The following is a 41,363-nucleotide window of genomic DNA, read 5'->3' as shown; positions in this document are numbered from 1 at the left end:
ATCATCCGTGTCGGGCACCGCTGACGCGGTGCCCTTGTCCTCTTCGACTCTCCAGCGACCGCTCAGTAGTATCAACAATCTCCTACGGAAGAGCGTAACTTCTAACAGGCTAAGTCCCTGTCCTCAAGGAGCAACGCAGTGAACGGTAGTGAACGAGTAGCGCAGTAGGGCGGGGATACAGCCGTCACCCAATCTCATCAAAACGCTCAAGTCTAGACACGACTAACCAGCAAACAGTGGTCGAAGAAGCGTTCAAATACGCTGCCAAACCCGAGGACACTTCGACTGCCAAGAGTGCGTGGAAAGCGATTCAAACCTGCCGACAAGTACACAACCACGCACTCACCCAAGAGTACAAACCCGCTCCTGATTACGACAAGCCATCGTACACGACGATGCAGAACAAGCTTCCCGAGTGGAAGCGTGAGTGGCCTGAATGGGGCAGCGTGTACTCGAAATGCCTGCAAATGGCAGTGCGCCGTATCAAGAACAGTGAAAGTGTCCTCGACTCACTCGAAGAACGTGGATTCGACGTAGGTAAACTCAAGTGGAAAAGCCCGCGAGAGTACCGTAGCATCACGTACAACCAGTCTGGCTTTGACGTGGATAGTAACACGGGTCGGACTGACCACGCGACGGTCGAATTCTCCAAGATAGGCACGTTCCACCTGAACTTTCACCGACCACTCCCAGACGGCTCAGACATCAAGGAAGTCATTCTGAAAAAGCAGAAAACGGGTGACTGGACTGTCAGCATAATGGTTGAATACGATGCTGACTATCCCGAGAAACCTGCTGTCGCAGACATCGACGTTGAGGATACCGTTGGCATCGACCTCGGCATCACGAAGTTTATTCATGATTCCGACGGGCGAGCGTTCCGACCGTTAGACGAAGAGGAAGACCGCGAACGCATCGACAAACGCCACCAATCCGTTTCTCGCAAGGAACACGAGTCGAACAACTGGAACAAGGCACGCCAACAGTTGGCGAGAGCGTACAAGCGGTTGTCGAACAAGCGCAAAGCGTATCGAGAAGCTCTCGCCAACGCGTATACAAAGCAATACGATGCCGTGTTCCTTGAAGATTTGAACGTCGGTAGTATGATGAAACAGAACGGGAACAGTCGGAATATCGCGTCGATGTCGTGGTATGAGACGCTGCAAACGTTCCAACGCTTTGGCGAGAAGAACGGATGCCACGTTGTCCTCGTTCCACCTGATGGGACAACGAAGCGGTGTGTGAAGTGTGGTGTCGAGTCTGATAAGCCGTTGTGGGTGAGAGAACACTCGTGTCCGTCGTGTGGGTTCGAGACTGACCGTGACCAGAACGCTGCTCTTGAGGTACAGCGTCTTGGATTGCTCGAACTGGGAGTGGTTGAGGATGAATCGGGATTAGGTCAGGAACTGGCCGAATCAACGCCTGCTGAGACTGGAACCGCTGCGGGGTCACGTCAACGAGACGTGGTTCCTGCAAGTGCCGTCGTTGACACAGGAAGCCCCACCCTCAACGAGCGAACGGCGTTAGCCGTGAGCGAGTAGGGTGGGGTAGTTCACCGGTGCTGGTCGCGGAACCAGCACGCCCTCGAGTCACGCGATGCTCGACCGACGATGGGGTGCCAGCCGTCGAATGGACTGTACCGTCCGCAATCTTCAACGGTCGGCCGGCCGAACCCTCGCGTATGATTACAGGCGAGCGAATGGCCGCTGTCGACGCGAACGCCGCGGCGCTGGGCGTGTCACAAAAGCAGTTGATGGAATCGAGCGGACACGCGGTCGCTCGAGCGATCCGCGAGATTGCCGACCCTGGCGCTCGAGTCGTCATCGTCGCCGGCCGGGGAAACAACGGCGGTGATGCGTTCGTCGCCGCCCGATTTCTCGATGAGTACGACGTCACGACGCTACTGCTCGGCCGCGCCGAGCTGATCGGCACGGACATCGCCCGCGAGAACTGGGACGCACTCCAGCAGGCAGAGTACGACACCCGCGAAGTGACCGACTCGACCGCTCTCACACCTGACTCGAGCGTGTTCGATCTCGGTGAAGCAGACGTGATCGTCGACGCGATGCTCGGCACAGGGATCAGCGGCGACCTTCGGGAGCCAGCAGCGACCGCGGCGGCGGCGATCAACGACGCCAACACGACCGTCCTCGCAGTCGATGTCCCATCCGGCTTCGACGCCGATGGGGGAGACCACGCGGCTAACGGCGTTGAAGCCGACCACGTCGTCACCTTCCACGATACGAAACCAGGGCTCGATGACCTCGATGCCGACATCACCGTCGCAGGTATCGGGATTCCGGCTGCTGCTGAACGGTTCGCCGGTCCCGGTGACGTCGACCTCGCTCGACCACACAGTCGCGACGGCCGGGTTTTCGTTATCGGTGGCGGCCCCTACACCGGGGCGCCGGCCCTCGCAGCACAGGCGGCGCTCCGGGCCGGGGTCGAACTCTCGTTCGTCGCCGCGCCGGAGTCCGTCGCCGGTGAGATCCAGAGCTACGCCGAGGACCTCATCGTCCAGCCCTACGGAAGTGATCGCCTCTCACCCGACCAAGCCGACGACCTCGCCGAAACGGCCGAACGCCACGATGATATCGTCGTCCTCGGTCCCGGCCTCGGCACCGCAGACGAGACGCTCGAGGCGACGCGCCAGTTCCTCGCGTCCTACACGGGGGCAGCGGTCGTCGACGCCGACGCGTTATCGGTCGTCCCCGAGATCGACACCGAGGCGACGCTCGTCTGTACGCCCAATAGACGGGAACTCGCCCGGATGGGCGGGCCGGACACCGACTCACTTCGTGATGCGGCCGACGAAATCGAGGCCTTCGCGGCCGACCTGGGCCACGTCGTCCTCGCAAAAGGAGTCGACGACGTGATAACCGACGGCGAGCGCACCCGGATCTGCCGATCGGGGACGCCCGGGATGAAAGTCGGCGGCACTGGCGACTTGCTGGCCGGTATCGTTGCGGCACTGCTTGAGGATGCCGACCCGCTCGAGGCCGCGACAGCCGGTGCGTACGTCAACGGCGTTGCAGGCGAGCGTCTGGCCGACACCGATGCACTCGGCGTACTCGCCTCCGAGATGCTCGACGAGATTCCCGCGGCGCTGTGGGGTGAGGCAGATGAGTGAGAACGACGACGTAGCCGACTCGAGCGGAGACGACCACGCAGCTGACGACCTCACTCACACTACCGATGAAGGTGACGTCCAGATGGTCGACGTCGGCGACAAACCCGATAGTGAGCGTCGCGCCGTCGCGGCTGGCGAGATCCGTCTCCAGCCGTCGACGATCGAGGCCATCCGTGCGGATCAAGTAGGCAAGGGTGACGTGCTCGCGACCGCCCGTGTCGGTGCGATTCAGGCCGTCAAACACACGTGGGAAACGATCCCGATGTGCCACCAGATCCCGATCACGAACGTCGACACCGACTTCTCACTTGCCGAGGACCGAATAGAGCTTCGGGTCGCTGTCGAGACCACCGGCAAGACGGGTTGTGAGATGGAGGCCCTCGAGGGCGTTACGACCGGCCTCAATGTCGTCTGGGACATGGTCAAAGCCGTCGAAAAAGACGATGCAGGTCAGTATCCCGACACCAGGACCGAGAACGTGCGCGTGCTCACAAAGGAAAAACAGCGGACGTAACCAGGACGCGTGACGCGTTTGAGTATCCAGGCCGAGACGACTGAGCGGTCACCATTGGAGTTCTCGAGCCGTAACCCCTGTCACGGACCACTAAACCGAACTCGAATGCTAGTGCTGAGTGAAAATCCGATCCACAAGAACAATAGTCGTTCATTACTGTCATTCTTGACATGCCAATCAGTTCTGCGGTGGTCCTTGCAGCGGGGGAAGGGGCCAGACTTCGGCCGTTGACCAAACATCGGCCGAAGCCGATGCTTCCCGCAGCGACCAAGCCTATACTCGAGCATGTCTTCGATGCGCTTGTCGACGCCGATATCACGGAGATCACGGTCGTTGTCGGCTACGGTCGCACGCACGTGCAGTCGCATTTCGGATCGACGTACCGTGGTGCGTCGATCGACTACGTCGTCCAAGACAAGCAACTCGGCAGTGGTCACGCGCTTCTGGAAGCCGAACCCGAGGTTTCAGGTCCACAGCTCGTACTCAACGGCGATCAGCTCGTTGAACAGAGGCTCATCGAGGATGTCCACGAGGCCCACGACAGCGATTCCATCGCAACGCTCGGACTCGTTCGAGACGGGGACATCGCCAACTACGGCGGCGTGATCTTCGAGGATGACGAGAACATCTCGGAGATCGTCGAACGGCCCCATGACGACCGAAGTTACCATCTCAACGCGGGCGTCTATGCGTTTGAATCCGAGATTTTCGACTATCTCCGTGGTCCGGAGCCACAGTTCAACGAATACTCGCTCGTCGACGGTATTGCGAACGCGATCGCCGCAGACGAAACCGTCCGCGGTGTCACATCTGACGGGTTCTGGTACGACGCGACGTATCCGTGGGACTTACTCGAAGTGACGGAGACACTTCTTGGGAATACAGACGGCGTCGAAAGTACGGTCTCAACCGATGCACAGATCCATGAGTCCGCGACGATCGTCGAACCGGTCGTGATTTCGACGGACTGCGTCATCGGCCCAGGGAGCGTCGTCGGCCCGAATGTCGCACTCGGCGAGAACGTGACGGTGGGAGCGAACGCAGTCGTCGAAAACAGTGTCGTCGATGCAGACACCCGCATCGGGGCAAACGCGACGCTCATCGATGGCGTGACCGGCCATGGCGTTCAGATCGGCGCTGGCTCGACCATGGTCGGTGGTCCCGGCGATGTCCGCGTTGGCGATCGAATCCACGAGAACGAGCGGCTGGGTGCTGTGCTCGCGGATCGTGTTCGTGATGGGGGCGGTGTGACCTACGCGCCGGGAACGGTCGTTGGCTCCGATGCTGTTATTACCGCCGGCACAGCCGTCAGCGGGACGGTCGACGATGAAACGGAGGTGCAGTGACGATGTGTGGTATCGTCGGGTATGTTGGGACGTCCAACGGTGTCGACGCCGTCGATGTCGTCCTCGATGGCCTGTCAAGTCTCGAGTATCGCGGCTATGACTCTGCCGGCCTTGCTGTGCCAACACCGTCGGTGAGGGTTCACAAGACAGAGGGCGAGCTATCAGCACTCGAGAACACGGTTCCGAGAGACGAACTCGAGGGTGCATTGACTGGGATCGGCCATACGCGCTGGAGTACGCACGGTCCCCCATCCGATGTGAACGCACATCCTCATCGCGACGAAGCGGATCGCGTTGCCGTGGTTCACAATGGGATCATCGAGAACTACCAGCGACTTCGCGATGACCTCGTCGATGCCGGAATCACGTTCCAGAGTGAGACCGACACCGAAGTCGTCCCGCAGTTAATCGGTCGCTATCTCGACCGCGGCGCGGCTCCTGAGGAAGCGTTCCGACTGGCGATCGATCAACTCGAGGGTAGTTACGCGATTGCCGCCGTCTTCGATGGATCGGAGACTGTGTATGCGGCTCGACAAGACTCTCCGCTCGTCGTTGGCCTCGGCGAGACCGGAACGTATCTCGCGAGTGACGTCCCCGCGTTCGTTGAGCACACGGATCGCGTCTGTTATCTCGAGGATGGCGATTTCGTTCGGCTGACTGCCGACGATGCTGTCGTCACCGATGCGGAGGGCAACTCCGTCGACCGGCCGATAGAAACGGTTGCGTGGGATCCCGAAGACGCAGAAAAGAGTGGTTATGACCACTACATGCTCAAAGAAATCCACGAGCAGCCGAAAGCCCTGCGGCAGTGTCTTCGCGGTCGAATCGACGATCTCGATGGAGCGGTCGATCTCGAAGACCTTGCTGACCTCGACCACGAGGGGCCGGTACAGTTCGTCGCCTGCGGGACGTCGTATCACGCGGCGCTGTTCGGCGCTGAGCGACTCCGGGAAGCAGGGGTTCGGGCGCAGGCGTTTCTTGCCAGCGAGTACGCGAGCGATCGCGTCCCCATCGACGATGAGACCCTGGTCGTCGGCGTTACCCAGAGCGGCGAAACGGCTGATACGTTACGCGCGCTTCGAGAGGCAGCCCGCGCCGGCGCAACGACGCTTGCAGTGACCAATACGGTCGCCAGTTCGGCTGCACGGGAGTGTGATCACACCCTCTATATCAGGGCTGGTCCCGAGATCGGCGTTGCCGCAACGAAGACCTTCGCAAGCCAGCAGTTGGCACTCGCCCTCTTGGCATTCACACTCGGCGACGGGCCGACTCGCGAAGAGCTCGAGGCACTCCGGGATATTCCTGGCCAGGTCAGGACCGTCCTCGAGACGACGGACGCACGAGCAGTCGCTGAGGAGTACGTCGACGCTGATGCCTACTTCTTCATCGGCCGTGGATACCACTATCCGGTCGCGCTCGAGGGCGCACTGAAGATGAAAGAGATTACCTACCGACATGCGGAAGGGTTCGCGGCTGGCGAATTGAAACACGGTCCGCTCGCACTCGTGACCGAAGACACGCCAGTATTCGCGGTCGTCACCGGTGACGGCGAGACTGCCCGAAAGACCATCGGGAACGTCAAAGAAGTCGAAGCCCGCGATGCACCCGTTGTGGCGATCACTGACGGTGAGTCCGACGTGACACGGTATGCCGATCACGTCCTCGAGATTCCTGCCGTCGGCGATCTCGGTGGATCCGTGCTCGCGAACGTCCAGTTACAGTTGGTTGCCTACTGGGTTGCGAACCTACTTGGACGTTCGATTGATAAACCGCGTAATCTGGCCAAGAGCGTGACAGTCGAGTAACTCAGACGCGCTTCACCTTCTCGATCGATCACTGACTTGAATCGGCTTCATTTAAGTGCTCGCACTATCGCATCATCACCAGTGAGCCGAATCGACCTCGTCGTCGCAATCCTCGCCGGGATCGTTCAGGGAGTCGTTGAGTGGTTGCCCGTCTCGAGTCAGGGCAACCTTGCGCTGTTCCTGACGATCGCGGGAACCGACCCTGCGGTTGCGGTACAACTGGCGCTGTTCTTGCAGGTCGGTACGACACTCTCGGCGGCGGTCTACTACCGTGACGATATTACGACAGCCATTCGGGCAGTGCCCGGCTGGCGACCCGACAGCGCGTACGCCGGTGAGAACGCCATCGCGTCGTATGTCGTTGTTGCCACGCTGATGACCGGAGTTGTGGGGATCCCGCTGTACGTATATGCAGTCGATCTTGCAGGCCAACTCACTGGCGGCGTGTTCATCGCGGCCATCGGCGTTCTCCTAGTACTCACGGGGATCCTTCAACTCGCCTCAGAGTCAGTGTCGATGGGGATCCGCGACGCGCCGACGCTGCCGGACTCGGTTCTAGTCGGTGCCGTTCAGGGTATCGCAATCCTTCCAGGAATCTCACGGTCTGGTATCACGACGAGCGCACTGCTGTTTCGGAGCTACGATCCGCCGGCAGCGTTCCGGCTCTCCTTTCTGTTGTCGATCCCTGCCAGTCTCGGTGCAGCTGCTCTCACCATCACGGGTGCCGGTGGTCTTCCCGGTATCGAGCCAGTGCCTGCATTAGCGGCACTTGGAGTCAGTTCCTTCGTCGGCTATCTCACCATCGACGCCCTCATGCGGATCGTCGATCGCATCCCGTTCTGGGTCGTCTGTTTCGGCCTCGGTGGGTTCGCCATCGTCGGCGGAGGAGTTGTTTCGGTCGTCGTATGAGCAAGCGACGTTGCAGTCTACAGGCGGAGCAAGCCGAGTGCCTCAGGGCATGACCCCGAGGCGGTTCACACTATCGAGATCACGACGATGGTAATCCCGGTAATGCCAGCGAGGACACCGACCGCACGTGCTAGCTGCTCACCCCACGCAACTGTCCGTTCGAGCGAGAGCACCACTGCGATGAGCGCCATCCAGACGATGTTCATCGAACCTACAATCACTATAAACGCGAACAGAGCCCAACAGCACCCGACACAGAAAACGGCGAACTGCCAGCTCATCCGTACGGCACCACGAACTCCCGGTCGGTGGTGACTCATCAGGAAACCGAGCGGGGACCGACAATACCGCAGACACCGGTATTTGTACGGTGAGAGCTGATATCCCGACAGGAGTAGCAGTGTCCCACCTATCAGGGGCCCACCGTGAGCGTTCGCAAGGCTGGCAATTGGCACTAAAGTATTGACCACGAGCGGTACGACACCGGTTAGCGTCCAGACAAGCGCGTACGTTCCGATAAACGCACCAACTCGTGCTGCTTTCCCAGTAGTTGTCGTTCCCTCGAGCGTCTTGGAATACAGTCGGAAGAGAGGAACTGACGACGGGTACATCATAGCGATCATCATCACGCCCCACATGACCAGATAGAGACCGATACCTGTGATCCCGTTTGAGAGCGCCATCGCCTCTGGAACTCCAGGATCGGACATTTGCATCTGCATGGCCATCTCTCCACCAGGCATCGGGAGCCAGCGACCGACGACTGCCGCCCACGCGAGCAATGCGATTGTGTAGGTGACGAGCGCGACGATTGGAATGCGCCGGCGGGTAATTCGGTCCCGGAACGAGTCCTGTGTTCCCATGATTGATCGTCTGGACCGCTGTCCCACCACCGTCAGGAGTTCGCCAGTTCGAAGTCGCCGAGGTAGGCGTTGTTCCCCGAAACGTCCCACGTGAACTGGTCGTCATAGGAGACAGTGGCTGTCGTCGATTTCCCAGTTTGCACCTCGTGGCTCTCCGTCAGCGGGTGGGGCGAAATCGTGCCGACCTCCTCGTTGAACCCAACCGCACCGCCTGCGTCCATTTCGAGAACATCCCCAATCTCGACGGAGAACTCCGACCCGTCTCGAGAGAAACTGATTGGGACAGTCGCGACATCGGCAGACTTGACATGGGTGTCGGCGACGGGTGCCCAGATACCGCCGGCGCGACCGAAGTAGATGTCCTCGATGGCCTCGCGCTGATCGTCGTCGGCTGTCTCGTCGATGAGTAGCACAACGTCCCATTCCGTCTCGGGACCGAACATGACGCCCTCTTCAGTCGAGATGAGCATGCTGACATCCAAGCCGCTCAAGTCGACATCACCATAGCTTCCCTCTTCAATATGCCACGCCAGCGAGACGTTACACACATCGTCGTCTGGCGATTCCAGCCACACGCACTGGCATGCGACGTCACAGTTGCAGGCTTCGACGTAGTCTCCCTTGATCGTCCATTCTTGTGTCATGGGTAGACGCCCGTGTCAATTGCCAACGTATAGCTCGATAAAGCTATCTGGTGGAACATCTGACACCTGTAGACCGGCACGGTCGATGAAGATCGATTGCAATGGGAAGCACCCTCACAAACGGTCATAATCATCTCTGTCCCCCGCAAGATGACGTTGCGTGGCAATAGAGCGTAATTCTAGGAACAGGGGAAGAAAGGACTCGAGATCATCTCCCAACTCGAGTAGACACCCTCAGACTGGCGTCGTGAAGCAAAGCGGGCATACCAGAAGCGTATTCGCGCTAGCAAGCACGATCGAAAACGGGTTGCTAAAGCCTCATAACCGGCTCTCGTCTATCGGTTTTGAATAATCGATAGCCCTCGCGCACTCGAGCAGTGAGCAGGAGTGCCCTCACTCATCGAGTGACTGCGGTCCCCAATACGGACAGCGTCTCGAGAAGCATCAAACAGGAGTTCAGAAGAGGATGTCCCTTTCATCTGATTTCCGTCGACTGAGGGGGTATGAGTCTGATAGACAGGTCGATTCCAATCCTGACTCGAGTACGAGAGTCCGATTTGTGCGAGCTACGATCTCAACAGCCATCCACTGCTCGAGCAATTCCCCGTCCTAGGTTCTCACTCGAGAGACCCCCACAACAACACTTGCGGGGGCTAGAGCCGATTATGAGATATTTGAAGCTGAATAAAAAGACATCGCAGAAGGAGAACTACCCAGCCCAGTAAGCTACGGGAGATCAGGCGAGCGATCCCGAAGCCACTCTGCAGGATAGACAGCCGTCATGCCAGGTGTGTTGATCCGGAATTGTTGGGGTGGCGTGGTCTTTGCATACGTTTTTTCGACTCGAGGAGGCCCCTCGAGCGGGTCGTTGAGTGCAGAGAGTATTTTGTGGCCATCGGCCTGTTTCATGACGACCCAGATTGCAGCCTCGGGTTCGCAAGCAGCCATCTTATCGAAATCGGCGGGTACCGCACGTCGGATGTCGTGGTTAATACGTTCAACCTCGGCTGTGACGATGATCTCGCCATCAGCATCCACGCCTGCAAGGTCGAGTCGATGTTGATCGTCGAGTTCGTAATACGGTACGACATCGGTGACGTCCGATTCGGGGTCTTCGGCGTACGCTTCTTCGAGATGCTGCCGGGTGACTTCGACTCCAAGGACGTGTTCACTGGATTCATCGAGATCACCGACCCCATGGCCGTAATCGACGCCTTTGCGATAGCTCTCACCAATTGTAGATCGGCCTTCCGACGAGACGGTGTAGAGACGGTGTGGATGATCCGTGTCGTGTCTGAGGAGGTCTGCCTCGAGCAGTGGAGCGATTTCGTCGGTTTCGATCCCGACGTACTCCTGCAGTCTAATCATCGAGTCGTGGAGAAGATCGTACTCGAGCGGATCATACCGAAGTTGCTGTGCGTTGTACACCGTTTGTAAGAAGAGCAGTTGTCGGTCACTCCAGTCAGAGAGGTCTCGCTCTTCGGCTGTGAGCTTGAGATTGATATCGCAGACAGGGATATCGTCAGACTCGACGTCTGTAAGTGAACGACAGCACTCAATCGAGCGTTCCATCCCTTCGATGGTCGGATCGTAGCGGTTCTCACAGGATCCACAACAGAGGGCGTGTATCGATTCGTCGTAGCTCACGTACTCGGGGAGTCGCTTCGTGTGTGGCAGTAGTGAGTCAACCCGGAGTGTCTCTTCTTCGGTTGTGTCATCGTCATCCGACCCGTTCTCAGTGCCTGGGTGATCGCTCTCATATTTGAGTCCGGCTTCGTTCCACGTCTCGAGTGCGGTGAGCTCGAATGCTGTGTTGAAGGCCTGATACTGCTCGTCGCCAAGTGGAGTCTCACTTGCGGGGTGTCCATCGGGAGCGGGTAGTGATCGTCCGAGAAACGGTCGTGGGGCAGGTGAGCCAAATGTGGCTGCAGGGCGGACGAGCCACTCGCCATGACGAATCGCTGCAAGCCGCCTGGCAACCTTTGTTGGTGGAACGTCGTCGGTCGCGAGCGCCTTCGCCAGGTCATCTTCGATGCTGACGTTGCCAACGACGAACGTTCCGATCTCGTTGAGCGCTTCTTCGTAGGTGTGATTCGACGGATCTGGAGAGTCGAGTTGCCCAGGGAATTGAACGCCGAGCATGAGGGAGAGGCCAAACGATCTCCCTTGTGAGAGGAGGGTATCGACCAGTTTCGTCGCGGCGATGTCTTTCGCTTCCTCGAGATAGAGATTGACTCGGGATGGCTGTTTCTGGGCTGCTGAACGTGCTTTCAGTGCAATCCACAGATTTGAGAGCAAGACGAGTGTCAGTGCGCGTTTAATTCGCTCTTCCATCCCACCGAAATCGAAGATAACCACGGTATCGTCATCGATGACGTCTGTGAAATCGAAGTGGGGATCCGTTTCGTCACTCTCAGTGTCGTCTTCATCCGTGTGAGCACGATGGACGTGATCGAACAGCGGTGCAAGTCGATCGTCAGTCGCGATTATCTCGACTCGAGCCACGGCACCACCGAGAACCATGTTGAAGACGTCTCGATCGCGCTCGAGCAACCCAGCGAAATACTCGGTGAGTCGTTCATCCGAAGTCGGTGGCGGTGTTTGATCGCTCAGTGTACGCTGGAGCGCCCGGTAGAGATCTTTGTGTGAAACGGCATCGGTGCCGTGAATCGGATCGTACAACGCTCGAAGGTGATTGCGAATCGCCTTCGTCGATTCCGTCGCTCCATAGTACTGTTCTTCGCCCATCAGCCCCGCGAGGATCTCTTCGTAATGGCCTGCGATTCTCGAGCGTGCTTCTTCTCGTGAGAGGCCAGCAGCGAGTAGCGGCCTGATATCGAAAATCGATAGCGCGGGAAGTATTTCAGTGAGGTCGAAGTAGCTGACGTCCTCGAGGCCATCGTGTGCTGTGTAGTGGGCTTGGAGGTACTCCTCGGCTGTTCCCCCTCCCTTATAATCGAAGAGGATCTCGGGGCCGTCTGTGGCCTCGACGTTCGACAGCATTGCACCAGTCGTGAGGACGGATTTCCCGGAGCCTGTATCGCCGATGACGAAGAGATGTCTATCCTGAAGTGTTGGTGGAAGGACGAACGGGTTTTGGTAGGGTTGGCGGTCATCGGTTAGTGGCATGCAGAGCGCCTGTCCAGTTCCCGTGTACTGTGCGAGGTGATCCGGTGATGGCAGAGAAAGGCCGGTTCGCTCGGATTGTCGAGCCCCAAGTGCTCGTTGACCAGATGGTGTGAGGCCAACGCCGTCAATCAGACAGAACCCTGGGAGTTCGTCCGGTGCGACGACGATGCCAGCGCTCTCGTGTGACTTCCATGGGAGATGGCTTTTGAGCGTTTCGTATGTTGGTTCGGAACAGGCTCGTTGACAGATGTCTTCGAAAAGTTGGCTTGCAGGCGTATCGCGGTCGGTATCCATGCTGAGGTGTCCGTGAATCGAATGAAAGGATCCACTGAGATGGCCGAACACGTTTGTAAGTCTTCGAGCGACTGTCTCGGCTTGTTGTGAGTTCGTGCTGTCTGTGAGTGCCACTGCTCGAGCCGAGAGACAAAACGTCCGTCGGAGGTCACGCGTTTCGAGTTCGGTGAGACGGTTGCGATATGGACGAGCAAGGTTTTCTGGTTCGAGTTTCTCTTCCGACCGAGGGAAGACGAAATTGAGGATGCGATCAGCTGGTGTGACGAGGGCGCGCTCGAGATCGTATTGGTATCCTTCTGCGTCTGCCCGCTGATCACCAAGCGGACTGCAGACCACCTGATACACGACGGGGACTGCTGAATCACAGAGCGTCTCGACGAGCGTTGCCAGTGGGATACGACGGGAGTTCGATTTCTGTTTCTCTGGTTGTGTCTTTCGAGAACGATCGGTGAGTTCATCGAATGACGCGAGCGAGGTTTGCCAGTCCTGGCGCGTCTCTGCAGCGCCGCGATACTCGATGCCAGCAGCGTATGGCTGACTGGGGGTGTCAGCGGTGGCTGGTGTTGAACCGTTGTTGTCTGAGGAGGGAGTACGAGACGGTTGGAGTTGTCGTGGATGCCAGTCGACTTGTGTCAGTTCGTATGTGTTTGGAAATGCTGTTCGCAGGATCGCCTCGAGTTCGTCGAGGAATTCGTCGTATGTCGTTCCGACGAGGTACCGAATGCTCGTATCCGGTTGGCCGTCAGCAACGAGCAGCCACTCTATGAGCGGTTGCTGGGTTTTCTTTCGGAGGGCTGATCGAGTGCTCGAGTTTGAGAGGTTGTAGAGGCTCTCGTAGAGAATCGTCGTTGCCTGTGAGATAGCTTCACGGTTGAGTGGCCTTGTCGATGGCCGGATTTCGATATACGTTCGTGACTCGAGGGATGTGGGTGTGGCCGTCGTGTGATCTATTGCGGTATTTTGTAGTTGATTACTCGAGTTGATGGGGCCGTCTCCATCAGGAGTTAGATTCGATTTTTGAGATGGTATGGTCGTCTCTTCAGTAGTCGGCGTGGTGTCTTTCTCTGTCGCCATTGGTTAGAAAGAGAGTTAGATGCAGCCAGCGCTCAGATATTGTATTCGAGAACGCTTCTGATACTGTGACTCTCAATACCCGGAGAATAGCTTCGATCTATATAAACGCGTGTGAGGGGTGAGTGAACTGTCTTTTCAGTCGATAGGCTGGAGGAGGGAAAGAAGCAGGTTACCGTTCGAGATGCTAGAGAGTGTCACTAAATGTAGTTTCGCACGCTGCAGTGAGAGTATATTTCGTGTGCTTCCATGAGATCTTAAATCCTTGCTTCGTCTGTTTCGTTTGCTCTGGTTGGTGATGACGACATGCCGATAGAGGTTCTCTGAACGCGCCTATCCAACCATACTCGTGAGGGAAAGCACACGAAATCTCCTCTCACTCTTCTACAGATGAACAAGGCGAGTGCCTTGAGGCTTGACCCCGAGGCGATTTACAGGAGCGGGAAGATTGACCTCTACATATCAAAACTGGTTTTCTGACAGCACTCATCAACTGTTCGCCGTGCTGTCATACATTTCTTCGAACTCCTGCTCGCCGCGGATCAGCTCGTCGACACCTTCGGAGAGTGTGACTTCTCCGAACACAGTTGCCCGATAATACGTGTATAATCCGTCTTGTCCTCGTTCCGTACGCTGGCGCTTCTCAATGAGGCCGACATCGACAAGCTTGTTGAGGTGATAGTGAAGTGTACTGTCATCGACGTTAATCGCCTCCTCGAGCTCTTTCGGACTCATCTCTCCACTGTGGACAAGCCGATAGAGGATTTCATATCGAGTACGGTGTCCGACGGCAGCATGCATCTCGAGATATTCGTCGAGACTGAGAATACTATCCTCTGGTAGCAGGTCTTCCGGATCTTCCGGATTTTTCCCACCAATCGCACTCGGTTGATTTGTCGCCATCTTGGTCTAGAGTACTGGCGGCAAACTTTTAGCCTTTGTCAAGCCAAGATATCTTGAAAATGCCCTCTTTTATAAGGGCCGAGTGAGCAGAAATCCTTATGCCCACTGAAATCACACGTGATTTGATCGCTGAGCGGCTGGGGAGCGTGAAATACGACCGTTTTCTTTTTTATTTGATGGGTCCGTACAAGTCGTTCAATCTCAACTATGTACTCAGTGAGGAAGAACGCCGCAAGATCGATATCGAAGACCTCCCCGGGCCGTTACGCCGACTCTTTCGACACAAGGACGATATCAACGCGGCGCAAGCGCTCTTACGGCGGATACAAGGAGAGCTTCGGACGGATCCAGGAGTGAACGCATTTCTGGCTCTCGATGCGGAGGTAGATACTGATGAGGTGGATGCAGTGACACAAAGCATCGAGTACGCAAGATGCAGCAACGCGACCGCGTTCGTGGTTCCGTTTCTTGGACACAATTTTGGCGTTGGAGAAGAGGCTGGAAGCGTTCTTGAGAGCCTCGCGGAAACGCACGGTGATCGGTTACTCTTTGCCCATGAAGATGACGTGACAAGTGCGATGATTCGATCGTCCAAGGTGCGATGGGATCTACGGGTCGAGACGTATGAAACGGAAGGGGAACTCGTTAGTAAACTTCGACGGTTCGCAGGTGGTGTCATGCAGCGCGAACGCCGTGGTGATCTTAGATGTTTAGATTGAGTGAACGCTGGCGTTGAAAACTCGAAGACAAGTCTGAACGGTCGATTTTCTCGGCCTCATTTTCATCCTCTGCCTGAAAGAGGAGTATCTGCTGGCGTCAGTGGGAACTCGAGGACTCCGTGTGTCCCGTCGGGCGCCATAGATGCGGCGCAGTTCCTCGAGCGCTTTCGGCTGGTCTGTGACGGGCAGATCATGGAGCACCCGGCGCGCGGTTACCACGTTTTGGGTATCGGACAGAATGGGAAGTCGCGTGGCGTCGCCGGCGATGGTAGTGACATCGAGACCGGCAGCCGGCCGTTGAGGATGGCGAGGGTCAACTGTTCCCGCTGATAATGGCCTACAGCTAATAACCGATGACAACGTAGTATACTCAATTTCTGACGGATATTTTCATGGCCGATACAAAAACAGTTCTTCATCCATGCACTATAATTCCGAGCTAATATAATACACAAGATATATATTCAGTCATCAGCGAGTGAATTTGACGATCTAATGAATAAATTTCTGAACCAATCCGTCGGTTCTCACGAGATTTCTCAGTAGGTCTGAAATTCACTAAATGAATATAAAAACTCCAGTTTTGAGCCGAACACTCGAGACAGACGAATCTTCGAACGTACGACGCCGAATAGCACGCTCTGGCCTTGGATCACTCGTATTGTTATCCGTTCTTGCTGTTGAGCCGGCTTTGGCACAGGAGAGTGTCATCTGTGAGGCCGAAGGACTACCCGAGATGGTCTCCGGGTTCTTCCAGATCACCACCGCGATCGGCCTTCTGGGCTTGGTTGTCGTCTGGCAAGCCGATTCGCTCGCTGAGGTATTCACGACGACCATCGAGCAGAAGAAAGACCTGAAAGCACACAAGCGAACGGCACTGCGGTCGACGGTTATGCTGTTGGTCCTCGGGCCGCTGTTTACGGTTTTTGGCTCGACGATGGGGCTCCCGTTAGCTGGCTGTGTGGATTTCGTGCCGTGGTAATGCCGATCGGTATCCAGTCCGACTCGAGGCAGAGGCCCTAATGCGACTCGAGGGGTCAAAACTCAGCGTTGCGGTCATACTCACAGCCGTCGGTATCGCTGTTGTTCTCGGTGGAACCGAGATCGGCAGTGCCAGCGGTTCTCTTGGGAGAGACGACGAACACGGGCTGGACGAAAACGAGACGGCGACGCTGTGGTCGAACACGCCAGATGAGTGCATCAGCACTGTTGAGTACGAGCGGCAATACGGCGAAACGCGGACCGGGATGGAAGAACTCGGTAATTGCACCGATATCACGTTCAAAACGCCTCCCGATACGGCCGAGCGGTGGACAGCAGCCGACTATGAATCACTCGAGGGAGGCGATGCAGAGACCTCGATCTATCCCACGCATGCGTCGCGTACGGATTCCGTGCTGATCGCCGATGCACACGCGACGACGTTTGCGATCCATCCGTCGACGAGGACGCATCTGGATGCGAACGAGACGATCCATTACATCGCACCGGAGGGTGAACTCCGTGGGTTCGTCGATTATCGCATCCGGCTTGATGGGAACTCATCGATTCGAAATCATGGGATCGAAGACGTCCGGCTGCTACGTGATGGGGAGTTGGTTGACGCTACGAGTGGGACGCACACACCGGTCTTCGAGTATGCGTTTGATGGAGGTGGGTCGGCGACGCTGACGCTCGAGGCGGACATCAATGCTCGAGTCGAGCGAGAGGTTGGAAACGAGACAGAAGTGATTACTGATCAGGTGACTGTTTCGGAGGAACTCGATGTCGAGATCTACGATCTTCGAGCATCGATCTACTATGCCTCGTATCCAAACGGCGACAGCGGCGTTGCGATCTATCAGGCTCAGCCGTGGCATGGATACACCCTGTCGGAAGATGGCGAGGCGAATGTCCGTGGGGTGTGGCGTTACTACACCGCTCGAGAGACTGGTTGGGACGAACTCACGCATGCAACTCGAGGGGGGAGGGAAACCGTTGGCTCCGATGCAATGCCGGTGTACGTCCATGCGTACCCATCCGAGTTAGGTCCGCGTGCAGAGCCGATCCGGGATGGGCCGGAAATCCTCGAGGTGTGGGGAACAGAGAGTTCCTCGCCGGAGCCCTCACTTCATGAAACCGTCGAGGTCGACGTGGTTTCTGCGCCCTATACGCGATCATATGGGCTTGCGCTTCGTCACGACGGTGTTAGTCGAGATGCTGTTGCTGTTGATGGGATCGTTCGAGGCGTCTCTGCAGAGCTTATCGAGCCCGACGGTGGGGCAGAGCGAGAGATTCGCGAGAGTGAGCTATCGCTCGAGATCATTGATTCAAACGCGACGGCGGTGACCCTGGGGATCGAACTTCGCGATGGAGAGACTGGCGAGCCGATTGTGCTCGAGAATCCGTACGAAGGTCCACGGTTCTGGCTGATCGGTCACGATGTTCGTGAGGGCTATATCACGATCGGTGATCAGCGCCTGCGGACGAATTCTGAGGGTATTGTTGAAGTCACCGTGTCCCAGCCAGGAATCTACACTGCAGAGTATCATCCGGGTTCGTGGCGATCACACACTCCGGCGTATCTCGGTGATACTGCTACTGAGACATGGCACCCGCTCGCGACGCCGACGGGCTGGTTCACGCTTTTGGTGGATGTGATTCGGTATGCGATTCCGTTCGTGATTGCGCTGTATGCGGCGAAGCGGCTTGGGAGCTTCTTGAAAATGAGAGATGAAATATGATTGATGAGGTAGGAATGGTGTGGAGAGGTATTGTTCTTCGAACACTTCGATGGAGGGGTGCTACCGGATTGTTGGTTTGGAGTTGTACAGTTCTCGAGAGAGCTTGGAGATTCGAGTGTGTTGTACCCGCCTCGAGTGTGGAGTTCGAGAGTGGTGATGGCGTGGTCGAGCTCGAGGATGCTGGCTGTGTGATCGAACTCGAGAGGGTTGCATGCAGTTAGCGTGGTCGCTCTCCGATGTCGGGATCAAGTGGTTCGAAGACGCAATCGACAAGCTCATTGAATGGTTCCAGGAGGGGTTGGCGGATGGGTATGCTGCGATCACTGCCCAGGTGTTTGGAACACCAACACCGGAAACGGACGGTGTGTTCGTGTTCGGCCAGCCGTCGAATACTCCCTGGGATGGCATCTACAGCAGCCTTGTCAGTGGCGAGATCATGCTCGTTGCCCTGTTATTGCTGGTGATGTGCGTACAGGGCCGGCATGCGATTCGGATTTTCAATATCGGCAGTGCATACGAGACACGAAAGACGAAGCGAAGTGCGTGGACTGGTGCGTTTTTGATCGTCACCTGGTACTGGGTCGCGGTCTTGGCACTCTATTTGGTCGACGGATTCACCATTGCGCTTATTCCGGATATTGCAACTGTGACGAGTGCGATGATGGGGTTACTCGCGTTGAGTATCTCAAACCCGATCCTTGCGCTCTTTCTCACGGGCGTTGGTGCAGTTGCAATGTGGACCCTGCAGGCGCTATTCTTCCTTCGAGAGGTTCTGTTATACATCTTGATCTACGCGATGCCGATCGGGATTGCATTGGCCTACGGGAATCTTCCCGTCGTCTCGCACATCGCGAGAACGGTCTCTTTGAAATTCGTGCCGCTTGCGATCATGCCGATTCCAGTGGCATTGCTGTTCAAAGGCTATGAATTGCTCTTCAGTGAGGGGACAGAGTCGGCGTTGATTCCAGACAGTGCGTTTTTGAGTTACCTCATTGCAGTCACGCTGCCATTGCTCTCGATCGCTATCGTCTGGAAGCTGTTCAAGTACGCCAGTCCGATGACGACGAAAATCGTGGGTGCAACGACAAAGGCAGGAGTCACTGCAGGTGCAGTAGTCGGTGCTGGCGTGATTGCTGGCCCCGCTGCTGCAACGACGACTGCGATGTGGGGCCCGAAGGCGGCTGTTGGCTATTCTGCTGCCTCAAAGATGCGCCAAAGCGGTGGCTCTGGAGATTCGAGCGGTGAGAGTGGGGAGCGAGCAGCTCACGATAACGTCGTGGGAGACGCGTATGGCTGGGACGATACCCCGGCGTACCGTCGCACTGAGAACGATCCGGGGTACTTCAAGTGACACAAGAAAGCGGTGCGGCTGGCCGGCGAATCATGGACGAACTGGGCGAAGAAAGTCGAATCCCGATTCTGAATATCGAGGAGGGGGATGTCTACGTTCTCCTTGGCTTCCCGATTGCGGGGCTTCTCGTTGGCGGGTTAATTGGGCTCGAGGGGGCGATCTTGCCGTTCGTGCTCCTGGGGATTGTAGCAGGTGGTGCAGTCGTCTATGCATCGCCGAATCATCTTCCCGCATCGACGTGGTTGGGAGATGTCTATCGCTACTACTGCAAACGGCCTCGATTCACGTACAGTGCAGTCGAGTCTGGTGAGTCGGGTACTGATGGTGGGCTCGTAAGTTACACGCCGTTCAAACCGGATGAGCGAACGCAGGATCTCACGAACATCAGGCGTGCATGGCCCGGAACCGGTGCGATCGAGCGTTCGGATGGAGCGATGGAAGCGTATCTCGAGATCGACCCCGGGAACATGGACTTCGCGATGTCCGGTGATTGGGCACAGGTCCAGCAACTCGGCGAGGAGTTCGCGAATAAGGAGCTTGACTTTAGACTCAAGTTCCACGCGACGACTCGTTCGTTCCCAGTGGAGAGACTGATCGAGCGAATCGATGGGCGGCTCTCTGATAGTGATGTTGAGGAGAACCCGATTTTTCGAGGGTTACTCGAGGAGTATCGCGAGCAACGGCCTCGGGATCTCGAGGGTGCCCAGCAGATCCGATATTTCATCGGTGTCGAAGTTGACCCGTTCGAGGTCTACGACCGTTATCAGGACGAGCGTTCTCCTGCAGAGAAACTCACCTCGTTTCCGGTGATCGGGTTTCTGTTCAACCCGTTCGTGACTCGTCGCAATGATATGACCGACGCAGAGATTCGAGCGGCTATGTTCGAGAAGCTTGAAAATCGATGTCATAGCCTCCAGACGGAGTTTATCCAGAAGGTGTCCGGGTGGTCTGCTCATCGGCTCACGACGGTCGAGTTGTTCGTTCTCTCGATGGACTTCTGGAACGGAGAAGAACACGAGTACGACGATGGCGCGGATGCGATTCGCGATCATCCAGCGGTCGATCATCAACGGAGGGCCGACCAGTGATTGAGTTGGTCGTGGGACAGATACAGGGTTTGCTTCCTGAGATGGGGACTCGAGCAGGGCTTGCTCTCTCTGTTGGGGTGACGGCGCTGCTTACGCTTCTCGTGAAGATTGCGTGGGACTACTGGCGAGCGGAGGAGGTTGAGGAGATCGAGTTAGCTGATCTCCTCGAGGAGACAACTGTGGACGACGGTATTGGTGAAGGAGAGATCCTCGACGATCTATCTGAGCATCACCAGCACGTCATCGCACCAGCGGCGATCGAGTGGGATACACGGACTGCCCGTGTTGGCGATCACTGGACATCGACGCTCTACATTGCTGATTATCCTGACTATCCGAAAGACGGCTATCTGACAGAACTCTTCGAGCTCACGGATATCGAGTTCGATCTGACGGTGCACATCACACCGAAGAGTCAGCAGCAGGCTCGAGACGAACTCCAGCGTGTTGCCGACGACCTCCAGGCTGATGCAGACCTCGAGCGAACCGTTCGAGGGAGCTATCTGCAAGAACGTGCGAACGAAGCGCTTTCAACCTACAAAAGCGTCGAGAACGGAAGTCGGGTCTTCGATCAGGGGATGTTCATCACGGTCCGTGCGGATTCCCGTGATGAGTTGCGTGAGGACGTTCGGACGATCCGTAGTCGGCTTCGTGAACAGCCAGCGGGTCTCTCGCCGAAAACAGCGATCTGTAAGCAGGATCTGGCAATTCAGGCTGCGGCACCAGTGGGACCGAATTCGTTTGGTCGAGAGGCGACGGCGTTAGGTGGTGCGATCGGTGCGTTGCTTGCGTCGCCGCACAACGCGACGATTCTCGAGGACGGCGGTGTCGAGTTTGGCGCTCACTGGAAGAATCAGAGTCCGGTCGTGATCGATCCCTTTGCTCGAGAGAACGGCTATGCGATGTTCACGATCGGCGATCCTGGCTCTGGTAAATCGTTCGGCTCGAAGCAGAATTTCGTTCGGTCGATCGAGCAGAGCGAGGATCGTATTGGGATCATCCTCGAGCCATTGAACAACTGGGCTGGTGTCGCTGAGGCAGTCGGTGGCGAGCGAATCACGATTGGCGGTGATATGGGATTGAATCCCCTCGAGATCAAGCCTACACCCGAACGTGTCCAGCAGGCGATGGGCGAGGATGCGAGTCCGTATCGGGAGAAGCTCGATAGCGTGATGAGCTTCTTGTCGAACTACTTTGCGACCCGTGGGATTTCACTCGGGGATCGACGGACTACGCTGGAGACGGCGATCGAGAAGGCGTATGCGAGGAACGGAATCACCGACGATATCGCGACTCATCACAACGAGAGTCCGACGATGCGGGACGTACTCGACATCCTCGAGAAGATGGTTGAGACGCCCACGGAGTACGTTGTCCGGACGGACGAAGAGACGACGAAGATTCGAGAGGATGCGACGTGGCTCATTGATCAGTTGCGTCCGTTTTCCGTGGGTGGTCGCTACGAGAATCTGGGGCGTGAGACGGCGTTTGATATCCGCGACGAGAAGGTGATCTATCTGGATCTCGCCCAGCAGGAAGGGAGTCTCGGTGGGAGTACAAGCTTGATCATGCAGTTGTTGATATCGCTGGTCTACGAGCGTGCGAAGGAGACGGACAAGGAGGTCGTCTTCGTCATCGACGAAGCGCGGTATATCATGCAGGATGCAGCAAGTCTCGAGTACCTCGAGATCGTCTTCCGGCATCATCGCCATCACAACCTCTCGATTCGGCTTGTCACACAGACTGTTGATGAGTTTTTCCAGCATCCAGAGTCGGAGGCGATCATCGACCAATGTGCGATCAAGCAGTTCCACCATCTCGACGGGATGGATCGTGAATGGGCCAACGAGTTCGGACTCAATTCGGCACAGATGCGTTTCGTCCAAGAGGCTGTTCCGGGGAACGATCGGACGGGGTATTCTGAGGCGCTTGTCGGTGTCGACGGTGAATGGCGCGGGATCGAAGTCCGGGCGATGGACGACGAGACGGCCGTGATCGATTTCGATCCGAAGGAGCAGTCTCGATCGGAGTTGCCGGGTCAGTCTGGTGGTGTTTCTGATCGTATGATGAGTGGTGGTCAGAGTTCGCTGGGGCTTTCGGATTAAGAGATATGGGTGATAGAATGACTCTCCCGGAGGCGCTGTGTACTCGAGACCAGTGGATCTGCTGGAAGCGAGCAGAGCGCAACGGCGAGAAGACGAAGATTCCGGTTGATCCGCAGACGGCAGGGTTTGCATCGACGACGGACGAAGGGACGTGGTGTGATCTCGAGACTGCTCTCGAGTGCATGGAATCGGGCTCCACTGCGGTCGATGGGCTTGGGTTCGTGTTCACGAAGTCAGATCCATTCGTTGGGATTGATCTGGACGACTGTCGCGACCCGGATACTGGGAAACCAACTGAGCAAGCGAAGACAATCGTTAGTCGGCTGGATTCGTATACGGAAGTCTCGCCATCGGGGACTGGCTATCACGTCTTGATACGTGGTGAACTTCCTGAAGGTCGCAATCGACGTGGCCACATCGAGATGTACGACCACGCCCGGTACTTCACCGTCACTGGCAAGCACGTCTCGGGGACGCCAACGCAAATCGAATCTCGGCAACGCGAACTCGAGGGGGTTCATTTAGAGTATGTTGGGAAGGGTGATGACGATGTTCGTGAGGCGTCTGGGTCGAAAGCTCGTCTCTCTGACGACGAGTTACTCGAGAAGGCTCGAAATGCGGCGAATGGCGAGAAGTTTGAACGCCTCTGGAACGGGTCGACTGTCGGGTATACGAGTCAGTCAGAGGCCGATATGGCGCTGTGTTGTTTGCTTGCGTTCTGGACTGGTGCCCATGCCGGACAGATGGACCGATTGTTTCGGCGATCGAAACTGGACCGTCCGAAGTGGGGAGAGGAACACTATGCCGATGGTTCGACGTATGGTGAGAAGACCATTGCTCGAGCAATTGCACACACCTCTGAGTTCTACGAGCCCTCGGAGAGTGGGGTAGAGACTCAGGAAGTGGGATCTTCGCGAGATCGCGAGCATGTGTACCTCAAAGAGAGGGTCTCCCTGCTTCGAAAGCAGACGACGTCTCTCGAGAGAGAAGTGGAGGCGAAGACTGCGCGGATCGAACGGCTTGAGCGGCGACTCGAGACATACGAGGGAAGATCTGCGGCTCGAGAAGAGGAGTCTGAATCCTCGAGAGAGATGCAGTCGAAGTCTCTCGTTCGGCAGTTACGAGGAATTCTCGGGCGATAGCAGAAGAATCTGAAGTCAAAGTGACCAATTCGTTTTTTGTTTGTAGGTGCCGTAGTGTGCCATATGACAACAGTACTCGAGCGTGTTCGACGACGGTACGAAACTACGGATAAGAAGTGTCCCGACTGTGGATATGTGGACGAGGAGGGCAACTGGGAGAGCCGAACGAACGGCCAGCAAGTCGTGTATCGTCACGTCTGTCCCAGTTGTGGTTCGACTCGAGAGCACACGTTCAATCTCAAGTGAGGGTGGCTCGCACCTGGAGGTGAAGAATACGAACCCAGACGGTGTTGCTTCTCGAGTGGTATTTTAACCGGGCTAGGTACCAAGGAGTTGGATGTGTGGCGAAATATACAGGACGGGCCCTCTCTTCGTTGTCACTGTGTCACGAACTGTTGACGAACTTCGGAACGAGATCCGGTTGGCCGTGGATCGATACGAACGGCAGGAATCTACTGCCTTCACCAAAGAGGCTCTCGCTGCAATCTGTAACGCCGTGGACTACGAGATTGACACGAACCGTCTTCCTCCCAAGTCCCAGATGCGGGCGGGGATTCTCTGGAAAATCGGCGAGATAGACGACGATGACCCAGACAAGGCAGGGACTGCCTTCCGGAAGGACGAGCTCAAATCTATCGCTGCTTCGCTCCGAAACGAGTAGCGACCGTTAATAACTTGATAGAAATTCAATCACATTCGCCTGTTCATAGAGTCCAGTGACATCGCTAACTTCAGTGACCGTCTGAGGAACGGGACCTAGCTTATTCGGAAGTTGACCGTAGGGGATCTGAATGACATCCCCGTATTCGTTACGAGCCCATTCTACTTCACGAACGAATAGATGATCGTCACTGACATCCTCGCCCCGGAATGACACCGTTGAACCATTAGGTTGATACTCCGGGTACTCACCGACAACCCGGCCAAAGGCCATTCCATTCCCCAAATTCCCTAAGAACGGAGTTCCGTCGGTCAATTTATTGAAGAAGCGGTTGAGGCTTCCGGCAGCAAACCCCGCCTGTTGAGTTGGATTCTTGTCCTCGCCTCGATTCTTATTCCATTTTTTATAATTATTTTCTAAGACAGTTCGAATGGAGTCGCTCCGGAAGTTGAGTCGTGATCCACCACGAGATGGATCGCGAACGTCTTTATCGACTTTGTCGGGCGTAATAGGGCCTTCTAGTTGATCGCTATTCAGTAATTCTCCAATCGGAATTCCCCAACTTCCTATCGAGATGAGATTCTCAGTCATCCACACCTCCGTCATAAGCTCAACATTAACACCCCTGTCGTTACCTCGGTTAATCCGAAAGAGGCCTTTCTCTTCAATGTGATTCCGAATCATTCCTGCAATCTCTTTTGTATCGGATTCGCTCTGAGACACACCAAGATGTCTATCTCCATTTCACAAAAATGTATCGGCCCATTTCTTAGAAATGGGTGCGTACATTTCATCACTCCAAAACCCATGTCTTAAGACTGAAAAGTAGAACTATTCTCCTGGATATAAATGGACAGATATTGTATTTTGTCCGGATAGTTCGAATATCTCGGCGAATACAATTGATATTTGCTATAATTTCTGGTGTTTAGTTTCATATATATTTGCTGGTCAGTTCACCGCAAATGTGTGTAACCAATAGCCGCGGGAAGAATTCTTTGGCACCCTCGAGCCGAATCAGCAACTGGTAGCAGCGACAAACAACAAGATCAGAAGCAGCACCACGCCCAGTGCGACGAGATGTGGTGCGGCTGTATTGGCAAGAGGCGATATGACATTAGGAATTACATTCCTTTACGAAAGAAGTTCTTATTGCAGTTTATGAAACGCCTGCACACTTTTATTTCCTCTTCAAATGACGGTATCACATGGAAGACACTACCGCTGAATGGCAAGAGTATACAATACCATCTAAAATTCTCCAGAAAGTTTCTAAAAAAGAAGACTGTAATAAACTTGACCTGCCGCCACTTTATCATAGTGTCGATCCTGATGCACTTGACGCTCTTAGTACGACGTGTAGAATCCAATTTGAATATATTGGGTACAAGATAATTATTGAAAACGGGAAAGTGACTATTGAGGAATGAGCAGATCTACTTACCGGCTAATTCACTCTAAACGTGTGTGACCAACACCTCAAGAAGGATTCTTTAGCACCCTCAAGCCACATCAACTGCTCGTAGCAGCGACAAACAACAAGAGGAGAAGCAGTGCCTCGCTCAGCGCGACGAGGTGTGGAGAGGCTGTATCAGTAAGGTTGGTCCGGGTACGCAGCACTGTGGCTATCATAAATGTCGTAACGGCACCAAGAAAGCCCAGGATCGATCCGAAGACGCTCGAGAGATACTGTGCGCGGACAACTGGCCGATCAAGCGTATAGTGGAATGCAAAGAGATCAACCCAGGGCGAGTCGTGGAATGCGCGCAACTTGAGTTCGTAGACGGGTGCGATGTGATGGATATCGGGTCCCAGGCCCCAGAGGCCACCGAGTGCGACGAGCCACAGCGGTACCCACGGCGCCAGTCGGTATCGAAGCGCGATCGGTATTATGAGCAACAACAGGAGCGATGCGCCGACGAGGAAGTGAGCGATTGCAGGTGCCATCGGTTTGTGCCGGTCATGTGGCCGGTCGAATGACCTGGTTCGACGGTCATTGGCTTCAGTAGGAGGCCTGTAACTGTCTCTTTGAGTGAAGATGGGTGGTCTCGAGAGCGATATTTGAGGTAGTCTGTAGGCAGCTATCGTCACTGATGGAGGTTCTCGAAGCCGTATTCGGGAGTGACCGACGAAGACCGCTCGAGAGACCCACCTCTAGCGAACGCACCTGGTGCTCGCTAGCTCAATTGTCGAGCATGTCACGCGTGAAGAGGTCAAGCACGCTGCAGACGAGCACGGTGAGCGGCATGGCCACATCGACGAAGGCGACCGTCTCGAAGCGGAGTGCAGTGACAAGGAGTGGTTCAGTGACCGAACCCGCGGCGAGGATTGTACCGGAACTGAGAAACAAGAGCGCGGTTCCGTACAGCGCTGCCCAACTGCAGCCGCGCGCCCACTGGCGCCGGTAGAGGTGGCCAGTACCTGGCCAGCACACAGCCAGCAGATACGCCGGCCATCGTTTCAGGTACACAACGAGGCGAACCACGGTCGTTGCGGGTCGTGTCGATCGGAGAGCCTCGCTGACAGACCGTGGGCCAGTTTCCGTTCGGGGAGGTGCTGAGTCTGACGTCGCCATAGCAACCGTGATCACACTGTCGTGTAAAAATGTCAGTCAGACTTCTGTGTGACACCGTGCCAGTGTGCGATGTGGAGCGGCGGTCGCCCGAACACTTGCTCGCTAGCCAATCGAGATGCACGATACGGTCGCAGAGCCGAGCGAACGGACAGCAAGTCGTGTATCGTCACGTCTGCCCTCGTTCGGTCCAACTCGAGAGTACACACAAACCTCGAGTGAGAGGTCGCGCATGGGCCAAAGAATATGCACTAGCCGCCGTATATTCGAAGAAGCTTGGTTCACGATAGTTGATTTGCCGGAGGACACCATTTATCGCTGGATTTTCTTCACTTGGACGGGTATTTGGACAGAACTCCTTTCATTCGTCTTCGGCAAGCCACCGCAACGTTTCGACGAGGGCCTGTGTGGGTGTATTCACAGTTGTGCGATTCGCAAGTTGGTTCGATTTGTTGATCGGTCCCTCGAGTACACGCCATGTATTGCCGCTCTTTGTGGCTAGGAGCTGCTGTTGCTGGTCATGGTCCTCAACCAGAATCACATCATCATCGAGGTCGAGTTCGATATTGGCCACTGGTTAGTGTTCCATCATCTCTCTTTTGAACGTATCGGTAAGGAACCGACTTGGGACCAACGGCTGTGAGTGGCAGACAGGAGACGTTCGATGGAATCCACGGACAACTATCGTCTCCGGTATAGTTGCTCGACGTTGTACTTGGAAGTGGCCGCCGCAGCCCACTCGAGAACTCCACCCGTTTGCCGAGAATTACGACGCCGACAGAGTGACTGCTAGAGTCAAACCGGCCTTCGGACGAGAGTGTACTCTTCCTGTAACAAACACCCAAACAGCTATCGGCCCATGGTACCAACAGTAATTTATGTCGAGCGGCACCATCGATATCGACGAGTTCGAGAACGCCGACGACGACGAATTCGAGGAACGAAACGACACCGAGCGGATCGTGCTGTTCCTCGACGAGAACGACGACCGGGCGTGGAAGGCGGCGACGATTGCTGACCAACTCGAACTGGATACGGACGCCGTTAGTGCGATCCTCTCGCGACTGAAGGAACGAGGTCTTGTGCGACACAAGCGCCCGTACTGGGCGATTACAGACAACAAGGACCGGCTTCAAGCCGCCTACCGGCTTCACCAGCACCACCAGACTGCAGACGAGCAGTACGGTGAGGAGCATTTCGAGGAGTTGAAAACTGACGAGATGGAGGAAGTGCGGTGACCGCGTTCGAGGAACTGGAACGCAGCGACATTATCTGGGGGACTGATCTACTCTCGGACAAAGGTCGTCCGATGCTCGTTCTGGGAACACCTCGGTTCCCGAACCACGGCATACAGCTGATCACCGTCCTAATCTCCACGAAGGCTTACCACGAAGAATCGCTCACGCTCCGCGACAACGACTACGAAGGCGAGCCACTCGGGGAACGAAGTCGCGTCCTTCCGTGGTAGCTCGCGACTCTCAACAGTGCGTCAGAGGTGGAATTCCACATGCCCTCTCTCGTCGACGAACGCACCGAGGATGTGGCCACACAGTTAATCAGCTACATTTCCTTCTGAGCGAACCGTGCTGTCGTCAACGATGACACCGGGTGATCGAAGTGCGATGTCAGTGCCGATAACACGAATGCGTAGAAACAGGACAACCGAGTCACCCACCCGACCTGTGTCGACTGTGCCATCCAGCCGTGCCCGAATCCCAACGGGCTTGACCACCACGCCTGCGACGGCTGTGGACTCATCGTCGACACGTTCGCAGCACTCACGGTCCCGCGTCGAACTCAGCCATCTCGAAGGAACGATACAACTGTGTGCGAGGAGTATCCCGGTGGGCCAGTTACCTACCGGACACGTGACCTCGAGGAGCACGTTGTAGCGGTTGAGTGAAGTACCTCGGGGATAAGCCCCGAGGCACTCGCCCTACTCAGCCTGTAGAGTACGGCTATCTTCTTGAGGCGAGAGAATCCCGTCGTTCACGACGGGCGTGATCGCCGCACGGTGGATTTACGTATTCTGAAGCCGTATTGGGTGCTGACCGACGCAAAACAAGCCAGATAACTCCGAGTCAGCAGGGCAGAACCTTGACCCCCACTGCCGGATAGGAGTAACGGCGGCGTGGCCCCGCCAGCACCCCGTCGGTGTGCAAACGTAAGTTCCCAACGCAACGGGCCTCGACTCGTGGGAAGCCTCGCCGTTTACGGCGAGGAGGAGGTCACAATTTCGTTCCCGTCCCAATCGTGTATACGGGATACCACGGCGATGACTGAATCATCCGATTCGAACTACAAGAACTCAATTGCGACAGTGGAATCGCTGCCTGCCGGGGGTCTCAGTATGTCCCAAATTGACGCACTCAGTGGATCAGATGCAGCCGAGGTCGCAGCGCCACTCGTTATCGACACCACCTCATCCAGTGTCACCCACTTTGATCTCGTCTTCGATGATACCCACCACTGTCTGGGATGGAATCCGACGGACAATCAGTGGGAACAAATTCTCGTTGTGGTCGATAACGAGGATGAACTCGTCCTCGAGTCGGCGGCCACCGTATACGAAGCGGACTCTAAAGAGGTGAAGATCGGACTCGAACAGAGCAGGAATCCCGAACTCAAAGACATTGCCGAGTTCATCTGGAGGTACGTCGAGTACACTTACCTAGAAACAGACGACCTGCATAATGTAATGGACGAGGCTCTGGAGGAACTATCGGTGGATGAGGAGTGATCCGCTGTGACGGTTACCGTTCTTCGTCTGCGAACAGCTCTTCTTCAAACTCCGAGAACGGACTTGGATCGAGGTCCGGGAGCGTCCAATCTGCCGGAAGATCCTCGGTGACCCCTGTCTCATGAGCAAGCTGGCGAATCCGTTGTTTCACGTCCGGATCCAACGTGAATGTGTAGTCGATCTCCTCTTCCCACTCCCAGTACATCGGAACATGGGGGTTCAGGAAGTCCCGCTCTAGGTCTGCAACCGCTCCGAAGTAGTACCGTGCTGCACCAACCTCAAACGTCATTCGTTCGATGGTTCCGGTAAGAGTCTCGGACGTCACCAATTCTTCGAAAACATCAATTGCCGTGTGCTGGTCAGCATAGAACGCCGTTTTGAGCGTGATACTCGTCCACTTGTGCTCTGTGTCGGCCAGTGCGCGTAACTGGTCACCCACTGAATGGGCAGGATGACCGATCCCCCACCCGTAGGTGTACGATTCTTCGAACGCTACCGCAAATTCGTCCACGTACTCAGGAATCTCACCCAGGTACGCGAGTGCCTCCGCCGGGACCGAATCGAGTCCCTCGGAGAGGCGGGTCCGGACGAGAGAGCGCCCCACTGCGTTCGCAATCACGTGTGCAACCTCAGGAAGCCTGTCTTGTTCTCGCGGGTTATACGCGTCTACGAACTCAACGAGCACGTCCCAGCCGTTCGCTTGCGCTGCCGTATCCAGCCCCTCGGCAAGTGGCTCGTAGTATGCAAACAATATGTCGTGATGAGCATCGTCAGACCGTGATTCAGTCTGTATCGATGTTTTCGTCAGTGCCGTCTCGTACTCCGCGATTGCGCGATAGAGGGCCGACAGGTCGCCTTCTTTGGCTTCCTCGATGATGTCCGGGAGGTCACCCACGAGTGCTGGATATTCGGTCTCGACAGCCACTGAATCAGGAGCCGAGTCAGCTGGTGACGATGAGTCAACTGGTGTATCGTCGGCGGGTTCGGGCGAGCACTCATGAAGCCTGAAACGCGAGAGAGTCTCGAACGACGCACCACAGTGGTCACACTCGTAGCTCATTGACGGTTATACGTCAACCTGGGAAGTAAGATTTTCCTGGTAGTGATTCGCTCGAGGTTCGATCGCGACGGCAGGTGAGAGAGCAAGGTCGCTGTAGGCTCTGGCATCGTCTTCGACGGAGTCACCAGCCATCGTCGCCTGTGCGAGAGTCTGCTGGTCGCGACTGGAGGGAGTCGCCCACTGACGGAGGTCGTGATAGCGATAGGCCTGCGATCGATACTCGTCGACGCGGTCATCCCACTCGGCGTAGGGAACACTGTCGGGGGCATCCTCGAGTAGCGGTGTTCCATCATCGAACGTCAGGCGCATGCAACTACAATCGTCTACGGTCGACGCCGTACTTGGGTTTGCTGGCTATCGCTCGCCTGTGTTCTAGACCATCAGTCATGCTGTGGGGGTGTTCACCAGCGTAATTAAATTGGACGTGTTCGGTACTCATGTATCTCGACAGTGAAGATCGAGATGCGGTTCGGAGACCAGATGAGTAAGTTCCTACATGAGGGAGCACAAAGGGGACGTATGACAATCTACAGGTTCAGAGTCCTGCTGTTGCCGAACCCACCACTGGAGTTTGAGCCCGAGACCGAAGTCTACCGCGAGATCGAGATTGGCGGGTCCAGCACCCTGGCGGATCTTCACGAGGCCATTTTCGACGCGTTCGACCGCTACGATAGCCACGCCTACGAGTTTCTCACACGTGATGAACACGGGATCGCCACTCGGAGCTACGTCCATCCACAGTTGTACAGTGGGGGTGAGAGCTGGCAACCGATGGATGACGATGAGATCGACCGGTTTCTCGAGCGGGCTGTACCCGACGACGCCACCGAAGCGGCCAAAGAGCGGTTTCGCGACCTCCAGTCGAATCCGCCGCCAGAGGGCAACGCCGCGGAGACAACGATCGACGAACTCGATCCGGACACGCTGGGCGCGCTCTCCTACACGTTCGATATGGGCGACAACTGGGAACACTACATCGAACTCCAGGACACGCAGGAGGGATCGCTGGAGGATGATCCGGTTGTTGTCGACGAACAGGGCGCAGCACCGCCACAGTACCCCGATTTGGACGAACAGTAAGCTATGCCACGCGACATCGATCCGCTGACGAGCGCACTCGAGTACGCGACGCCCGGCAAACAGAGTGACGTCTACAGCCTGCTTGCCGCCTGGAACCAGTCGATACAGACTGCACTCGATCGCGGTGGCTGGAGTCGGTTGCAGGAGATCAGGGACCAGTATCTTGAAGGCGTAATCGATCTCTTCGATACCGCCGCGACCGCTGACGGGATCGACTGGACGTTTCTCGAGGAGTGTGTCGATGCATACCCGCCCGGAGTCGGCGATCATCACTGTTCGTCGATACTCGCCAACGTCGTCGCCCGCTGTGTGATCCGGACGCGAATCCGCGAGGGCATCGACACCATTCCGACCTGGGCACTCGAGTACCTCGCCGATGTGACGGTCAAGGACGACAGCGAGTGGGCCTGGGAATCGACCGCCGCGTTCGGCTGGGCAGTCGGTCACCCGAAGGTCGCCGTCCTCGATCGGGCCCTCGAACGTGCTGAGAGCGGCGACGACTCGTGGGCGATGGGAATACTCACACACGCCACGTTCGCCGAACCCGAGGCCGGAATCGATCTTCTCGAACAGCTTCTCGAATCGCCGGATGTCGTTGAGGATCTCGTGTTCGTTGGCTGTCTGCACGCGCCGTTCGAACAGGACTTCCCGGACTTTCCACAGTACTGGGAGCCAGACACCGAACTCGACTACCAGGTGGAGATATCCGACGGCCTACACGAGCGACTGCTCGCCGTCATTGGCTCGTCGATCAACCCTGGCCGTCTCCGACACTTCGATGACTCCTACCGGTTCAATCTGGAACGCGCTGCAGACGAATACGGCCCTGGGAACGACACATGACGGAATACGAAACGCACGTTCATGAGGAAATCGAGACCACGATCGATCGGGCGGGGTTCGACACGCTGGATCCCGCCGCGGTTCGAGTCGACGTCACTGATTCCTTTCGCCGCAAGCTTGGCGAGTACCGTCGGCTCTCCGCTGCTGACCGCGACGCCGAGGCCACAGTCGAATACGAGATCCGGATCGCCCGCCGGCTGTTCGAGGATGGCCGCGACGACCGGTGGCGCGATACCGTCCGTCACGAGGTCGCACACGCGTATGTGCTTGAGACGGTCGGTCCAGACGCCCAGCCCCACGGCGACGCGTGGAAGACCGCAGCACGCCGGGCAGGCGCGGATCCGGTCGCCCGCTACGAGGGAGACAATACCGTCGACGCGGAGTACGTGCTCGCGTGCCCAAGAGGATGTTTCGAGCGCGGATACGTCCAGCGCTCCAAGCGGATCAAACAGCCCTGGCAGTACACCTGTGACGAGTGTGGGACGCGCCCGATCAGCTACGATGTCGGCGAGCGGCCGGCCGATCCCGACCCGGGGACCTGTTACGTCGATAGCATTCCGTGGCGGACACCCGAGGACCAGGATGAGCCAGACGACGCCAGAAGCACTGCCCGCTATCTGCTGGCCTGTCCGAACGGCTGTACGGCCTGGCCTTACCAGCGGCGTACCAAGCGGATCAAAAATCCCTGGCTGTACGCCTGTCCGGAGTGTGACACGACACTCCTCAGTTGCGGCATCGACGACAGTCCGACCGAGCTCGAACCTGGGCGGTGTCACGTCGGGAGCGTCCCCTGGCAGGTACCGCGCATCGTCCACGCCTGTCCCAACGGCTGTTTCAGCACGGGATACGGACAACACACCGAACAGACCCGACAGCCCGAACGCTACCGGTGTGAGGAGTGTGGCGCGCGAACGGTCGCCTATCTCGCGGATGAGCGACCCGAAACCATCGATCCGGGAACGAACTACCTGGAGTGACCGTATCGCCACGCTTTCGGATTCCGTAGGAGGAGATCCCCGAACACAGATACGTCTCCTCCTCGCATATCCAGACGAACACGAACGATGCCACACGAATGCCCCGACTGCGGCGAGACGTTCAACACGTTAAGCCGCCTTCGTCTGCACGACTGTCCGACGGATGAGCCAGAAAGCGAGGACCCGCTGTCGTCGTTCGACGCGTTCCTCGATTCGATTTCGGACGCACTCGGCGCCAACATGCAGCAACGGAGTTCGGAGCGCAAGAAGCGGGGGCTTGAAGCCGCGAGCGACGGGCTGAAAACCACGCTCGAGGAGGCTGCCCAGGGAGACGTCGACGCTGCATTCAGGTTGATCGGCCGGTACGAGCGAGAGCTCCGGGAGTACCACGACAGAGAAGACTACGACACGTATCGCGGGATCCTCTGGGCGTTTTACGAGCCGGCCGCAGCGGCTCTCGACGAAATCGCCACGCGCGAGGGTTGGGACTTTCTCATAGAGGTAATCGATGCCTATTCGCGCGAGAATACAGCCGAGGAGCCCCTCGTGAGCCCGTTCATCGAGAACGTGGTCGGACGCCACGTCATCAGGACGCGACTGAACGATGGCGTTGCGGCAATCCCCGTCGAAGCGTTGGTGTATCTCGGGTCGTTCTGGGAGTCGATGGGAGACGTCAGCGGGGAGGAATCACTCACCTACGGCTGGGGGATCGGCCATCCCGAGTACTCGGTTGCAGACCACGTCCAAGAGGTCGTCACCGAAGAACTGTTCTGGGTGCGGGGCGTGCTCCCACATACGTTCTACGCCGACCAGCACGCCGCGGCCGACCTGCTCGACGCGTTGCTCGCTGACGAGCAAATCGATTACGAAGACCGATACCTACTGGCGTCGATTCTGGCAACGGTCGATCACGATTCAACGCCGAAAATTCCCCGGTACTGGGATCTTCGCGAGGAACTGGACTACCGGTTCGAATTCGACGAGGCAGTTCGGTCGCGGCTGCGAGAGACGATCGAAACCGAGGGTTTCCACCGGCGACTGGGCGAAGACTGGGCGTTCAGCGACATGGAGATATGAGCGACATCGAGAAGAAACTCGAAGAGACGCCGCCGGAGGTACTCCGAACGTTTCTCGCCCGGGAATTGGCAGCCGACCCGGGCCTCGAACGGCGGTTTCATTCCTTTCTGGACACGTCGGATCTCGATGTCTACGAACTACGAGACGAAATCGAATCCAAATACGGGTACCAGTCTGCACCAAACTTCACCACGTACGAAGACCGGGCAGAGTCGTATATCGAGAAGAGGCGATACCGCGACGCTGCGACCATCTATCGTGCGATGTTCGAGGCGAGGCGCGATCACCTCCACGAGTTCGATCCTCATCGGGGTGGCTTCGAACACGACGAAACCTTTCAGGACGCCATCGAGAACTACGCAACCACTATCCGTGAGGCGAACCTCCCGCACGAGGAGAAACGCGAGTACATCGAATACTGTTTCGACCAGTGGCTCAACGAACACGAGGAGGGAGGATTCCCCCCAGCACTTCAGAGAGGCGCTCTGGGAGTTGTGTACGACCGAGGACGACTATCGCTACTGGCAGTCCCTGTTGCGGGATCGACTCGACGAACAGCTCGATTCCGATCGACTCTACGGTAGCCAGTGCGACGAGGATGCGGATACGTGGCGACGCGGTGATCTCACTACCCACGCCGGCGAAGAGGAGTTACTCGACGAATTCACCGAAACCGCCTGGCTGCGCGGCTACGTGGAACTGCTCGACCGCATCGACGAGCAGGCAGAACTCGGAGGCATCCTCAACCGACACTATCCTGCATCTCGACACCTCTGTCTCCGATATGCTCGCCTCCTAGTGGAGGAAGGTGAACGGGAGGCCGCTATTACCGTCGCGGAGTACGGGACTGTGGCATTCTCTGGGTCAGATACAGTCGGGCTCTGTGAGTTCCTTGTCGATCAGTACGAGGAGACGGACGCCGACGCCTTTCGGGATACGATAATTGGGCTGTTCGTCGAACGGACGGACTGGCCGTACTTCGAGCGGCTGAAGGCAGCAACGCCCGACGACGAGCGGGAGCACGTCGTCGACACGATTGTCAACCGACTGGATAGTCAGTGGGACGCCGACACGATCATCGAAATCTACCTGCGAGAGGATCGGATCGAAGACGCCTTCGAGACAGTCACGAACGCCCACGATCTCGATCTGTTCGAAGCCTACATCGACCAACTCGGAGCCCACGATCCCGCCGCGTACTTCGATGCGTATCGTCGCGAAATCAAGAAGGCCGCTACCGACGCGAGTCGTCGCAAGTATTACAGACAGATCGCCGAACACCTCCAGACGATACAGACGCTGGGACGTGACCGACGGTTCGAAAATTTAGCGGTGGCGGTGAGGGTGCCAAGCCCCCGCCCTCAAGGAGCGATCGGAGAGAGCGAGTAGGGCGGGGATACGGCATCCGCACGAGTCTCAAACACGGGACAACCAGAATCTTTACCGTAGAATCTATTGTACATAGAGACACATCGGATGATATACAGCCCTCGCTTTCGATTGCTCCCAACCACCGAGCAACGCGAAGCGATGGACTGGACCCGGAACATCGTGCGGCAAACCTACAACCACGCACTCTGCGAGTTCAACAAAATTCCCAACGACGCGGGCACGCTCCGCCAGCGCGTCTGGAGCATCCGCGACACGCTACCCACGATGAAAGACTGGTGGCCAGACCTGAAACAGGTCTACTCCACCGTCCTGCAGAAGGCCGTCGAGCGCATCCGAGACAACATCGAGAACCTCGGGAAGCTCAAAGCCAAGGGCTACAACGTAGGATCGTTGAACTGGAAAAAGCCCCGAGAGTACAGGAGTTTCACGTACCGCCAATCAGGCTTCGAACTCGACAAGAAGAGTGGCCCGAACGGACGCGGACTCCTCATCCTCACGAAACTTAAGGGCAAAACTCGCGAAATTCCGATTCGCCTCCATCGAGACCTCCCTGACCACGAGCAAATCAAAGAGGTGACTCTCAAGAAAGAGCCGACCGGCGCGTGGTTCGTCTCGTTCTGCATCAAGACTGATACACCCGAGACACCCGCCGTCGAAGACATCCATCCCGATGACACCGTGGGTCTTGACCTCGGTGTGCTCAACTTTATCCACGATTCGGATGGGCGCTCGATCGAGCGGCTCGACCTATCCGCTGACCGCGAGCGGCTCGAACGCGAGCAACGCTCGCTCTCTCGAAAAGAGTACGAATCACACAACTGGGAGAAGCAACGCCGCCGTGTCGCGGAAGTCCACGCCCGGATGTCAAACAAGAAGCGAGACTTCAAGCACAAGCTCGCGCATTTCTACACCACTGAGTACGACGCCGTCTTCGTCGAAGACCTCTCCGTAAAGGAGATGCTCGAATCGCCGGAGAATGCACGGAACAAGGCCGAGGTCGGGTGGCGCGACTTCATTACCATCCTCAAACACCACGGCGAGAAGAACGGCTGTCACGTCAAGGAAGTCGAGCCGCGCGGGACGACCAAGGAGTGCGCCTCGTGCGGCGTTTCGACGTGGAAGCCCATCTGGAAACGCGAGCATTCGTGTCCAGCGTGCGGGTTCGAGCTGGACAGGGATTGGAACGCGTCGGTGAACGTGCTGTCGCGTGGTCTCAACACACTAGGAGTGGTTCACTCCGAATCTACGCCTGCAGAGACTGCGACCGCTGTGGACTCGGTTTCCGTGTCTGCAAGTCGTGTCGTTGAAACGGGAAGCCCCGCCCTCAAGGAGCCGCCGAAGGCGGCGAGTAGGTCGGGGTAGTTCACTGTCGTTCCTGCGAGACGAGTACTCGAATCGGCCGGCGTTTCTCGACGAACTGGAGAAAGCCGGGATCTGAGCCTCGATCAGGATCTCATCCGAAGTAGTTCGGGAGGATGCCGTACGTTCTGGCGAGCGTCACGATTTGTTCCTTGAACTCGTCTGATTCTGTGCCGTGCGATTCCGCGAGTGCTTCGACCTTTGTGGAGTATGCCTCGCGAATTGCGGTCGCTTCGGCCCGTCCATCGACTGTCGGCTCCCAGAGAACTGTAGTCTCGTAGTCACCCGGTTCGAGCGGTGGGCCAAGCCGCTCGCGCTCCCCGACACGCTCAATCAGGCCCCGTTCCTCGAGTGATTCGAGTGTCGTCTCGACCTCTGGTTCGAGATCCGCGTCCGCTGTGAAAAACTGCTCTATCGATGGAAGTCCGGGTTCGTCCCCTGACGTGATGAGATCGAGTTTCACACAGGCTGAGACGAGGTCATCGGTCGTTTTTTCGACGCCACCGTAATCGTGTTTGTAGCGTCTGTCGTGGGTGGTGAGTTGGTCGATGATCGTTCGCTCGATCCACGTCTCGGTTTGCATCGGTTGAAATCTATCCACGAAGACAGAGTAGGCTATCGCACGAGGTGCTAGCCGGGAGCCAAAAGGAGACTGCCTCGTCGCTCTCTATCTGCTCTTTCAGCACAGACTGACGTCAGGCCCGTCCGGCGCGGTGAGAGCGGTCTCTGGTATCTCTGTCCACGCTTCACCTGTTTCAGATCAACACGAGAACTCCTCCAACAGATCCACCAGCATCGGTCGCAACTTGTACTTCTGATAGTGCTCGTCTCGTAAGTCCTCCACGTAGGTACGCCACTCGTCGAGGTTTCCCGACGCCTGGGCTGCCTTTCCCGCGTGCTCCAGCCAGTCCACCGCATGGTGATACTGCTGAGACTGTCCCTCCTCGATGAGAGGCTCGGCCTGCTCCTTGCAGGCGTTGATCGTCCAGTGGGGGTGCTCCTCCCAGACGGCCTCGACGACCGGTTCCACGACCTTGTAATCCGAAAAGCGGTCCGCGATGGCAATGGCCTCGTCGTATCGCTCCGCGTATAGAAAAATCTCGACGTGCCGTCGCGCAGTCCGCTGTCTCGTGTCCTTGTCTGCAAGCGATTCCAGTAGCTCCTCGCGGACGGTTGGCCACTCCTCGCCAGCGAGTTCCTCTGTAGCCTGATAGGCCGCAAGCGTCGGCGAGGCGTCGAACGCAGCAATGGCTGCCTCCAGCGCAATCTCGGATTCGCCCATGCTGCTGGCCCGGTCGCGGAGCCACTCGGCCAGCTCCGCTTGCTCGCTGCTGTCGTCGAGGGTCAATCCGTGCTGGGCAATCTTCAGGGCGGCCTCCGGCCGGTCGTGTTCTCGAAGGGCCTTGGCCAGCGTGAGTGCCTCGTCCGGGGAGTACAGATTGCGTCGGCCGTACTCGATCGCCTCGTCAATCCGTCCCTCCTCGACGAGCATGGTCCCGTAGTCGTCGATCAGGTCCGCAGCCTCCGCCAGGTTCAGGTACTCATCGATGCGGTCTTGGCGTTCGATGACGTTGAGGCGGGCCCTGACGAAGTCCTCGGCATACCACGGCGGATCGCCCTCCCAGAGGTCCGCGTAGCCGATGTCGCCCTGCATCGCCCGCTGGACCGGCTCGAAGTCCCAGCCCCGCTGTGCCGCTTCGAGGGCGACGCTGTACGGTGGCTGGTGGGTATAGCCTTCCATCTCCTGTTCCCACGCCCAGAGCCGCTCTTCCCAGTCGGCACGCTCGGCCTCCGAGAGGTCGGCCGTGAGCAATGCCTCGGCCAGCACTCGGTCGACCTCGTCGAAAAACTCGAAGATCGCGTGCGAATCGTCGTACGAGAGAGCGAGCCACTCCTCGTCCATGAGTTCGTCGACCAGCGGTTCGAGGATATCCAGTGTCGTCTCGCCGTCGCCGGCCTCGACGGCTGTCCGTGCCTGGTCGAGCAGGTTTCGCAACTTCTCGACGTCAGTTTCGACCGCCTCATACGGGTCGTACGCGTGGGCGCTACGTCCCTCGGTGGGACGGAGAATGTACTGCACCTGCTGGCGGATCGACTTCCGATTGATGTCGGGCGTGCGGTCGCGAGCGTCGTCACCCTCATCTCCTGCGTCTAGTGGTTCGAGCCGGGACTCAACCTGCTCTGCCAACTCCGAGTAACTCTCGACGAGGTCGACAAGAACGTCACGGAGATCCTCGGGATCCGCGTCGGCGACCAGTTCGGAGACTGGCGGTCGCTCGTCGATCCTGTCGGGATCACAGACATACGTCAGGAGGACGGCCACACGGTGCTTGCAAATCCCACCGTGATCGTATGGACAGGAACACGCCGTGTCGACGACCCCGGTTTCGTCGAGCTCGATCCGCACCTGGTAGGGCTCGTACTGGCTGCCTTCAACCGCCGCTCGGATCGTCTCACCGCGCCGGACGAGTTCGACAACGGCACCCTCGTCGTAGTAGTTTTCCCCCCGGTCGTATGACTGGGGGCGTGCCAGATCTCGGACTGCTGCCTCCGTAAGTGTCGGGTCGGAACTCGCCATCCTTGTAACGTATCTATTGCCTGGGTCCGTAGTAATACTGTAGTGGACGGCAGGGGGCCGTGTGCCTACGAATCTGGAACCCAGACGCCTTTCACCGGCTGGAAGACGACGTAGGCGTCGACATCCGACGTGTCGGCCGGATGGGCGGTGTGGAGCGTGAGTTGCCCCCTGCTCGTGTGTTCTCGGTTCTGTTCAGTCACCCACTTCTCTGCGTCCGCTTTCGAGCCGAACACAAGTCGACAATCCTCATCGAAATTCGCCTCCGCGAGTGGTGTCTCACGAAAGACCGAGTCTTTGAGTTCCACGATGTAGTCGGCCATGGCTGTTCGTTCGCGGTAGCACCTCTTCAGGATTTCCCGAATTGGGGTCGATTGGCTCTATTGAATCGCCATACGGCGTTGGAATCAGCAGGTTACGTACTGGTTGATGTTATAGACGAGACACATCAGGACAATCTCACGGAACTCGCGGTACCATTCACGCGCTCGGACGGCAGAGCCGTACGAGCGCTTGACCGAGGAATTCACGGTCTTTCACTCACAACAAATACTCCATTCACTATGATCCAGTAATATCATCTAAGTTGAATAATTGGATATCGTCACGCTCGGACACGGCTTCATGTATTGATTGTGTTGCGCCACTTCGTGTGAACAACGCGTATTCCGTGTCAACTTCGCCGGAGTCTGGCGTCCAGCGAATTTTCGACGCGTGATCTTCGAGTGATGACAGAGCACTGTAGTCCAGTGGCGAATTAGTGAACTTGCATTCACCGACAACCATCGTTCCGTCTGTGGTGAACCCGACAACATCCACTTCATGTTCTTTGTACCACCAGCGGCCGATGTCGAGGAACAACTTCTCTGGATACAGGTTCGGGAGTGCATTCTGGCAAAGCGTTTCGAACTTTTGACTGACGAAATCAGGCAGTTCTGGTTCGTTGACATCCTCCTCCGGCTGAACCCGGAGGAATCCCGAGCGTTGGGATATTAGGGTTTGCAGACTCCCTGTTCTCTCGGTGTGAACCGTCCGCTCTCACGGTCGAACAGGAAGACTCCGGGCTGTGCCAACCAGCCGTTACTCATATCCCCGGTCGGGGGACTCTGAGTTATCTTTCTCCGAATGTTCACCGCACCGTTCACGTCTGCGTTCATCGTCGTTTCGCACGACGAACAGACATACAGACCACGCTCTACGCGGTTGCTATCCCGAATCCGCCCGCAACACGAACACGTCTTCGAGGTGTTCTCCTCGTCTACGCGGTCAATGAGGATGCCGTATTCCTCGG

40 protein-coding genes and 3 pseudogenes are annotated in these 41,363 nt (G+C 57.0%); 27 read left to right on the top strand and 16 right to left on the bottom strand.

Annotated features, from left to right (window positions below):
- Positions 1-236: 236 nt before the first annotated feature.
- From BSG09_RS15560 to BSG09_RS15535, 6 genes are all read left to right on the top strand, one after another.
- Positions 237-1,541, top strand: a complete 1,305-nt coding sequence (locus tag BSG09_RS15560) for an RNA-guided endonuclease InsQ/TnpB family protein (RefSeq protein ID WP_092934701.1) — start codon at positions 237-239, stop codon at positions 1,539-1,541.
- Between the two features lie 140 nt (positions 1,542-1,681).
- A complete protein-coding gene (locus BSG09_RS15555) occupies positions 1,682-3,130 on the top strand; it encodes an NAD(P)H-hydrate dehydratase (RefSeq protein ID WP_092934699.1) in 1,449 nt (482 codons plus the stop codon).
- Entirely contained in the window at positions 3,123-3,644 is a 522-nt protein-coding gene (moaC, locus tag BSG09_RS15550; protein ID WP_092934697.1) for a cyclic pyranopterin monophosphate synthase MoaC, read from the top strand. The genes BSG09_RS15555 and moaC overlap by 8 nt, the downstream gene beginning before the upstream one ends.
- A gap of 170 nt (positions 3,645-3,814) precedes the next feature.
- Complete coding sequence (locus BSG09_RS15545; RefSeq protein WP_092934695.1) at positions 3,815-4,990, top strand: sugar phosphate nucleotidyltransferase; 1,176 nt, start codon at positions 3,815-3,817, stop codon at positions 4,988-4,990.
- Between the two features lie 2 nt (positions 4,991-4,992).
- On the top strand, positions 4,993-6,795 hold the full coding sequence (glmS, locus tag BSG09_RS15540; RefSeq protein ID WP_092934693.1) for a glutamine--fructose-6-phosphate transaminase (isomerizing): 1,803 nt from the start codon (positions 4,993-4,995) through the stop codon (positions 6,793-6,795).
- An 81-nt stretch (positions 6,796-6,876) separates the two neighbouring features.
- Positions 6,877-7,704 carry an undecaprenyl-diphosphate phosphatase gene (locus BSG09_RS15535; RefSeq protein WP_092934689.1) on the top strand — a complete coding sequence of 276 codons (828 nt, stop codon included), beginning with the start codon at positions 6,877-6,879 and terminating at the stop codon, positions 7,702-7,704.
- Positions 7,705-7,769: 65 nt separating this feature from the next.
- On the opposite strand, the gene BSG09_RS15530 is transcribed toward BSG09_RS15535, so the two are convergent.
- From BSG09_RS15530 to BSG09_RS15515, 4 genes are all read right to left on the bottom strand, one after another.
- Entirely contained in the window at positions 7,770-8,567 is a 798-nt protein-coding gene (locus tag BSG09_RS15530; RefSeq protein WP_092934687.1) for a DUF2182 domain-containing protein, read from the bottom strand.
- A 32-nt stretch (positions 8,568-8,599) separates the two neighbouring features.
- Positions 8,600-9,211 carry a DUF1326 domain-containing protein gene (locus tag BSG09_RS15525; protein ID WP_092934685.1) on the bottom strand — a complete coding sequence of 204 codons (612 nt, stop codon included), beginning with the start codon at positions 9,209-9,211 and terminating at the stop codon, positions 8,600-8,602.
- Positions 9,212-9,937: 726 nt separating this feature from the next.
- Positions 9,938-13,708, bottom strand: coding sequence for an ATP-binding protein (locus BSG09_RS15520; protein WP_092934683.1), 3,771 nt, complete (start codon positions 13,706-13,708; stop codon positions 9,938-9,940).
- A 486-nt stretch (positions 13,709-14,194) separates the two neighbouring features.
- A complete protein-coding gene (locus BSG09_RS15515) occupies positions 14,195-14,608 on the bottom strand; it encodes a winged helix-turn-helix domain-containing protein (RefSeq protein WP_092934681.1) in 414 nt (137 codons plus the stop codon).
- A 98-nt stretch (positions 14,609-14,706) separates the two neighbouring features.
- On the opposite strand from BSG09_RS15515, the gene BSG09_RS15510 reads away from it, so the two are divergent.
- The 9 genes from BSG09_RS15510 (at position 14,707) to BSG09_RS15470 (ending at position 24,397) form a co-directional block, all read left to right on the top strand.
- On the top strand, positions 14,707-15,327 hold the full coding sequence (locus tag BSG09_RS15510) for a DUF7509 family protein (RefSeq protein ID WP_092934679.1): 621 nt from the start codon (positions 14,707-14,709) through the stop codon (positions 15,325-15,327).
- A gap of 691 nt (positions 15,328-16,018) precedes the next feature.
- Positions 16,019-16,309, top strand: a complete 291-nt coding sequence (locus BSG09_RS15505) for a hypothetical protein (protein ID WP_223174799.1) — start codon at positions 16,019-16,021, stop codon at positions 16,307-16,309.
- A gap of 40 nt (positions 16,310-16,349) precedes the next feature.
- Complete coding sequence (locus BSG09_RS15500) at positions 16,350-18,050, top strand: hypothetical protein (RefSeq protein ID WP_092934677.1); 1,701 nt, start codon at positions 16,350-16,352, stop codon at positions 18,048-18,050.
- Between the two features lie 211 nt (positions 18,051-18,261).
- Entirely contained in the window at positions 18,262-19,401 is a 1,140-nt protein-coding gene (locus BSG09_RS15495) for a hypothetical protein (RefSeq protein WP_092934675.1), read from the top strand.
- The gene (locus BSG09_RS15490; protein WP_092934673.1) at positions 19,398-20,489 is read left to right on the top strand and encodes a hypothetical protein; all 1,092 of its coding nucleotides are present in this window, start codon (positions 19,398-19,400) and stop codon (positions 20,487-20,489) included. The genes BSG09_RS15495 and BSG09_RS15490 overlap by 4 nt, the downstream gene beginning before the upstream one ends.
- A gap of 41 nt (positions 20,490-20,530) precedes the next feature.
- Positions 20,531-22,594: a VirB4 family type IV secretion system protein gene (locus tag BSG09_RS15485; RefSeq protein ID WP_223174800.1), complete on the top strand. Its 2,064-nt coding sequence runs from the start codon at positions 20,531-20,533 to the stop codon at positions 22,592-22,594.
- 17 nt (positions 22,595-22,611) lie between these two features.
- Positions 22,612-23,736 (top strand): phage NrS-1 polymerase family protein, encoded by a 1,125-nt coding sequence (locus tag BSG09_RS15480; RefSeq protein ID WP_254799190.1) that lies wholly within the window; start codon positions 22,612-22,614, stop codon positions 23,734-23,736.
- 63 nt (positions 23,737-23,799) lie between these two features.
- On the top strand, positions 23,800-23,982 hold the full coding sequence (locus tag BSG09_RS21675; protein ID WP_092934669.1) for an HVO_0649 family zinc finger protein: 183 nt from the start codon (positions 23,800-23,802) through the stop codon (positions 23,980-23,982).
- Between the two features lie 136 nt (positions 23,983-24,118).
- Positions 24,119-24,397, top strand: a complete 279-nt coding sequence (locus BSG09_RS15470; RefSeq protein WP_092934705.1) for a hypothetical protein — start codon at positions 24,119-24,121, stop codon at positions 24,395-24,397.
- 6 nt (positions 24,398-24,403) lie between these two features.
- Here the strand turns inward: BSG09_RS15470 and BSG09_RS15465 are convergent, their stop codons facing one another.
- A complete protein-coding gene (locus tag BSG09_RS15465; protein WP_139246229.1) occupies positions 24,404-25,120 on the bottom strand; it encodes a hypothetical protein in 717 nt (238 codons plus the stop codon).
- A gap of 485 nt (positions 25,121-25,605) precedes the next feature.
- Between BSG09_RS15465 and BSG09_RS15460 the strand changes: the two genes are divergently transcribed.
- Positions 25,606-25,827: a HalOD1 output domain-containing protein gene (locus BSG09_RS15460; protein WP_092934665.1), complete on the top strand. Its 222-nt coding sequence runs from the start codon at positions 25,606-25,608 to the stop codon at positions 25,825-25,827.
- A gap of 82 nt (positions 25,828-25,909) precedes the next feature.
- Here the strand turns inward: BSG09_RS15460 and BSG09_RS15455 are convergent, their stop codons facing one another.
- The 3 genes from BSG09_RS15455 to BSG09_RS15445 all read right to left on the bottom strand — a co-directional run bounded on the left by BSG09_RS15455 (position 25,910) and on the right by BSG09_RS15445 (position 27,543).
- Complete coding sequence (locus BSG09_RS15455; protein ID WP_092934663.1) at positions 25,910-26,344, bottom strand: hypothetical protein; 435 nt, start codon at positions 26,342-26,344, stop codon at positions 25,910-25,912.
- 235 nt (positions 26,345-26,579) lie between these two features.
- The gene (locus BSG09_RS15450) at positions 26,580-26,882 is read right to left on the bottom strand and encodes a hypothetical protein (RefSeq protein WP_092934703.1); all 303 of its coding nucleotides are present in this window, start codon (positions 26,880-26,882) and stop codon (positions 26,580-26,582) included.
- Between the two features lie 448 nt (positions 26,883-27,330).
- A complete protein-coding gene (locus BSG09_RS15445) occupies positions 27,331-27,543 on the bottom strand; it encodes a hypothetical protein (protein WP_092934661.1) in 213 nt (70 codons plus the stop codon).
- Positions 27,544-27,847: 304 nt separating this feature from the next.
- Between BSG09_RS15445 and BSG09_RS15440 the strand changes: the two genes are divergently transcribed.
- From BSG09_RS15440 to BSG09_RS15425, 4 genes and pseudogenes are all read left to right on the top strand, one after another.
- Positions 27,848-28,207, top strand: coding sequence for a MarR family transcriptional regulator (locus BSG09_RS15440; protein ID WP_092934659.1), 360 nt, complete (start codon positions 27,848-27,850; stop codon positions 28,205-28,207).
- Positions 28,204-28,545, top strand: a pseudogene (locus tag BSG09_RS15435) (PemK-like protein). Before BSG09_RS15440 ends, BSG09_RS15435 begins: the two are co-directional and overlap by 4 nt.
- A gap of 120 nt (positions 28,546-28,665) precedes the next feature.
- Entirely contained in the window at positions 28,666-28,872 is a 207-nt protein-coding gene (locus tag BSG09_RS21350) for a DUF7558 family protein (RefSeq protein ID WP_463508738.1), read from the top strand.
- A 447-nt stretch (positions 28,873-29,319) separates the two neighbouring features.
- Positions 29,320-29,709 carry a hypothetical protein gene (locus BSG09_RS15425; RefSeq protein WP_130500302.1) on the top strand — a complete coding sequence of 130 codons (390 nt, stop codon included), beginning with the start codon at positions 29,320-29,322 and terminating at the stop codon, positions 29,707-29,709.
- Between the two features lie 13 nt (positions 29,710-29,722).
- Here the strand turns inward: BSG09_RS15425 and BSG09_RS15420 are convergent, their stop codons facing one another.
- Both BSG09_RS15420 and BSG09_RS15415 read right to left on the bottom strand, forming a co-directional pair.
- Complete coding sequence (locus BSG09_RS15420) at positions 29,723-30,769, bottom strand: hypothetical protein (RefSeq protein WP_092934655.1); 1,047 nt, start codon at positions 30,767-30,769, stop codon at positions 29,723-29,725.
- A 6-nt stretch (positions 30,770-30,775) separates the two neighbouring features.
- Positions 30,776-31,078 (bottom strand): hypothetical protein, encoded by a 303-nt coding sequence (locus tag BSG09_RS15415; RefSeq protein ID WP_254799188.1) that lies wholly within the window; start codon positions 31,076-31,078, stop codon positions 30,776-30,778.
- Positions 31,079-31,288: 210 nt separating this feature from the next.
- Between BSG09_RS15415 and BSG09_RS15410 the strand changes: the two genes are divergently transcribed.
- The 7 genes from BSG09_RS15410 to BSG09_RS15380 all read left to right on the top strand — a co-directional run bounded on the left by BSG09_RS15410 (position 31,289) and on the right by BSG09_RS15380 (position 37,500).
- Positions 31,289-31,849 (top strand): IS1096 element passenger TnpR family protein, encoded by a 561-nt coding sequence (locus tag BSG09_RS15410; RefSeq protein ID WP_092934653.1) that lies wholly within the window; start codon positions 31,289-31,291, stop codon positions 31,847-31,849.
- Between the two features lie 3 nt (positions 31,850-31,852).
- Entirely contained in the window at positions 31,853-32,692 is an 840-nt protein-coding gene (locus BSG09_RS15405) for a hypothetical protein (RefSeq protein WP_092934651.1), read from the top strand.
- Positions 32,689-33,669 (top strand): SprT-like domain-containing protein, encoded by a 981-nt coding sequence (locus BSG09_RS15400; RefSeq protein WP_092934649.1) that lies wholly within the window; start codon positions 32,689-32,691, stop codon positions 33,667-33,669. Before BSG09_RS15405 ends, BSG09_RS15400 begins: the two co-directional genes overlap by 4 nt.
- A gap of 87 nt (positions 33,670-33,756) precedes the next feature.
- Positions 33,757-34,746 carry a hypothetical protein gene (locus BSG09_RS15395; RefSeq protein WP_092934647.1) on the top strand — a complete coding sequence of 330 codons (990 nt, stop codon included), beginning with the start codon at positions 33,757-33,759 and terminating at the stop codon, positions 34,744-34,746.
- The gene (locus tag BSG09_RS15390; RefSeq protein ID WP_092934645.1) at positions 34,743-35,330 is read left to right on the top strand and encodes a hypothetical protein; all 588 of its coding nucleotides are present in this window, start codon (positions 34,743-34,745) and stop codon (positions 35,328-35,330) included. The genes BSG09_RS15395 and BSG09_RS15390 overlap by 4 nt, the downstream gene beginning before the upstream one ends.
- Positions 35,239-36,135 (top strand): hypothetical protein, encoded by an 897-nt coding sequence (locus BSG09_RS15385; RefSeq protein WP_149782613.1) that lies wholly within the window; start codon positions 35,239-35,241, stop codon positions 36,133-36,135. The genes BSG09_RS15390 and BSG09_RS15385 overlap by 92 nt, the downstream gene beginning before the upstream one ends.
- An 87-nt stretch (positions 36,136-36,222) precedes the next feature.
- Positions 36,223-37,500, top strand: coding sequence for an RNA-guided endonuclease InsQ/TnpB family protein (locus BSG09_RS15380; protein WP_092934641.1), 1,278 nt, complete (start codon positions 36,223-36,225; stop codon positions 37,498-37,500).
- A gap of 91 nt (positions 37,501-37,591) precedes the next feature.
- On the opposite strand, the gene BSG09_RS15375 is transcribed toward BSG09_RS15380, so the two are convergent.
- From BSG09_RS15375 to BSG09_RS15355, 6 genes and pseudogenes are all read right to left on the bottom strand, one after another.
- Positions 37,592-38,080, bottom strand: a complete 489-nt coding sequence (locus BSG09_RS15375) for a hypothetical protein (RefSeq protein WP_092934639.1) — start codon at positions 38,078-38,080, stop codon at positions 37,592-37,594.
- Positions 38,081-38,257: 177 nt separating this feature from the next.
- Positions 38,258-40,075 (bottom strand): SWIM zinc finger family protein, encoded by a 1,818-nt coding sequence (locus BSG09_RS15370; RefSeq protein WP_092934637.1) that lies wholly within the window; start codon positions 40,073-40,075, stop codon positions 38,258-38,260.
- A gap of 65 nt (positions 40,076-40,140) precedes the next feature.
- The gene (locus BSG09_RS15365) at positions 40,141-40,395 is read right to left on the bottom strand and encodes a hypothetical protein (protein ID WP_092934635.1); all 255 of its coding nucleotides are present in this window, start codon (positions 40,393-40,395) and stop codon (positions 40,141-40,143) included.
- An 84-nt stretch (positions 40,396-40,479) separates the two neighbouring features.
- Positions 40,480-40,608, bottom strand: a pseudogene (locus BSG09_RS20260) (IS5 family transposase); the annotation flags it as partial.
- Positions 40,609-40,633: 25 nt separating this feature from the next.
- Positions 40,634-41,026: pseudogene (locus BSG09_RS15360) on the bottom strand (DUF234 domain-containing protein); the annotation flags it as partial.
- Positions 41,027-41,064: 38 nt separating this feature from the next.
- A partial coding sequence (locus BSG09_RS15355; RefSeq protein ID WP_139246228.1) for a zinc ribbon domain-containing protein occupies positions 41,065-41,363 on the bottom strand: 299 nt, incomplete at its 5' end.

This window comes from Natrinema hispanicum (genome assembly GCF_900111485.1).
Classification (GTDB): Archaea; Halobacteriota; Halobacteria; order Halobacteriales; family Natrialbaceae; genus Natrinema; species Natrinema hispanicum_A.
This window is presented reverse-complemented; position numbering and strand designations above follow the sequence as displayed.

What these genes read in the sequence shown, in the direction of transcription:
- BSG09_RS15375 (WP_092934639.1), bottom strand. Translation starts at nt 38,080, where the DNA reads ATGCAAACCGAGACGTGGATCGAGCGAACGATCATCGACCAACTCACC.
- BSG09_RS15400 (WP_092934649.1), top strand. Translation starts at nt 32,689, where the DNA reads ATGACGGAATACGAAACGCACGTTCATGAGGAAATCGAGACCACGATC.
- BSG09_RS15455 (WP_092934663.1), bottom strand. Translation starts at nt 26,344, where the DNA reads ATGGCACCTGCAATCGCTCACTTCCTCGTCGGCGCATCGCTCCTGTTG.
- BSG09_RS15500 (WP_092934677.1), top strand. Translation starts at nt 16,350, where the DNA reads ATGCGACTCGAGGGGTCAAAACTCAGCGTTGCGGTCATACTCACAGCC.
- glmS (WP_092934693.1), top strand. Translation starts at nt 4,993, where the DNA reads ATGTGTGGTATCGTCGGGTATGTTGGGACGTCCAACGGTGTCGACGCC.
- BSG09_RS15460 (WP_092934665.1), top strand. Translation starts at nt 25,606, where the DNA reads ATGGAAGACACTACCGCTGAATGGCAAGAGTATACAATACCATCTAAA.
- BSG09_RS15405 (WP_092934651.1), top strand. Translation starts at nt 31,853, where the DNA reads ATGCCACGCGACATCGATCCGCTGACGAGCGCACTCGAGTACGCGACG.
- BSG09_RS15520 (WP_092934683.1), bottom strand. Translation starts at nt 13,708, where the DNA reads ATGGCGACAGAGAAAGACACCACGCCGACTACTGAAGAGACGACCATA.
- BSG09_RS15410 (WP_092934653.1), top strand. Translation starts at nt 31,289, where the DNA reads ATGACAATCTACAGGTTCAGAGTCCTGCTGTTGCCGAACCCACCACTG.
- BSG09_RS15415 (WP_254799188.1), bottom strand. Translation starts at nt 31,078, where the DNA reads ATGCGCCTGACGTTCGATGATGGAACACCGCTACTCGAGGATGCCCCC.
- BSG09_RS21675 (WP_092934669.1), top strand. Translation starts at nt 23,800, where the DNA reads ATGACAACAGTACTCGAGCGTGTTCGACGACGGTACGAAACTACGGAT.
- BSG09_RS15515 (WP_092934681.1), bottom strand. Translation starts at nt 14,608, where the DNA reads ATGGCGACAAATCAACCGAGTGCGATTGGTGGGAAAAATCCGGAAGAT.
- moaC (WP_092934697.1), top strand. Translation starts at nt 3,123, where the DNA reads ATGAGTGAGAACGACGACGTAGCCGACTCGAGCGGAGACGACCACGCA.
- BSG09_RS15440 (WP_092934659.1), top strand. Translation starts at nt 27,848, where the DNA reads ATGTCGAGCGGCACCATCGATATCGACGAGTTCGAGAACGCCGACGAC.
- BSG09_RS15365 (WP_092934635.1), bottom strand. Translation starts at nt 40,395, where the DNA reads ATGGCCGACTACATCGTGGAACTCAAAGACTCGGTCTTTCGTGAGACA.
- BSG09_RS15370 (WP_092934637.1), bottom strand. Translation starts at nt 40,075, where the DNA reads ATGGCGAGTTCCGACCCGACACTTACGGAGGCAGCAGTCCGAGATCTG.
- BSG09_RS15510 (WP_092934679.1), top strand. Translation starts at nt 14,707, where the DNA reads ATGCCCACTGAAATCACACGTGATTTGATCGCTGAGCGGCTGGGGAGC.
- BSG09_RS15525 (WP_092934685.1), bottom strand. Translation starts at nt 9,211, where the DNA reads ATGACACAAGAATGGACGATCAAGGGAGACTACGTCGAAGCCTGCAAC.
- BSG09_RS15545 (WP_092934695.1), top strand. Translation starts at nt 3,815, where the DNA reads ATGCCAATCAGTTCTGCGGTGGTCCTTGCAGCGGGGGAAGGGGCCAGA.
- BSG09_RS15420 (WP_092934655.1), bottom strand. Translation starts at nt 30,769, where the DNA reads ATGAGCTACGAGTGTGACCACTGTGGTGCGTCGTTCGAGACTCTCTCG.
- BSG09_RS15395 (WP_092934647.1), top strand. Translation starts at nt 33,757, where the DNA reads ATGCCACACGAATGCCCCGACTGCGGCGAGACGTTCAACACGTTAAGC.
- BSG09_RS15380 (WP_092934641.1), top strand. Translation starts at nt 36,223, where the DNA reads ATGATATACAGCCCTCGCTTTCGATTGCTCCCAACCACCGAGCAACGC.
- BSG09_RS15485 (WP_223174800.1), top strand. Translation starts at nt 20,531, where the DNA reads ATGGGGACTCGAGCAGGGCTTGCTCTCTCTGTTGGGGTGACGGCGCTG.
- BSG09_RS15530 (WP_092934687.1), bottom strand. Translation starts at nt 8,567, where the DNA reads ATGGGAACACAGGACTCGTTCCGGGACCGAATTACCCGCCGGCGCATT.
- BSG09_RS15390 (WP_092934645.1), top strand. Translation starts at nt 34,743, where the DNA reads ATGAGCGACATCGAGAAGAAACTCGAAGAGACGCCGCCGGAGGTACTC.
- BSG09_RS15480 (WP_254799190.1), top strand. Translation starts at nt 22,612, where the DNA reads ATGACTCTCCCGGAGGCGCTGTGTACTCGAGACCAGTGGATCTGCTGG.
- BSG09_RS15495 (WP_092934675.1), top strand. Translation starts at nt 18,262, where the DNA reads ATGCAGTTAGCGTGGTCGCTCTCCGATGTCGGGATCAAGTGGTTCGAA.
- BSG09_RS15555 (WP_092934699.1), top strand. Translation starts at nt 1,682, where the DNA reads ATGATTACAGGCGAGCGAATGGCCGCTGTCGACGCGAACGCCGCGGCG.
- BSG09_RS15425 (WP_130500302.1), top strand. Translation starts at nt 29,320, where the DNA reads ATGTCCCAAATTGACGCACTCAGTGGATCAGATGCAGCCGAGGTCGCA.